This window comes from Planosporangium mesophilum (assembly GCF_016863255.1).
In the GTDB taxonomy this organism is placed as follows: Bacteria; Actinomycetota; Actinomycetes; order Mycobacteriales; family Micromonosporaceae; genus Planosporangium; species Planosporangium mesophilum.
The window spans coordinates 1-56,550 of sequence record NZ_BOON01000054.1; the positions used below are offsets into that span (position 1 = coordinate 1).

At 71.4% G+C, this 56,550-nt stretch carries 52 protein-coding genes (1 of these 52 only partly in view); 26 read left to right on the forward strand and 26 right to left on the reverse strand.

What is annotated here, in order from left to right; all coding sequences use genetic code 11:
- Positions 1-677 precede the first annotated feature (677 nt).
- Positions 678-2,102 carry a rifampin monooxygenase gene (gene rox, locus Pme01_RS25700; RefSeq protein WP_203935867.1) on the forward strand — a complete coding sequence of 475 codons (1,425 nt, stop codon included), beginning with the start codon at positions 678-680 and terminating at the stop codon, positions 2,100-2,102.
- 154 nt (positions 2,103-2,256) lie between these two features.
- Here rox and Pme01_RS25705 read toward each other — a convergent pair whose 3' ends face one another.
- The 5 genes from Pme01_RS25705 to Pme01_RS25725 all read right to left on the reverse strand — a co-directional run bounded on the left by Pme01_RS25705 (position 2,257) and on the right by Pme01_RS25725 (position 7,726).
- Positions 2,257-3,045, reverse strand: coding sequence for a hypothetical protein (locus tag Pme01_RS25705; protein WP_168115756.1), 789 nt, complete (start codon positions 3,043-3,045; stop codon positions 2,257-2,259).
- A gap of 67 nt (positions 3,046-3,112) precedes the next feature.
- Positions 3,113-3,892 (reverse strand): SRPBCC family protein, encoded by a 780-nt coding sequence (locus tag Pme01_RS25710; RefSeq protein ID WP_168115757.1) that lies wholly within the window; start codon positions 3,890-3,892, stop codon positions 3,113-3,115.
- Positions 3,882-4,745, reverse strand: coding sequence for an FAD binding domain-containing protein (locus Pme01_RS25715; RefSeq protein WP_168115758.1), 864 nt, complete (start codon positions 4,743-4,745; stop codon positions 3,882-3,884). The genes Pme01_RS25710 and Pme01_RS25715 overlap by 11 nt, the downstream gene beginning before the upstream one ends.
- Positions 4,742-7,111 (reverse strand): xanthine dehydrogenase family protein molybdopterin-binding subunit, encoded by a 2,370-nt coding sequence (locus Pme01_RS25720; protein ID WP_168115759.1) that lies wholly within the window; start codon positions 7,109-7,111, stop codon positions 4,742-4,744. Before Pme01_RS25720 ends, Pme01_RS25715 begins: the two co-directional genes overlap by 4 nt.
- A 12-nt stretch (positions 7,112-7,123) precedes the next feature.
- Complete coding sequence (locus Pme01_RS25725; protein WP_168115760.1) at positions 7,124-7,726, reverse strand: (2Fe-2S)-binding protein; 603 nt, start codon at positions 7,724-7,726, stop codon at positions 7,124-7,126.
- 394 nt (positions 7,727-8,120) lie between these two features.
- On the opposite strand from Pme01_RS25725, the gene Pme01_RS25730 reads away from it, so the two are divergent.
- Entirely contained in the window at positions 8,121-8,903 is a 783-nt protein-coding gene (locus Pme01_RS25730) for an SGNH/GDSL hydrolase family protein (RefSeq protein WP_239088468.1), read from the forward strand.
- 97 nt (positions 8,904-9,000) lie between these two features.
- Here the strand turns inward: Pme01_RS25730 and Pme01_RS25735 are convergent, their stop codons facing one another.
- The 4 genes from Pme01_RS25735 to Pme01_RS25750 form a co-directional block, all read right to left on the reverse strand.
- On the reverse strand, positions 9,001-10,140 hold the full coding sequence (locus Pme01_RS25735; RefSeq protein WP_168115762.1) for an XdhC family protein: 1,140 nt from the start codon (positions 10,138-10,140) through the stop codon (positions 9,001-9,003).
- Complete coding sequence (locus Pme01_RS25740; RefSeq protein WP_168115763.1) at positions 10,133-11,251, reverse strand: vWA domain-containing protein; 1,119 nt, start codon at positions 11,249-11,251, stop codon at positions 10,133-10,135. Before Pme01_RS25740 ends, Pme01_RS25735 begins: the two co-directional genes overlap by 8 nt.
- Entirely contained in the window at positions 11,248-12,174 is a 927-nt protein-coding gene (locus Pme01_RS25745; RefSeq protein WP_239088463.1) for an AAA family ATPase, read from the reverse strand. Before Pme01_RS25745 ends, Pme01_RS25740 begins: the two co-directional genes overlap by 4 nt.
- 68 nt (positions 12,175-12,242) lie before the next feature.
- Positions 12,243-12,803 (reverse strand): nucleotidyltransferase family protein, encoded by a 561-nt coding sequence (locus Pme01_RS25750; RefSeq protein ID WP_168115764.1) that lies wholly within the window; start codon positions 12,801-12,803, stop codon positions 12,243-12,245.
- 136 nt (positions 12,804-12,939) lie between these two features.
- Between Pme01_RS25750 and Pme01_RS25755 the strand changes: the two genes are divergently transcribed.
- Complete coding sequence (locus Pme01_RS25755) at positions 12,940-14,070, forward strand: LCP family protein (protein WP_168115765.1); 1,131 nt, start codon at positions 12,940-12,942, stop codon at positions 14,068-14,070.
- Here Pme01_RS25755 and Pme01_RS25760 read toward each other — a convergent pair whose 3' ends face one another.
- From Pme01_RS25760 to Pme01_RS25780, 5 genes are all read right to left on the reverse strand, one after another.
- Positions 14,071-15,261, reverse strand: coding sequence for an ROK family transcriptional regulator (locus Pme01_RS25760; protein WP_168115766.1), 1,191 nt, complete (start codon positions 15,259-15,261; stop codon positions 14,071-14,073).
- Positions 15,262-15,298: 37 nt separating this feature from the next.
- Entirely contained in the window at positions 15,299-16,564 is a 1,266-nt protein-coding gene (locus Pme01_RS25765; protein WP_168115767.1) for a sugar ABC transporter permease, read from the reverse strand.
- Positions 16,561-17,352, reverse strand: a complete 792-nt coding sequence (locus Pme01_RS25770) for an ATP-binding cassette domain-containing protein (protein ID WP_168115768.1) — start codon at positions 17,350-17,352, stop codon at positions 16,561-16,563. Before Pme01_RS25770 ends, Pme01_RS25765 begins: the two co-directional genes overlap by 4 nt.
- A gap of 93 nt (positions 17,353-17,445) precedes the next feature.
- The gene (locus Pme01_RS25775; RefSeq protein WP_168115769.1) at positions 17,446-18,537 is read right to left on the reverse strand and encodes a sugar ABC transporter substrate-binding protein; all 1,092 of its coding nucleotides are present in this window, start codon (positions 18,535-18,537) and stop codon (positions 17,446-17,448) included.
- A gap of 282 nt (positions 18,538-18,819) precedes the next feature.
- A complete protein-coding gene (locus Pme01_RS25780) occupies positions 18,820-20,001 on the reverse strand; it encodes an ROK family transcriptional regulator (protein WP_168115770.1) in 1,182 nt (393 codons plus the stop codon).
- 67 nt (positions 20,002-20,068) lie between these two features.
- Here Pme01_RS25780 and xylA point away from each other — a divergent pair, with 67 nt between their 5' ends.
- Complete coding sequence (gene xylA, locus Pme01_RS25785; protein ID WP_168115771.1) at positions 20,069-21,268, forward strand: xylose isomerase; 1,200 nt, start codon at positions 20,069-20,071, stop codon at positions 21,266-21,268.
- Between the two features lie 122 nt (positions 21,269-21,390).
- Positions 21,391-22,602 (forward strand): cytochrome P450, encoded by a 1,212-nt coding sequence (locus Pme01_RS25790; protein WP_168115772.1) that lies wholly within the window; start codon positions 21,391-21,393, stop codon positions 22,600-22,602.
- Positions 22,603-22,649: 47 nt separating this feature from the next.
- Here the strand turns inward: Pme01_RS25790 and Pme01_RS25795 are convergent, their stop codons facing one another.
- Positions 22,650-22,925, reverse strand: coding sequence for a hypothetical protein (locus tag Pme01_RS25795; protein WP_168115773.1), 276 nt, complete (start codon positions 22,923-22,925; stop codon positions 22,650-22,652).
- 538 nt (positions 22,926-23,463) lie between these two features.
- Between Pme01_RS25795 and Pme01_RS25800 the strand changes: the two genes are divergently transcribed.
- Positions 23,464-24,108, forward strand: a complete 645-nt coding sequence (locus tag Pme01_RS25800) for a DUF4304 domain-containing protein (RefSeq protein ID WP_168115774.1) — start codon at positions 23,464-23,466, stop codon at positions 24,106-24,108.
- 79 nt (positions 24,109-24,187) lie between these two features.
- Here Pme01_RS25800 and Pme01_RS25805 read toward each other — a convergent pair whose 3' ends face one another.
- From Pme01_RS25805 to Pme01_RS25815, 3 genes are read right to left on the reverse strand one after another with little or no spacing between them, the layout of a single operon-like run.
- On the reverse strand, positions 24,188-25,243 hold the full coding sequence (locus Pme01_RS25805; protein WP_203935863.1) for an ABC transporter substrate-binding protein: 1,056 nt from the start codon (positions 25,241-25,243) through the stop codon (positions 24,188-24,190).
- 22 nt (positions 25,244-25,265) lie between these two features.
- A complete protein-coding gene (locus tag Pme01_RS25810) occupies positions 25,266-26,177 on the reverse strand; it encodes an ABC transporter permease (protein WP_239088464.1) in 912 nt (303 codons plus the stop codon).
- Positions 26,167-26,988: an ABC transporter ATP-binding protein gene (locus Pme01_RS25815; protein WP_168115775.1), complete on the reverse strand. Its 822-nt coding sequence runs from the start codon at positions 26,986-26,988 to the stop codon at positions 26,167-26,169. The genes Pme01_RS25810 and Pme01_RS25815 overlap by 11 nt, the downstream gene beginning before the upstream one ends.
- A 181-nt stretch (positions 26,989-27,169) precedes the next feature.
- Between Pme01_RS25815 and Pme01_RS25820 the strand changes: the two genes are divergently transcribed.
- Both Pme01_RS25820 and Pme01_RS25825 read left to right on the forward strand, forming a co-directional pair.
- The gene (locus Pme01_RS25820) at positions 27,170-28,789 is read left to right on the forward strand and encodes a sensor histidine kinase (protein ID WP_203935864.1); all 1,620 of its coding nucleotides are present in this window, start codon (positions 27,170-27,172) and stop codon (positions 28,787-28,789) included.
- A complete protein-coding gene (locus Pme01_RS25825) occupies positions 28,786-29,442 on the forward strand; it encodes a response regulator (RefSeq protein ID WP_168115776.1) in 657 nt (218 codons plus the stop codon). The genes Pme01_RS25820 and Pme01_RS25825 overlap by 4 nt, the downstream gene beginning before the upstream one ends.
- 23 nt (positions 29,443-29,465) lie before the next feature.
- Here Pme01_RS25825 and Pme01_RS25830 read toward each other — a convergent pair whose 3' ends face one another.
- The 5 genes from Pme01_RS25830 to Pme01_RS25850 all read right to left on the reverse strand — a co-directional run bounded on the left by Pme01_RS25830 (position 29,466) and on the right by Pme01_RS25850 (position 32,573).
- Positions 29,466-29,747, reverse strand: coding sequence for a DUF6295 family protein (locus Pme01_RS25830; RefSeq protein WP_168115777.1), 282 nt, complete (start codon positions 29,745-29,747; stop codon positions 29,466-29,468).
- A gap of 15 nt (positions 29,748-29,762) precedes the next feature.
- Positions 29,763-30,542: a dienelactone hydrolase family protein gene (locus Pme01_RS25835; RefSeq protein ID WP_168115778.1), complete on the reverse strand. Its 780-nt coding sequence runs from the start codon at positions 30,540-30,542 to the stop codon at positions 29,763-29,765.
- A 43-nt stretch (positions 30,543-30,585) separates the two neighbouring features.
- Complete coding sequence (locus Pme01_RS25840) at positions 30,586-31,818, reverse strand: glycoside hydrolase family 5 protein (RefSeq protein ID WP_168115779.1); 1,233 nt, start codon at positions 31,816-31,818, stop codon at positions 30,586-30,588.
- A gap of 104 nt (positions 31,819-31,922) precedes the next feature.
- Positions 31,923-32,237: an MTH1187 family thiamine-binding protein gene (locus Pme01_RS25845; RefSeq protein ID WP_168115780.1), complete on the reverse strand. Its 315-nt coding sequence runs from the start codon at positions 32,235-32,237 to the stop codon at positions 31,923-31,925.
- 51 nt (positions 32,238-32,288) lie between these two features.
- A complete protein-coding gene (locus tag Pme01_RS25850; protein WP_239088465.1) occupies positions 32,289-32,573 on the reverse strand; it encodes a cupin domain-containing protein in 285 nt (94 codons plus the stop codon).
- 254 nt (positions 32,574-32,827) lie between these two features.
- Between Pme01_RS25850 and Pme01_RS25855 the strand changes: the two genes are divergently transcribed.
- The 15 genes from Pme01_RS25855 (at position 32,828) to Pme01_RS25925 (ending at position 49,174) form a co-directional block, all read left to right on the forward strand.
- A complete protein-coding gene (locus Pme01_RS25855) occupies positions 32,828-34,426 on the forward strand; it encodes a carboxylesterase/lipase family protein (protein WP_168115782.1) in 1,599 nt (532 codons plus the stop codon).
- Between the two features lie 85 nt (positions 34,427-34,511).
- Positions 34,512-35,696, forward strand: coding sequence for a M20 metallopeptidase family protein (locus tag Pme01_RS25860; RefSeq protein ID WP_168115783.1), 1,185 nt, complete (start codon positions 34,512-34,514; stop codon positions 35,694-35,696).
- 385 nt (positions 35,697-36,081) lie between these two features.
- Positions 36,082-36,708, forward strand: coding sequence for a GOLPH3/VPS74 family protein (locus Pme01_RS25865; protein ID WP_168115784.1), 627 nt, complete (start codon positions 36,082-36,084; stop codon positions 36,706-36,708).
- A gap of 113 nt (positions 36,709-36,821) precedes the next feature.
- A complete protein-coding gene (locus tag Pme01_RS25870) occupies positions 36,822-38,333 on the forward strand; it encodes an APC family permease (RefSeq protein ID WP_168115785.1) in 1,512 nt (503 codons plus the stop codon).
- Complete coding sequence (locus Pme01_RS25875; RefSeq protein WP_168115786.1) at positions 38,333-38,950, forward strand: GNAT family N-acetyltransferase; 618 nt, start codon at positions 38,333-38,335, stop codon at positions 38,948-38,950. The genes Pme01_RS25870 and Pme01_RS25875 overlap by 1 nt, the downstream gene beginning before the upstream one ends.
- A gap of 98 nt (positions 38,951-39,048) precedes the next feature.
- Complete coding sequence (locus tag Pme01_RS25880) at positions 39,049-39,807, forward strand: pentapeptide repeat-containing protein (protein ID WP_168115787.1); 759 nt, start codon at positions 39,049-39,051, stop codon at positions 39,805-39,807.
- A gap of 61 nt (positions 39,808-39,868) precedes the next feature.
- The gene (yaaA, locus tag Pme01_RS25885; protein ID WP_168115788.1) at positions 39,869-40,651 is read left to right on the forward strand and encodes a peroxide stress protein YaaA; all 783 of its coding nucleotides are present in this window, start codon (positions 39,869-39,871) and stop codon (positions 40,649-40,651) included.
- A gap of 159 nt (positions 40,652-40,810) precedes the next feature.
- On the forward strand, positions 40,811-40,984 hold the full coding sequence (locus Pme01_RS25890; RefSeq protein ID WP_168115789.1) for a Flp family type IVb pilin: 174 nt from the start codon (positions 40,811-40,813) through the stop codon (positions 40,982-40,984).
- Positions 40,981-41,463 carry a TadE/TadG family type IV pilus assembly protein gene (locus tag Pme01_RS25895; protein ID WP_203935865.1) on the forward strand — a complete coding sequence of 161 codons (483 nt, stop codon included), beginning with the start codon at positions 40,981-40,983 and terminating at the stop codon, positions 41,461-41,463. The genes Pme01_RS25890 and Pme01_RS25895 overlap by 4 nt, the downstream gene beginning before the upstream one ends.
- Complete coding sequence (locus tag Pme01_RS25900) at positions 41,451-42,593, forward strand: pilus assembly protein TadG-related protein (RefSeq protein ID WP_168115790.1); 1,143 nt, start codon at positions 41,451-41,453, stop codon at positions 42,591-42,593. Before Pme01_RS25895 ends, Pme01_RS25900 begins: the two co-directional genes overlap by 13 nt.
- A 183-nt stretch (positions 42,594-42,776) precedes the next feature.
- On the forward strand, positions 42,777-43,607 hold the full coding sequence (gene cpaB / locus Pme01_RS25905; RefSeq protein WP_168115791.1) for a Flp pilus assembly protein CpaB: 831 nt from the start codon (positions 42,777-42,779) through the stop codon (positions 43,605-43,607).
- Positions 43,608-43,621: 14 nt separating this feature from the next.
- Positions 43,622-44,806, forward strand: coding sequence for a CpaE/TadZ family protein (locus tag Pme01_RS25910; protein WP_168115792.1), 1,185 nt, complete (start codon positions 43,622-43,624; stop codon positions 44,804-44,806).
- A gap of 4 nt (positions 44,807-44,810) precedes the next feature.
- Entirely contained in the window at positions 44,811-46,346 is a 1,536-nt protein-coding gene (locus Pme01_RS25915; protein ID WP_168115793.1) for a TadA family conjugal transfer-associated ATPase, read from the forward strand.
- A complete protein-coding gene (locus Pme01_RS25920; RefSeq protein ID WP_168115794.1) occupies positions 46,343-48,253 on the forward strand; it encodes a VWA domain-containing protein in 1,911 nt (636 codons plus the stop codon). The genes Pme01_RS25915 and Pme01_RS25920 overlap by 4 nt, the downstream gene beginning before the upstream one ends.
- Before the next feature lie 3 nt (positions 48,254-48,256).
- Positions 48,257-49,174 (forward strand): type II secretion system F family protein, encoded by a 918-nt coding sequence (locus Pme01_RS25925; protein WP_168115795.1) that lies wholly within the window; start codon positions 48,257-48,259, stop codon positions 49,172-49,174.
- A gap of 20 nt (positions 49,175-49,194) precedes the next feature.
- Here the strand turns inward: Pme01_RS25925 and Pme01_RS25930 are convergent, their stop codons facing one another.
- Positions 49,195-49,908: a pentapeptide repeat-containing protein gene (locus Pme01_RS25930; protein ID WP_168115796.1), complete on the reverse strand. Its 714-nt coding sequence runs from the start codon at positions 49,906-49,908 to the stop codon at positions 49,195-49,197.
- A gap of 174 nt (positions 49,909-50,082) precedes the next feature.
- On the opposite strand from Pme01_RS25930, the gene Pme01_RS25935 reads away from it, so the two are divergent.
- Both Pme01_RS25935 and Pme01_RS25940 read left to right on the forward strand, forming a co-directional pair.
- Positions 50,083-52,227: a methyl-accepting chemotaxis protein gene (locus Pme01_RS25935; RefSeq protein ID WP_168115797.1), complete on the forward strand. Its 2,145-nt coding sequence runs from the start codon at positions 50,083-50,085 to the stop codon at positions 52,225-52,227.
- A 94-nt stretch (positions 52,228-52,321) separates the two neighbouring features.
- Positions 52,322-53,299 carry an aminoglycoside phosphotransferase family protein gene (locus Pme01_RS25940; RefSeq protein WP_168115798.1) on the forward strand — a complete coding sequence of 326 codons (978 nt, stop codon included), beginning with the start codon at positions 52,322-52,324 and terminating at the stop codon, positions 53,297-53,299.
- 73 nt (positions 53,300-53,372) lie between these two features.
- On the opposite strand, the gene Pme01_RS25945 is transcribed toward Pme01_RS25940, so the two are convergent.
- Both Pme01_RS25945 and Pme01_RS25950 read right to left on the reverse strand, forming a co-directional pair.
- Positions 53,373-53,999, reverse strand: coding sequence for a DUF3152 domain-containing protein (locus Pme01_RS25945; protein ID WP_308441113.1), 627 nt, complete (start codon positions 53,997-53,999; stop codon positions 53,373-53,375).
- A gap of 345 nt (positions 54,000-54,344) precedes the next feature.
- The gene (locus tag Pme01_RS25950; RefSeq protein WP_239088466.1) at positions 54,345-55,526 is read right to left on the reverse strand and encodes an ROK family transcriptional regulator; all 1,182 of its coding nucleotides are present in this window, start codon (positions 55,524-55,526) and stop codon (positions 54,345-54,347) included.
- Positions 55,527-55,923: 397 nt separating this feature from the next.
- Between Pme01_RS25950 and Pme01_RS25955 the strand changes: the two genes are divergently transcribed.
- Positions 55,924-56,550, forward strand: the 5' portion of a protein-coding gene (locus Pme01_RS25955) for a substrate-binding domain-containing protein (protein ID WP_168115800.1). 489 nt of this gene lie beyond the right edge of the window; only the first 627 of its 1,116 coding nucleotides appear in the window; the start codon lies at positions 55,924-55,926; its stop codon lies beyond the right edge, outside the window.

A 56,550-nucleotide genomic window follows, 5' to 3' on the forward strand; every position in this document is an offset into this window, starting at 1 on the left:
TGAACAGACGAACGGCACCGACCCCAGGTGCTCCCGAAGCACCCGACTCAGCCCGTCCAACCGCTCATCCACCCGTCCAAAGTAGAGACCGGGTACGACACTTTTCTCGAACGAATGTGCCAATTAGCGGGTTATGTGGGTGCCCGTGTGTTGGCTCCCAGCGGAGCTGATCTCTTCTCACTAGACTTGATCCATACCTGATCCGTCTCACTGGTGCTGATCCGCCCGGCCTGCGGGCTTGTCGAGGGCTGTCAGCCTGTGCCGGATCTTGGGGCCGGGGATGGCCTGTGGTGGTGACCACCTATGCCGCGCTCCGCGCCGGAGACGTCCCCGCCGCACGGGCCCGTTCGGGGGTCGTGATCACGTGGCTGGGAATGGACTGGACGGGATGATGCCCGGGCTTGTAGCTTGCAGTTGACCGTGACACCGCCCGAGGAGGTGAGACCCATGAACGCTATATCGATGTGGGTGCTCCCCCTTCCCGTCACGGTCGGGCGATTGACGTAGGTGTCGCCGGGAGCGCCTCGCCAACAAGGCACTCCCGAAAGGCAACACCTATGCACTCTCTGCAGTTCACCGCGGAGCCGTCGTCGAACGATACGGTCGAGCGCGACTCCACCGTGGGCGACGTCCCCGGACTCCCATCGCCGGCCTCCGGCGCCGACCGCGCGCCCCTCATGTTCGACGTGATCATTGCCGGGTGCGGGCCGACTGGTGCGATGCTGGCCGCCGAACTGCGGCTGCACGATGTGCGGGTACTCGTTCTGGAGAAGGAAACCGAGCCCGTGTCGTTCGTCCGCATAGTCGGTCTGCATATTCGCAGTATCGAGCTGATGGCAATGCGCGGGCTGCTGGAGCGCATTCTCCAGCACGGAAGACAGCGTCCGGCCGGCGGTTTCTTCGCCGCCATCCCCAAACCCGCGCCCGAGGGCCTGGATTCCGCGTACGCCTATCTGCTGGGCATCCCGCAGCCGGTCATCGTTCACCTGCTCGAACAACATGCGATCGACCTGGGTGCGCAGATCCGGCGGGGTTGCGCGGTGGCCGATTTCGAACAGGACGACGAGGGTGTGACCGTCGAGCTGGCCGACGGGGAACAGCTGCGTTCGCGTTATCTCGTCGGCTGTGACGGGGGGCGTAGTACGGTGCGCAAACTGCTCGGTGTCGGCTTTCCCGGCGAGCCCTCGCGGATCGAGACGCTGATGGGTGAGATGGAAGTGGGTGTGCCGCAGGAGGAGATCGCCGCCAAGGTGGCCGAAATCCGCGAGCCCCGTCATCCATTCTGGCTCCGGCCCGCAGGCGTTGGGGTCTATAGCGTCGTAGTCCCCGCCGCGGGAGTCAGCGACCGCGCGGAACCGCCCACCCTCGAGGATTTCAAACAACAGTTGCGCACCATCGCCGGAACCGATTTCGGCGTGCACTCCCCGCGCTGGTTGTCCCGTTTCGGGGATGCCACACGGCTGGCCGAACGTTATCGGGTCGGGCGGGTGCTGCTGGCCGGCGACGCGGCACACATCCATCCACCCACCGGCGGACAGGGTCTCAACCTGGGTGTTCAGGACGCATTCAACCTCGGCTGGAAACTGGCCGCACAGATCCGCGGCTGGGCGCCGGAAACACTGCTGGACACCTACCAGGCCGAACGTCATCCGGTAGCCGAGGACGTGCTGGACAACACCCGCGCCCAGATGGAACTGCTGTCCACCGAAGCGGGCCCGCGGGCCGTGCGCAGGCTGCTCACCGAACTGATGGACTTCGACGAGGTGAACCGCTATCTGATCGAGAAGATCACGGCGATCGGCATCCGCTACGACTTCGGCGACGGCCCCGACCTGCTCGGCCGCCGCCTGCGCGACATCGACGTGAAACAGGGCCACCTCTACGGTCTGCTGCACCGCGGCCGCGGCCTGCTGCTGGACCGCACCGAACGCCTGACCGTCGGCGGCTGGTCGGACCGGGTCGATTACCTCGGGGATCCCACTGCGGTACTGGATGCTCCGTGCGTCCTGCTACGCCCCGACGGCCACGTCGCCTGGATCGGCGACGACCAGCAGGACCTGGACGACCACCTCTCCCGCTGGTTCGGCAAGCCCGCCAACTGATTTCGCCTGAGAAACCGAGAATGAATGCGAACACGCCTGTCTCGGGTCGGGACCATGAGAGGGGCTAGTTCGTGTGGTCATCGCGGCCGCCGCTGCCTCACGATCGTCCCGTCGAAGTGGCGGTGGATGACCACGGCGAGGAGTTGGAGTGTGCTCAGTCGGTAGCTTTGAGATCGTCAGCTTTGAGATCGTCGCGGGTGTGGTTCACCTGCCTGGTCAGCGCCGTGACCCGGGCCGCCGATTCGTGCCACGGCGTACCGACCTCGTGCAGGGTCAGTACCACGAGGATCCGGCGGTCGTCGGCGCCGACCGTACCGCTGGTGTGCATCGCGGGCCGGGTGAGGTCGAGGCCGTCGGCGGACGGACCGCCTGCGGAGCCGGCCGTCGATACCGAGGACGGGAAGCGGGACCAACCCTGCTTGACGGCCCACGGCCGGTCGACCGCGCTGGGGATGCCGAACCACTGGTCGTGCCCGTCGGCGGCGCACCGCGTCGACCGGCGCAGGTCGTTCATGACGACGTCTCGGATCCACGGGTCGGCGCTGTCCAGGACGTACCGGTAGACCTTGACCATGTCGGCGGCGGTGACCGCGGTGTAGCCCCACCAGCCCGGGTACTCGGCGGGTGGCGGCGCACTCTCCGTCAGGCGCAGCTTGGTGATCATTCGCTTGGCGATCTCCGGCCCGCCGTAGCTGTCCCAGAACCAGTCGGCCGCGTCGTCGTCGCTCGCCCGCAGCATCGATTCGAGCAGAGCGCGTTCCGGCGCCGGCAGGTGCTGCCCGTCTGCCTCCAGCCGGTCCAGGGCGATCAGGATCTTCACCAGCGACGCGGCGCGGAAGCGCCGGTGCGAATCGTGGTGAACCGTCTCCGCGCCGAGCGTGCGGTCGAAGACGGCGAAGCTGGCCGTCACGCCGTCGGGTACGGTCGGCGAACTGTTTCCCATGCGACGTTCCTTCCCCCGTAGAACACAGGAGGGCGCCCCCGGGGGCGCCCTCCTGGACCATGAACGGTCAGTGGCGTAGCCAACGGACGACCAGCCAGGCCAGCGTCGCCAGTGCTACCACCCCCACGGCATAGAGTCCCAGCCGGCGAGCCGTCGCGGTGCTCCCGGTGAGCTTGAGCAGATCGATCGGCTCGGCCTCGGCGGAGGCCGGTACCGATGCCGCAGCCGGTGCCACAGCCTGTGGCGGTGTCGCAGCCTGTGTCGCAGCCGGTGGCGCGGTCGGTGGCGCGGTCGGGGACGAGGCCGGGGACGAGGCCGGTCCGGTAGTGGGGGCCGGCGGCGACGGCCCAGCCCCGCCCGCAGGCGACTCCGACGACGCTGCAGGAGCAGCAGCAACCGGGGCCGACTCCGTCAGCTTGCCGGCGACGCAGTCGGCGAACTGTCCGATCAGCTTCGCCCCGACATCAGCGATCATCCCCCTGCCGAACTGCGCCGGTCGCCCCGTCACCGAAAGGTCGGTACCGACGTCGACGCGGGTGGAGTCGCCCTCGCTCGACAGCGTCGCGGTCACCGTCGCAGCCGCGGTACCGGCCGACCGGGTGTCCTTGCCGCTGGCGGAGATGACCACCCGGCGGGCCGCCTCGTCGCGCTCGACGAAGCGGCCCTTGCCCTGGTACGTGAGCGAGATCGGCCCCAGCTTGACCTTGACCGTACCGGTGAACGCGTCACCGTCGACCCCGGTCAGCGTCGCCCCCGGCATACAGGGCGCGATCCGGGGCAGGTCGAGCAGGACCTCCCAGGCCTGCTCGACCGGCACCGGAACCGTGAAGCTGTGGTCAAGCCGCATGGGCCTGCCCCAGCGCCGCCAGGATCGCGCGTTCGGTGAGCACCCTGGCCAGGTGGCTGCGGTACTCCGCCGAGGCGGACAGGTCACCGGTCGGTTCGGCGCCCTCGGCGGCGTGCCCGGCTGCCGCCCGTACCGTTTCCGCGTCGGCCGAAGCGCCGGTGAGGGCCGACTCGACGGCGGCGGCCCGGACCGGTCTCGTACCCATGTTGGTCAGCGCCACCCGGGCCTCGGCGATGCCGCCGTTCTCGCGGCGTACCGCGGCGGCGACGCCGACGATGGCCCAGCCCTGCGCCGTCCGGTTGAACTTCTCGTAGCGCGTCGACCAGCCCTCGCCCCGCTTCGGTAGCCGGATCGAGGTCAGCACCTCACCGGGCTCCAGCGCCGTGGTGAGGTAGTCGACGAAGAAGTCCGCCGCCGGGACGCCGCGCCGCCCGCCCGCACCGGCGATCTCCAGCGTCGCGTCCAGCGCGACCGCCACCGCGGGCAGGTCACCGGCCGGGTCGGCGTGGGCGAGCGAGCCGCCCAGGGTGCCCCGGTGGCGTACCTGCCGGTCCGCGACGGTGCCGGTCGCCTGCGCCAGCAGTGGCGCGTACCGGTTGACCAGCGGGTCGGCCAGGACCGACGCGTGCGTGGTCATCGCACCGATCACCAGGTCGTCGCCGTCGGAGTGGACGCCGCGCAGGGCGTCGAGGCCGGCGAGGTCGACCAGTACGGTGGGCGCGGCCAGTCGCAACCGCAGCAGCGGGATCAGGCTCTGGCCGCCGGCCAGCACCTTGGCGTCCTCGTCGGCGAGGGCCGCCACTGCTTCCTCTACTGTGGATGGACGAGCATAGTCGAACGGCGCCGGGATCATGCTCCACCTCCTTGGGCCGCCCGCCATACCCGCTCCGGCGTGCACGGCATCTGGATGTCGTTGACGCCGTACGGGCGCAGCGCGTCGACGATCGCGTTGACCACGGCCGGCGTGGAGGCGATGGTGCCCGCCTCGCCGACGCCCTTGGTGCCCAGCGGGTGGTCGGGCGCCGGGCTCTCGGTACGGTCGGTGACGATGTCGACCAGGTCGGCCGGGCTGGGCAGGGTGTAGTCGACGAACGTGCCCGACAGCAGGTTGCCGTCGGCGTCGTAGACCGCGTCCTCGAACAGCGCCTGGGCGACGCCCTGCGCCACACCGCCGTGTACCTGGCCCTCGACGATCAGCGGGTTGATCACCCGGCCGATGTCGTCGACCGCCACGTACTTGCGGATCGCCACCCGCCCGGTCTGGGTGTCCACCTCGGCCGCGCACAGGTGGGTGCCGTGCGGGAACGAGAAGTTGACCGGGTCGTAGACGGCGTCGGCGTCCAGCGTCGGCTCGACCCCGTCCGGCAGATCGTGCGCGGCGAAGACCGCCAGCGCGCAGTCGGCGAGGCTCTTGCCGTTGTCGGGGTTGCCGCGTACCCGGAACTGGCCGCCGGTGAACTCCAGGTCGGCCGGGTCGCACTCGAGCATGTGCGCGGCGATCGGCTTGGCCTTGTCGACGACCTTCTGGCAGGCGTTGTACAGCGCGATGCCGCCCACCGCCAGGGACCGGGACCCGTACGTGTCCAGACCCTTGTACGAGGTACGCGTGTCGCCGTGCAGCACCTCGACGTCGTCGAACGCCACCCCCAGCTGGTCGGCCACGATCTGGCTCCACGCCGTCTCGTGGCCCTGTCCGTGCGGCGACGTACCGGTGACGACCTCGACCTTGCCGGTGGGCAGCATCCGGATGCTCGCCGTCTCCCAGCCACCGGCGCCGTAGCGCAGGCTGCCCAGCACCCGCGACGGGGCCAGGCCGCACATCTCGGTGTAGGTGGACACCCCGATGCCCAACTGCACCGTGTCCCCGGAGTCGCGCCGCTGCGCCTGTTCGCGCCGGAGTTCGTCGTACCCGAGGAGCTCCAGCGCCCGGGTGGTCGCCGCCTCGTAGTCGCCGGAGTCGTAGGTCAGCCCGGCGACCGTGGTGTACGGGAACTCGTCGGCGTTGATCCAGTTGCGCCGGCGTACCTCGACCGGGTCGAGCCCGACCTCGACGGCGAGCTCGTCCATGATCCGCTCGATCGCGTACGTGGCCTCGGGCCGGCCGGCGCCCCGGTACGCGTCGGTGAACGTGGTGTTGGTGAAGACGCCGGTGCACTCGAAGCGGTACGCCGGGATCTTGTAGATGGCGTTGTACATGAAGGCGCCGAGGATCGGCACGCCGGGTGTGACCAGCCCGAGGTAGGCACCCATGTTGGCCAGCAGCTTCACCCGCAGGCCGGTGATCGTGCCGTCACGGCGGGCCGCCAGCTCGATGTCCTGGATCATGTCGCGGCCGTGGTGGGCCGAGACCAGGCTGTCGGAGCGGGACTCGGTGTACTTCACCGGCTTGCCCAGCCGCTTCGCCGCCACGAAGGCGATCAGCTCCTCCGGTGTGACCTGCAGCTTCCCGCCGAACCCGCCGCCCACATCGGGGGCGACGACGCGCACCTTGTGCTCCGGCGTCCCGGTGATCGCGGAGACGAGGAAGCGCAGGATGTGCGGGATCTGGGTGGCCGACCAGATCGTGTACTGGTCGCCGGTCGGGTCGACGACCACGCTGCGCGGCTCCATGAACGCCGGGATCAGGCGCTGCTGCCGGTACCGTCGCTTGATGACGACCTCGGCGCCGTCGAGGGCGGCGTCGACCGCCTCGCCGGTGCCGGCCTCGCCGGAGTCGAAGACCCAGGTGTACGAGCGGTTCGTGCCCTTGTCGGCGTGGACCAGGTCGGCACCGTCGGCCAGGGCGGCCTCCAGGTCCAGCACGACCGGCAGCGCCTCGTAGTCGACCTCGACGGCGGCGAGGGCGTCCAGTGCCGCGGCCCGGGACCGGGCGACGACCACCGCGACCGGCTCGCCGACGTGGCGTACCTCGTCCACGGCGAGCGGCGGATGGTCCGGATGCACCATGTCCTCGGTCACCGGCCAGGCGCAGGGCAGGCCGCCCTGGATGTCGGCCACGTCGCGGCCGCTGAACGCGTCCACCACGCCGGACAGTTCGCGTGCGGCGCTGGTATCCACGTGGGTGATCCTGGCGTGGGCCACGGGGGAGCGCAGGATCGCCAGGTGCAGCATGCCCGGCAGCACCACGTTCTCGGTCCACATGGTACGACCGGTGATCAGCCGGGCGTCCTCCTTGCGGCGCCGGGGCGAGCCGACCTCACGCTCTTCGGTAACGGTCATCGTTTCACCACCTCACGGCACCGGCTGGGGGACGGCCTCGTCGGGCGTACCCTCGGACGGCAGGCCGCCGTCCGGAGTGGCCGCGTCGACGGCTTCGACAGTGGGGGGCTCGGGCTCGGCGGACGTACCCGCCTCCCGGGCGGCGGCGGCCGCGTCGCGTACCGCGCGCACGATGTTCTGGTATCCCGTGCAGCGGCACAGGTTGCCCTCGAGCCCCTCACGGATCTCGTCGTCGGTGGGGTCGGGGTTCTCGCTGAGCAGGTCGACGGCGGCCATGATCATGCCGGGCGTGCAGAACCCGCACTGCAGGGCGTGGCGTTCGTGGAAGGCCCGCTGCACCGGGTGCAGCGTGTTGCCGGGGCCGGCCAGCCCCTCGATGGTGGTGATCTCGCGGCCGTCGGCCTGGACGGCCAGGACCGAACAGCTCTTCACACCGACGAGGCGGCCGTCCGGGTCTGACATGAGGACGGTGCAGGCGCCGCAGTTGCTGGTGTCGCAACCGACCACCGTGCCGACCTTGCCGAGCTGTTCACGCAGGTGATGGACGAGAAGGGTACGTGGTTCGACGTCGTCGTCGTAACGAACGCCATCGACCGTGACGCTGATCCGGGTCATCAGGCCTCCCCACTTTCGGGGTTCGGTGCCCGCCGGACCGAGCCGGGATCGGCCGAGTTCGATATCGCTGATTGCGGCGTTCCGAACTCCGTGATCAAGGCGTAGGCCGTACGGGCGGAAGGGGCGCGTCCACCCCCGGCGCCATCGCCACGTGCGCGCCCCTCCTCTCGCTGCCGGCTCAGACGTCGAAGGTCATCTTTGCGCGCTGCCCAATAGACAATCTCGTCGCGCGGCTCGCCGCAAGACCTTGGACGAAACCTCGTGGAAATCAACCCGTAGCGGGTGCGCAGCGAGTCGGCGACTCGGGCCGTCCACCGTGGCATGAGTTGCTCCTCGCCGGGTACGCACGCGCAGCCTGCCCGTCACCCCAGCGAGGAGAAGTTCCCCGGTGTCGATGCGAAACCCCGTGCCGCGGCGCGCACTCCTGGCCAGTGCGGTGTTGACGGCGATGATCGCGACCGGCGCGGCGATCGCGTCGACCGGCGGCGCGCCCGACCAGCCCGATCCGGCCCCCCGGTTCGACCCGGGCCACCCGACCGACCTCGCGGCCCCGGACCACCGGGCGGCGCCGGATCACAGGGCGGAGCCGGCCAGCCGGATCCTCGTGATCGGCGACAGCATCATGGCACTCCAGGGCCGGATGCCGAGGCTGCGCGAACTGCTCGACGCGGCCGGCGTGGGCTACGAACTGCGCAACGCCGGTACCGGCGGCATCGGTACCGGCGACGTCATTGCGGCGGTGCCGCAGCTCGTGAACGCCTTCCTGCCGGACCTCATCGTGCACGCGATCGGGACCAACGACGAGATCAACGGGTTCGAGGAGCGCTACCGCCGGTGCCTCGACACCATCTTCAAGTGGAAGCCGGACGTCGTGGTCGTTCCCGCGTTCCTGCAGTACGCGGTGAGCCCGCCGGCCCCGCCGTGGCTGTCCGTACGGGAGAAGAACGACGCCATCTACCGCCAGACGTTCCCCGACGGCGCGTTCCGGCCGGGGGTCGTGGGGTTCGCGAGGTTCGACCAGATCCCGCAGCGCTACCTCGACCCGAGCGGCTTCCACCCCTCACCGGCGGGCTGCGTCAAGTACCAGGAGCAGATCTACCGGGGGCTGGAGGAGTCGGGCAAGCTCAAGCTGCCCCCGCTGCCCGCCGACGCGGCGCTCGGCGTCAGCCGACCCTGACTGACGCGATCGTGGACACGTGGCGGGGGTTGTGGCACCGCCACGTGCCCGAGATCGCGGGAGCGGGACGGTGCGGTGCGGGCAGGGCAGGGGCGGCTCAGCCGTGGTGGATGCGGCCGTCCAGTTCGGTCAGCCGCTCGCCGCTGCCGCCCCAGCGGGCCGCGATGATCTCCGCGGCGACGCTCACCGCGGTCTCCTCGGGGGTACGCGCGCCCAGGTCCAGGCCGACCGGCGAGGACAGCTTCGCCAGTTCGGCCTCGGTGAGCCCGGCCTCGCGCAACCGGGCCATCCGGTCGTCGTGGGTACGCCGCGAGCCCATCGCGCCGACGTAGGCCAGGGGCAGCCGCAGCGCCACCTCCAGCACCGGCCCGTCGAACTTCGGGTCGTGGGTGAGGACGCAGACGACCGTACGCTCGTCGATGCGACCCCCGTCGACCTCCGCCCGCAGGTACCGGTGCGGCCAGTCGACCACCACCTCGTCGGCTTCGGGGAAGCGGCGGCTGGTGGCGAAGACCGGCCGGGCGTCGCAGACGGTGACGTGGTAGCCGAGGAACCCGCCGATCCGGGCCACCGCGGCGGCGAAGTCGATGGCTCCGAAGACGATCATGCGTGGCTTCGGGGCGTAGCTCGCGACGAAGACGGTCAGCTCGTCGCCGCGGCGCTGCCCGTCGTACCCGTAGTGCAGCGTCCCGCTGCGCCCGGCGGCGAGCATGCCCCGCGCGTCGTCGGTCGCGGCGTCGTCGAGTCGCGCCGTGCCGAGCGTGCCCTCGGTCCGGTCGGTCCAGACCACCAGCCGCCCGCCCAGCCGCTTCTCCGGATCCGCGCCGGCCGAGTCGGCCGAGCCGGCGGCCACACACGTCACCACCGCGACCGGGACGCCGGCGCGGATCGCCTCGGCCACCGCGCCCAGTTGCGGGAAGCTCTCCCGGTCGACGCGCTCGACGAAGATGTCGATGATGCCGCCGCAGGTCAACCCGACCGCGAACGCGTCGTCGTCGGACACCCCGTAGCGCTGCAGCACCGGGGCGCCGGTCGCGGTCACGTCGCTGGCCAGGTCGTACACGGCGCCCTCGACGCAGCCGCCGGAGACGCTGCCCACCGCGGAACCGTCCGGGCCGACCAGCATCACCGCGCCGGCGGGCCGGGGAGACGAGCGCCAGGTGGCGACGACGGTACCCATTCCCACCGGTTCGCCGGCGTCCCACCAGCGCGCCAGGTCGTCCAATACGTCACGCACGTGAGATCACCACAACCAACTCCTCAAGGGCGCCGATACTGTGCCCGGCCACGAAATCGTCAAGGTACGGCAGCGCGGCCGCCATGCCGCCGGCGAGTGGCGCGTAGCCGGGCTTGCCGCGGTGCGGGTTGACCCAGACCAGCCGGTACGCCAGGCGCGACAGCCGTTGCAGTTGGGCGGCGAGCGCCGCCGGGTCACCGCGTTCCCACCCGTCGCTGCACACCACCACGACCGCACCGCGCGCGGTACCGCGCTGCCCCCACCGGGTGAGGAAGGCGGCCAGCGAGTCCGCGAGACGGGTACCCCCGTGCCAGTCAGGGATGGCGGAACCGGCGGCGCGCAGCGCGGCGTCCGGATCGCGGTGGCGCAGTGCCCGGGTCACCCGGGTCAGCCGGGTACCGATGGTGAACACCTCGCAGACCGCCGGCCGCCGGCGTACCGCGGCGTGCCCGAACCGCAGCAGGGCGTCGGCGTACGGAGTCATCGAGCCGGACACGTCGAGCAGGATGACCAGCCTGCGGGGCTTGGTACGGCGCCGGCGTCGCCGCAGCCGGGCCGGCTCGCCGGCCTGGGTCAGGGTGTGGCGTACGGTCCGGCGCGGATCCACCTCGCCGCGCCGCGCCGGCCGGTGCCGCCGGCTGCGCCGGGGCGCGGTGGCCGGTGCGAGCAGGCCGATCAGCCGTCGTACCTCGTCCCGCTCCCCGCTCGACAGCGCCGCCACGTCGCGGTGCCGCAGTACCTCGGTGGTACTGGCCGACAGCGCCACCACCTGCTCGGGCTCCTCCTGCTCCACGGCGTCGGCGGGGGGACCGGACGTGAACGGCGCGAAGACCCGGGGGAGCCGCGGCCGCGCCGGCAACCACGCGTCCCGGGCCGGCTTCCCACCCCCGAAGTAGGCCGCGAAGGCCGCGTCGTAGATCGGCAGGTCGTCGGGCTGGCCGCAGAGGGTGAGGCGGCCGGCCCAGTACACGGCCTCGGGTCCGAGCGCCTCGACGGCGGTGACCATCGCCTGTACCCGGTCCGGGGTGGCGGCCACCCCGGCGTGCCGCAGCGTGCGGGCAAAACCGACCAGCGCTCCGGTCACCTCGGTGCTCACGGCTCCGCTGTTCATGGCCGAGGGTCCAGAAGCGGCGCGTCCAGCAGGGCGGCGAGCCCGGTCGCGCGTACCCGGTCGACGTCCTCGCGGTACTTCAACACCGCCCCGAGCGTCGCGGCCGCGGCCTCCGGGTCGAGCGAGCGGGCGCCCAGCGCCGACAGCGCCGCGGCCCAGTCGATCGACTCCGCGACCCCCGGCGGCTTGATGAGGTCCAGGCCGCGCATCCTTCCGGTGGCGGTGGCGACCTGCGTGGCGAGCCGGTCGGTGACGTCGGGCAGCCGGGCACGCAGGATCGTCACCTCCCGCTCGAAGTCGGGGTGCTCGACCCAGTGGTACAGGCAGCGCCGCTTCAGCGCGTCGTGCACCTCGCGGGTGCGGTTGCTGGTGAGTACCGCGAGTGGCGGCGTCGGCGCGGCGATGCGCCCGAGTTCGGGGATGGTGATGGCGGCGTCGGCCAGCACTTCCAGCAGGAACGCCTCGAACTCGTCGTCGGCCCGGTCGACCTCGTCGACGAGCAGGACGCACGGGGTGTGTTCGAGGGCCTGCAGCAGGGGCCGGGCGATGAGGAAACGCCGGTCGTACAGGCTGGCTTCGAGGGTTTCCTGGTCGAGGCGTTTGCCGGTCGCCTGCCCGGCGGCTTCGGCCGCCCGAAGGTGCAGGATCTGGCGGGGGAAGTCCCAGTCGTACAGGGCCTGGGCCACGTCCAGACCCTCGTAGCACTGTAACCGGACGAAGTGGGCGCCAGTCACCTCGGCGAGCGCCTGCGCGAACGCGGTCTTGCCGACGCCGGCCTCGCCCTCCAGGAACAGCGGCCGGCCCAGCCGCATCGCAAGGTATCCGGCGGTGGCGAGCCCCTCGTCGGCCAGGTAACCGGTGGCGGCGAGATCGCGGGCCAGCTCCACCGGGGAGGCGGGCTGTCGTCCGGTGATCGTGGTCACCTCGCAACTATGCGCTTCTTTGCATGCGCATGGCTAGGTCCTCCACCGGTCGCCGGACTGTGGCCGAGTCAGCTGGCGGGGCGGTCGAGGTCGGTACCGTCGGCGACGTCCTCGCACGCCACGGTCACCACCCGGTGACGGTGAGCCCGCAGGTACGGCCGGGCCCCGACGTCACCCACGGCGAGCTCCGTCACGCCGGCCCAGTGGTCACGGCCCAGCAGTACGGGGTGGCCGCGTTCGCCGTGGTAGGTGGCGACCACCAGTGCGCCCGCCGAGGCGTGGTTCGACACCCGCCGTACCGCCTCCGCCGTGACTCCCGGCGTGTCGACCAGCAGCACGATCGCGGCCGTCGCGCCGGTACCGGAGAGGGCGTCGAGCCCGGCCCGCAGCGAGGTACCCATGCCGTCGGCCCAGTCGGGGTTGGTCACCACGAGCGCGCCGGCCAGGTCGGCCCGTTCCCGTACCGTCTCGGCGGCGGCGCCGAGCACCACCGTGATCGGCCCGCACCCGGCCGCCCGCAGGGTCGCCAGACCGTGCTCGACCAGCAGCCGACCGTCCCGCTCGACGAGCGCCTTGGGCATGCCGTACCGCCGCCCACCACCCGCCGCGAGCAGCAGGCCGGCAGTCATCGCGGGTCTCCTCGGCGGTGAACGGGTTTGGTCGGACGCCCTGAGGTTAGTCCTGAGACCGGCCGGTGCGGTGTCCTCCAGCCGGACGCGCCTCACGTCACGGACCCAGTGTCACGATCCCACCACTGGAGCGCGTATGCCCACGGTTCGGTCCGTCGCGCGGCACCGGACCCGGGCTCCACTGTGGGCGCGACTGATGGTGATCCTCGGCGTGGTACTCATGGCGTTCAGCGCGGCGACCCTCCTGAGCGGCCGGTACCTGCTGATCCGGTACGCGAAGAGCCTGCACCTGGAGAACCTGCTGGGTGACGCCCGCGCCCGCGGGTCGTCCATCGACGGACCGGTCAACGTGCTGCTGGTGGGCCTGGACGAACGGCCCGGCGAGAACGCCGACGGGGTCCGCGCGGACTCGGTCGTCATCGTGCACCTGCCCGCCGGCCACCAGCAGGCCTACCTCGTGCCGGTGCCGCGCGACACGCTGGCGACCATCCCGGCGTTCCCGAAGAGCGGCTACCCGGGTGGCCGCGACAAGGTGAACGCCGCCTTCGAGTACGGCTCCCAGGGCGGGGGTGGACGCGCCGGCGGCTTCGCGCTACTGGCGATGACGGTCCGGCAGCTGACCGGGGTCTCCTTCAACGGTGCAGCGATCGTCAACTTCGGCGGGTTCCAGTCGCTCGTCACCGCGCTGGGCGGGGTGGACCTGTGTGTCGACGAGACGGTCGTCTCGATCCACGTCGGTACCGACGCGAGCGGGCGGTTCCATCCGCCGTACCAGATGACCGACGACGGGCCGGTGCCGATCCCCGGTACGACACCTCAGGTCTACCGGCCGGGCTGTCAGCACATGAGGGCGTGGCAGGCGCTGGACTACGTCCGCCAGCGCGAACTGCTCCCGGACGGCGACTACGGCCGGCAGCGCCACCAGCTCCAGTTCCTGCGGGCGGTGTTGACGCAGGCCAGCCGGTCGCGGGTACTGTCCGATCCGGTCAGGCTCGACGCGGTGCTGCGAGCGGCGGGTCCGGCGCTGACCTTCGACGGCGGCGGGGCTCCGATCGGCAGCTGGCTGTTCACGTTCCGCAACATCCGGGCGGACCGGAGCGTCCTACTCAAGACCAATGGCGGCGCGTTCAACACCGCCGAGCTCGACGGGCAGCAGGTGGAGCTCCTGACCGACCTGAGCCTGACCCTGTTCCAGCAGTTGCGCCGGGACGCGCTCGACGAGTTCGTCGCGGCCCACCGCGACTGGGTCGTCAGCCCCTTCTCATGATCATGAAAAGTGGGGCGCGGCGTCCAGCGGGTCGTCCAGCAGCGGCTCGAACGCGACCTCGGCGGCGCCGAGCAGCGCGGCGTCGTCACCCAGGACGGGGGTACGCAGCCGCACGTGCTCCCGGCACGCGTGCAGCCCGTTGCGGTTGAGCCGGCTACGCACCTGGGCCGCGGCGGCCAGGTACACCTCGCGCAGCCCGCCGCCGAAAATGACCATCTCCGGGTTGAAGATGTTGACCAGGTTGGCGACGCCGAACCCGAGCCAGTCGCCGACCTCGCGGATCGCGTTCTGCGCCACGGCGTCCCCCCGGGCGGCCGCGTCGACGACGGCGCTCACCACGTCGCGGCCGTACCCGTCGCGCCCGGCCGCCCGCAGCAGGGCGACCTCGCCCACCTCGGTCTCCCAGCAGCCGCGCGCACCGCAGCCGCACAGCTTGCCGCCCGGGTTGACGACCATGTGGCCGACCTCGCCGCCGTACCCGCCGTGCCCGGTCACCGGCCGGCCCCCGGCGATGATGCCGCCGCCGATACCGGCGTCGCCGTGCAGGTACACCACGTTGTCGCAGCCCACCGCGGCGCCCCTGCTGTGCTCTGCGAGGGCCCGCAGGTCGGCCCCGTTGCGGATGGTCACCGGGCGCTCCGGCCCCAGTACCTTGGCCAGGGCCTCGCCCAGCGGCTCGTCCACCCATCCGACGTGCGGGGCGAGGCGCACCAGCCCGTCCTCGCGGCGCACCATCGCCGAGACGGCCGCGCCGCTGCCTACGTAACGGGCGCCGGGCGGGACCGACGTCTGCATGGTGCGGACGGCGTCCGCCAGCGGCGCCACGACCTCGGCCGGGGGAACTTCGCCACGCGGGCGGAGTGCCTCGCGGCGGTCGAGCACGACCCCGCCCAGCCCGACCCGGGCCGCGGTGACCCGGTCGGCCTCGATCGAGAACGCGAACACGTACGCGTGCGGCTCGGGCCGGACGACCAGCGACGGTCGTCCGGCCCGCCCGTGGCCGCGGGGCAGGTCCTCGCGCACCAGGCCGGTGGCCACCAGGTCCGCGGTGAGCGCGCCGATGGTGCTGCGGTTGAGGCCGAGGTTAGCGGTGAGCTCGGCCCGCGAGGTCGGCCCCCGCAGGTGGACGTAGCGCAGGAGCGCGCCGAGGTTGAGCCGGCGGATCTCGTCCTGGCTCGGTCCGGCGCGCATCCTCAGCTCTCAGTGTCCACAGTAGTCTGACGACGGCTCACCGTAGTCCGGTGGCGGCGGCCCGTCGGCGTGAGAGGGCGTCGACACCGGCGGCGATCAGGAGCACCCCGCCCGTGAAGAGGTACTTGATGCCGGAGCTGACCCCCATCAAGCCCATGCCGTTCTCGATGACGGCCATCAGCGCACCGCCGAGAACGGCGTCGAGGACCCGGCCCTTGCCGCCGAAGAGGCTGGTACCGCCGATGACCGCCGCGCCCACCGCGTACAGCAGGACCGTGCTGCCGCCCGTGTTCGGGTCGACCGAGTTGGCCCGTGACGCGGCGATGACGCCGCCGATCGCCGCCATCGTGGAGCCGATCACGAACACCGAGATGCGGATCCGGTCGACGTTGATGCCCGCGCGGCGGGCCGCTTCCCGGTTTCCACCGACGGCGTAGATGTGCCGCCCGTACGCGGTGCGGCTCAGCACGAACGTCAGCGCCACCGCGATGACGCCGAGGATGAGCACGACGAGCGGTACCCCCCGGACCGAGTTCACGATGGCGTTACGGCTGCGCTCGAGGTTGAGCACGTAGACGGCGGCACCGGCGATGACCGCGAGCGCGCCGACCCGCAGTGCGATCACCGACAGCGGCTCGGCGGCGAGCCCTCGCGCGGCCCGTTTCCGCCGGCGCATCAGCTGTACCCCGGCGAAGCCGACGACCGCGACGACCAGGAGCACCCAGCCGACGACCGGCGGGACCAAACCGTCGAAGTCGATGGCCTTGATGACCGGGTCGGTGACCGCGATGTTGGTGCCGTTCTTGACGAGTACCAGGAGGAGACCCTGGAAGGCGAGGAACCCGGCGAGGGTGACGACGAACGACGGGATGCCGACCTTGGCGACCAGGAGCCCGATGAGGGTACCGATCACCGCGCCGGTGACCAGGGCGGCCAGGACCGCGACGTACCACGGCTGGTGCTGATTGGTGACCAGCACCGCGAGGACCGCGGCGCACACGCCGCTGGCGAACCCGGCGGACAGGTCGATCTCGCCCAGCAGCAGGACGAAGATCAGGCCCATCGCGATCGCGGTGACCTGCGCGCCCTGGGTGAACAGGTTGGCGAAGTTGATCGCGCTGAAGAAGACCGGCTTCGCGATGCCGAACCCGACGCAGAGCACGATCAGCCCGAGCACGGCCGGCAGCGCGCCGATGTCGCCCCCGCGTACCCGAGCGACGTAGTTGCGCGCGTACGCCGGGAGGCTCGCCCGCTCCTCGCCGGCTTCCACCGGTGGCTGGGCGGCGGACGTGACGACGGTCATGACTGCGCTCCGTTCGTGATGTCGGCGACGGCCGGCGTCAGCCCCAGATCTCCGCTGCGGCCCGCGGTGATCAGCTCCACGATCTGGGCGTAGGTGACGTCGCTCGCCTTCACCTGGGCGGCCATCCGGCCGAGGTAGAGCGCGGCGATGCGGTCGGAGACCGCGAAGACGTCGTTCATGTTGTGCGAGATCAGGACGACCGCGTGACCGGTATCGGCCAGGCGGCGGACCAGTTCGAGTACCTGGGCCGTCTGCGCGACGCCGAGCGCGGCGGTGGGCTCGTCGAGGATGACGACCTTGCTGTTCCAGAGCACGGCCTTGGCGATCGCCACAGTCTGGCGCTGCCCACCGGAGAGGCTGGCCACCAGTTGGCGTACCGACTTGACGGTGCGCACGGACAGGCCGGCGAGGGTCTCGGTCGCCAGTTGCTCCATGGTGACCTCGTCGAGGACGAGACCGTTGCGGCGCTCCCGGCCGAGGAACATGTTCTGGACGATGTCGAGGTTGTCGCACAGGGCGAGGTCCTGGTACACGATCTCGACGCCGAGGCCCGAGGCATCCCGCGGGCTGTGCACCGAGACCGGCGTGCCCTCGAAGTGGTACTCGCCCGAGTCGATCGGGTGGATCCCGCCGATGCACTTGACCAATGTGGACTTACCGGCGCCGTTGTCGCCGACGAGCGCGGTTACCTCGCCGGGGTAGATGGCGAAGTCGACGTCGCGCAGGACCTGTACGGGACCGAAACTCTTGTTGATCCCGCGCACTTCCAGCAGGGGGGTGGCGGTCACGGCGTTCCCTTCCGTGATTCGGCGCAGTGGCGGCGCCCGGTGCGGCGCCGCCACTGCGGTCTGCGTGCTGACCTGACTAGAGCCGGAGTCCGGCTACTTGATGCCTGCCTCGGCGCACTTGGCGGCGAACTCACCCGTGCACAGGTCGGCCGCGGTCACGTAGCCGTCGGTGACGACGTCCTTGACGTTGTCCTTGGTGATGGCGACCGGGTCCAGCAGCACGGACGGAACGTCCTTCTTGGTGGTGGGGTCGGTTACCTTGCCCGGCACGCTCTTCTTGGTGCCCTTGGCCAGTGAGATGGCCAGGTCGGCCGCCGCGTCGGCCTCCTTCTTGACGGCCTTGTAGACGGTCATGCACTGGTCGCCGGCGAGGATGTTCTGCAGACCCTGGACGGTGGCGTCCTGGCCGGTGACCGGTACCTTGCCGTTGAGCTTCTGCTTCTTGAGCACCGTGATCGCCGCGTTGCCGAGGCCGTCGTTGGCGGCGAGCACGCCCGCGATGTCGGGCTTCTGGGTCAGCATCTGCTCGAAGATCGTGCCGGCCTGGGTGTTGTCCCACTCGGGCACGTCGCGGTCCGGGCCCTTGACGTACTCGTTGGCGTCGTACTTGGGCTTGAGCACCGAGTCGTAGCCGCTCTTGAACAGCGTGGCGTTGTTGTCGGTCGGCGAGCCGTTGAGCTCGGCGACGACCGGCTTCTGCGCGCCCTTGTCGGTCAGGCACTTCACCAGGCCCTGGCCCTGGAGCTGGCCGACCTTGGTGTTGTCGAAGCTGACGTAGTAGTCGGCGCCGCCGCCGAGGGTCAGCCGGTCGTAGTCGACCGTGGCCACGCCCTGCGACCGGGCCTTGTCGATGACGGCCTTGCCGGTGCCGCTGTCCAGGTTGACGATCATCAGCACGGTCGCGCCGTTGGTGATCATCTGGTCGGCGATCGTCTGGAAGGCGTTCTTGTCGTTCTGCGCGTTCTGGATGTCGGAGTCCACGCCGGCGGCGTCGAACGCGGCCTTCAGGTACTTGCGGTCCGCGGTCTCCCACCGGGCCGACGACTTGCTGTCCGGCAGGATCACGCCGATCTTCGGCTTCTTCGCCGAGGTGCCCGAGTTGTTGGATGACGAGTTGTTGCCACAGGCGGCCACCCCGCCGGCCGCGGCGACCGCGACGGCGAGGACAAGAATCCCTCTGCGCATGGGCACAGGTCCTTTCGAGCGGACTGCCGCGGGAAGCGGCGCTGGGGGGGTGCGGGTACGGGGAATCCGACCGGCCATGGCCGGCGAAACCGCCCGCTGATGGTTTGTTGTGCCCGGCAACGTATTTCCATACGGCACTGCCGCGCAATGGTCCGAGGGGCGCGAGTTTGTTGCCGGCGATAACAATTCGGAAACCTTACTGACGCCGGCGGGTCATCCGCGGTCATGAAAACGCCACGACCCCGGCATACGTGGCTCAACGGGCGGCGCCGGGCTGCGGGTTCAGTGGACGGCGCCCGCCCAGGCGGCCGGCGCGGTCCGGATGTCGCGTACCACCGCACCCGCCGCCCCGATGACCGTCGCGGCCGGGCCCAGGGCGCAGGCGCGTACCTCGACCGGTGACCAGCGCGCGGTGAGCACCCGGCTGCGCAGCTCACGCTCCACATCCGAGTGCAGCCACCCGGCGAGGGCGGCGAAGGTGCCGCCCAGGACGACGGCGTCGACGTCGAGCAGGTTGACCACGCCGGCGGCGGCGATGCCCAGCGCCGTGCCCGCTGCGCGCAGAGCGTCGCGTACGGTCGGGTCGCCGGCCTCGGCCAGGTCGACCAGTCGCCCCAGCGCCACGGGCTCCCGGCCACCGTCCAGGCCCGCGGCCCGCATGATCGCCTCCTGTCCGGCGTACCGCTCCAGGCAGCCGCGCGCACCGCACCGGCACACCGGGCCGTCCGGTGTGACCGTGACGTGGCCGATCTCGCCGCTCCAGCCGTGGGCGCCGCGGAACAGGGTGCCGTCGAGCACCAGGCCGGCGCCGACCCCGACCTCGCCGGAGATGTACAGGAAGCTGGCCGACGGCGCTGCGGCCAGTTCGCCGAGCGCGCCCAGGTTGGCCTCGTTGTCGACGCTGACCGGCAGGCCCGGCCAGTGCTCGGCCGCCGCCAGCGGGCCCGCCACGTCGACGTCGCGCCAGCCGAGGTTCGGCGCCACCCGTACCAGGCCGTCGCCGTCCACCAGGCCGGGTACGGCGAGCCGGGCGGCCGCCACGGTGAGGTCGACGCCGCCGACGGTCTCGGCGGCCAGTCGGGCCACGTCGGCCAGTACGGCGGAGGGCTGCCGGTCACGCTGGTCGACCCGGTGCACGACGTGGTGGCGGACCGCGCCGGTCAGGTCGACGACGGCCGCGGCCAGGTAGTCCACATTGATCTCCAGCCCCAGCCCGGCCGGCCCGCCGGCTGACAGGACCAGACCGGTGGCCGGGCGACCGGCTCCGGCGCGTGGTGCGGGCTCGACCTCGGCGACCAGGTCGGCGCGCAGCAGGTCCTCGACGAGGCTGGACACCGTGGCGCGGGTCAGGCCGGTCGCGGCCGCGACCTCGGCGCGCGAGACGGGCGCCGAGGTGGCCACGTGCCGCAGCACCAGGGCGAGGTTGTGCTGCCAGAGGCTGCGCTGGCGTACCGGTCCGTCCACGGGCCTTGACGGTAGTGCCGCGCATCAATAAGTTCAATGGATAAACAAAAGATCACAGGGAGACGCCATGACCGCGAGCCCCAGCAGTGCCCGTCCAAGCAAGGAAGACAAGTTCTCGTTCGGCCTGTGGACCGTCGGTTGGCAGGCGCGGGACCCGTTCGGCGACGCGACCCGGCCGGCGCTGGACCCGGTCGAGTCGGTGCACCGGCTCGCCGAGCTCGGCGCGTACGGGCTCACCTTCCACGACGACGACCTGATCCCGTTCGGGAGCGACGACGCGGCGCGGGACAAGCAGATCGCCCGCTTCTCCGAGGCCCTCGCGGAGACCGGCCTGGTCGTCCCCATGGTCACCACCAACCTGTTCACCCACCCGGTCTTCAAGGACGGCGCGTTCACCAGCAACGACCGCGACATCCGCCGGTACGCGCTGCGCAAGGTCATGCGCAACCTCGACCTGGCCGCCCAGCTCGGCGCGGAGACGTACGTGTTCTGGGGCGGCCGGGAGGGCGCCGAGTCCGACGCCGCCAAGGACATCCGCGCCGCGCTCGACCGGTACCGCGAGGGGATCGACCTGCTCGCGCAGTACGTCGTCGACCGCGGGTACGGCATCCGGTTCGCGATCGAGCCCAAGCCCAACGAGCCGCGCGGCGACATCCTGCTGCCCACGGTCGGCCACGCGCTCGCCTTCATCTCGGAGCTGGAACACTCCGAGATGGTGGGCGTGAACCCGGAGGTCGGCCACGAGCAGATGGCCGGGCTGAACTTCGCCGCCGGCATCGCCCAGGCGCTGTGGCAGGGCAAGCTGTTCCACATCGACCTCAACGGGCAGCGCGGCATCAAGTTCGACCAGGACCTCGTCTTCGGCCACGGCGACCTGCTCAACGCGTTCTTCCTGGTCGACCTGCTGGAGAACGGCCCCGACGGCGGCCCGGCGTACACCGGCCCCCGGCACTTCGACTACAAGCCCGCCCGTACCGAGGACATCACCGGCGTGTGGGCCTCGGCGGCCGCCAACATGCGCACGTACCTGCTGCTCAAGGAGCGCGCGGCGGCGTTCCGGGCCGATCCCGACGTGCAGGCCGCGCTGACCGCGAGCCGGGTGGGTGAGCTGTCGAAGCCCACCCTGGCAGAGGGGGAGTCCTACGCCGACCTGCTGGCCGACCGCAGCGCGTACGAGGAGTTCGACGCCGACGCCGCCGGGGCCCGCGGGCTCGGGGCGGTACACCTGACCCAACTCGCGGTGGAGCACCTACTAGGCGCCCGTTGAGTGAGCGCCCGCTGAGGCTGCGGTACCGGGCGACCGGTGGCGGTGTCGGGCGATGCCCGACACCGCCCTCCTTCGCGGGTAGCGTGGAAGGATCCGCACTGTCGTCACCAGGGGGCGTCGACATGGCAGGGACCGTCACCGACTTTCCGCTGTTCCCGTTCAGCGACTCCGACCGCGCTGCCTTCGACCCGCCGGACTACCACGGGCGGACGGAAGCGCCGGTCAGCCGGGTGGTGCTGCCCACCGGCGGCTGGGCCTGGCTGGTCACCCGCCTGGCAGACGTACGCGAGGTGCTGCGGCATCCGGGGTTCAGCGCGGACATCTCCCGGCCCGGCTTCCCGCTGCTGCGGCCGCTGCCGCCGGCGCGCGACCGGGACCGGGCCGGTTTCTTCATCCGGATGGACGAGCCCGAGCACGGACGGTACCGCCGGATGCTCACGCCCGAGTTCATGCTCAAGAGCGTCCGGCGGCTGGAGCCGCTGATCGGGCGGACCGTCGACGGGTTCCTGGACGACATGATCGGGTACGGGCCACCGGCCGACCTGGTCGCGCGTTTCGCCCTGCCGGTCCCTTCGATGGTGATCTGCCACCTGCTCGGCGTGCCGTACGACGACCACGCCTTCTTCCAGAGCCGGACCCGGGTGCTGCTCAGCAGCGGCAGCACGGTGGAGCAGGCCCAGGCGGCCGCCGACGACCTGCGCGACTACCTGAGCCGGCTGGTGGCGGCCAAGCGCCGCGACGGCGGTGACGATGTGCTCGGGCGGCTGGCCGCCGGGCGGACGCGCGGCGGCCCGCTCGACCACGACGAGATCGTCGGCATGGCGCTGCTGCTGCTCGTCGCGGGCCACGAGACCACCGCGAACATGATCGGTCTCAGTACCCTCGTGCTGCTGCACCACCCCGGGCAGTTCGCCGCCCTCGCCGACGACCCCGACCGGGCCCCGGCGCTGGTGGAAGAGCTGCTGCGGTACCTGACGATCGTACGCACCGGGCTGCCCCGGCTGGCCGTCGCCGACATCGAGATCGGCGGCCAGCACATCCGGGCCGGGGAGGGCGTGATCGCGCTGCTGTCGGCGGCCAACCGCGACGAGGAGGCCTTCACCGAGCCCGACCGGTTCGACGCCGACCGCGACGCCCAGCAGCACATCGCGTTCGGGTACGGGGCGCACCAGTGCATCGGCCAGCCGCTGGCCCGTACCGAACTGCGCATCGCGCTGGTCGCGCTGGCGCAGCGGCTGCCCACCCTGCGGCTGGCGGTACCGGAGGAGGAGGTCGCCGTGCGGCGCGACTCGTTCATCCACGGTCTGCAACGGTTGCCGGTGACCTGGAACTGATCCGAGCGCCGGCCCGGCCGTGCCGACCGGTGAGCAGTACCCGGCCGTTATGAAGCAGCCCCCAACTCCCTGAACACGTACTCGGTCCCCGCCGGAATCCAGATGAGCGCTCGCGCGAACATGAGCGCTGCCTCCACCTCGGCCTCGCTGAAGCCGTTGAGTAGCGCGCACTGGTCGTTCACGTCGTCGTCGACAATCCAGGTGGTGTCGTCCACCCGCCACACCACAATGGGCGGATCGTCGGGCGCGCGCGTAATGGTCCACTGCCAGACCTTGCCGCTCGGATTGCGGCCGTAGGTGAACCATCCGTAATTCCCGCTCATACTGCTGCTCCTTACCGACAGCCACCCACCGAGCGCGGCGAGACGGTGGCACCCGGATATGCGTCGGACCCGGCGACCACGCCAAGACCCGAGCCACGGCAGCCTGCACATCCGCGCTCCGGTGCGCGACGGGAACCGCCACGGCATCCACCCGGCAGGCTTCCATACCGGACGCCCACAAAACCGTACCGACCCGTCACGAAAAGGAGCAGGGGCGCGACGCATGTCTTGCATGACCTGTGCCTTGCCGGTGCTGACGAGCTGCGCGGCGGTCGGGTCGGTCGGGCATCGGATCTTGGTCGATCGGTTCGACGTATCGGCAGCCTGCCGTGATCGAGGTGCCGCGCGAGGTGGTCACGCGGCCCGAGATGCGGCGGGCGCTGAGGTCCGGAGACTGGTCGACCGCCCTCCAGGTGGTCGCCCGGGAGACCGCGTACCGGGATTGAACCCGGGCATACGAGAACCTCCTGATCGTGGAAACCTCGTGCAGCCAGAACGACGCGGACTTTCCGCGATTACGGAAGGGGGCGGGATCGGCATGGGAGCACGAAACGCCTTCCACGCCATGCTCGACAAGCGGATCGATCCGGTACTGCGCAGCGCCGGGTTCAGAAGGTCCTCCGGTACCTGGCGCCTGACGGCCGCCCACGGCGACATCGCGGTGGTCAACGTCCAGAAGTCGCAGTGGACCTCCACCGATGAGGTGCCCTTCTTCGTCAACCTGGCGGTCCTGCCGGCGGCCTGGTGGGAGTACTGTTCCCAGATCTTCCTGCAAGGCTGCCGCGTGGCCCCGTTGGAGAGTGACGGGCTGCTACGCCGCCGGCTCGACCCGCCCGAGGATCGTCCCACGCCGGTACGGGGCGGCTGGCAGGTCCACGACGCCACCTCTGCCGGTGCCTGCGGCCTCGTGCTGAGCGAGCAGCTCGACCGGGTGGCCATCCCCGAACTGAGGGCGATGTTGGACCGTGACCACCTGTTCGAGTTCATCCGCTCCGGCGCCGAGGGCTGGTGGGTGACCGGGAAGCCACAGCTCGCGATGGCCTATGTCATCGTCGACCGGGGCCTGCGCGCTCAGCTGGGGGAGATTCTCGACGCGTTCGACAGCGCGCCGAACAGCTCGTACGACGTAGCGCAGTCGGCGTGGCTGCGCCGTCGGGCGTCCCTATTGTCCAGAAACGGCTGAGACCACGAACGGCTGATCGAGCGCGATCTTGGACAGTTGTGCCACCCATAGGTCGCACAACTGTCCAAGATCGAGGAGATCAGGCGGCCGGCGCCTTGCTCACGAACTGCGTCGTGTACGTCTTCGACAGGTCGATCGTGTCCTTCTTGCCCTGCACGTTCGGCGAGAACTGGCTGAGCACCTCGAGGACGTTCTTCGCGCCTTCGGGCTTCATCACGCCGTCGCCGTTGAACATGCCAATCGTGTCGTGGACCGCCTTGACGTACAGGTCCTTGCCGCCGGCGGCGTAGTCGGCCGGCATCTTCGCGGCGATCTCCTCGGCGCTGTGTCCCTTGATCCAGCGCAGCGTCTTGACGAACGCGTTCGCCAGCTTCTGGACCACCTGCGGATGAGCCTTCACCCAGGCGCAGTCCATGTACAGCGAGCTGGCCGGGTACAGGCCGCCGAGCGCCGCCTTCGTGCCCTCCTCGGTACGCATGTCGAGCATGACCTGCGCCTTGCCGGTGCTGACGAGCTGCGCGGCGGTCGGGTCGGTCGTCATGCCGGCGTCGATGCCGCCGTTGGTGATCGCGGCGATGAACGTCTGTCCGGCACCGGCCTTGACGGTGGTGTAGTCGGACTTGCCCAGGCCGCCCTTGGTCGCCAGGTACTGGGTGAGGAAGTCGGTCGACGAGCCGGGGCTGGTGACGCCCAGCTTGCGGCCCTTGAAGTCGGCCGGGCTCTTGATCTCCTGCGCCTTGTCGGTGGCGACCATCTCGACCTCGCCGGGCACGTCGGCGAACTGGACGACGCTCTCGATGCACTTGCCCTTGGTCTGCAGGTCGATGGTGTGGTCGTAGAACCCGACGACGCCCTGGACGTCGCCGGAGATGAGGACGTTCTCGGCGATCGCGCCGGCCGGCTCGGTCAGCAGTTGGACGTCGAGGCCCTCGGCCTTGAAGTAGCCGAGCTGCTCGGTGAGCTTGGCCGGCAGGTAGATGACCTTGTCGATACCGCCGACCATGATTTTGGCCTGGGTCGTGGTGTCGGCGGCGCCGCTCCTGTCGGCGCTGGGGGCCGTGCCGCGACACGCGGTGAGACCGACGGCGGTGGTCAGGGCGAGGGCGGCGGCCAGTGCGGTACGCGTTCTTCTCATGGGGGTGTCCTTTCGTGACGGTTCAGATCTGCGCTTCGGCGCCGGCCACCGGCGGCCGCCAGCGCAGGAGCCGGTTCTCCAGGCCGCCGAGCAGCCACTCGGCCAGCAGCGCGATGACGGTGGTGATGATCATTCCGGCGTAGATGCCGGCGGCGTCGAAAGAGCCTTGTGCGGTGGCGATGAGCAGGCCCAGGCCCCTGTCGGCGCCGGTGTACTCGCCGACGACCGCGCCGATGAGCGCGAAGCCGAACGCCGCGTGCAGCGACGCGAGGATCCACGAGGTCGCGCTGGGTACGACGATCGAGGTGAGCACCTGGGTGCGGCTCGCGCCGAGGATCCGGGCGTTGTTGATCAGGTTGCGGTCGACCTCGCGGGCGCCCTGGAAGGCGTTGAAGAAGACCGCGAAGAACACCAGGACCAGCGCCGTGGCGATCTTCGATGACATGCCCAGCCCGAACCAGATCACGAACAGCGACGCGAGCACGATGCGCGGTACCGCGTTGGCGGCCTTGATGAACGGCGCGCACACGTCCGACAGGAACCGGCTGCGGCCGAGCAGGATGCCCAGCACGACGCCGAGGATCGCACCCAGGACGAAGCCGATCACCGCCTCTTCGAGGGTGGCCGCGATCTGCGTCCAGATCGAGCCCTGGGCGGTCCCCTTGGTGAACCAGTCGACCAGCCGGTGCCAGATCGCCGACGGCTTGGAGTAGTAGAACGGGTCGATCCAGTACGTGGCCGACACTTCCCAGCTGACCAGCCAGGCGACGATCGCGGCCACCCGTACCGTCCAGACCACGGCGCGCCGGCGCCGGCTGGCGGTGCCGGCCGCGGCGATCGCGGCGGCGTTGTCGAGATCGGACGGGGTACGCAGCGCGGTCATCTGAGCGGCCGCCGCCATCGCGGCGCCCGCGTCGGGAGCGTCATGCGACACGACGGCCTCCCTCCGCCTTGACCGCCTGCTCGCGGGAGCGGGCGACCTCTTCGCGCAGCGAGTCCCACACCTCGCGGTAGATGTCGAGGAACTCGGCCGTCAGCCTGACCTCCTCGACGTCGCGGGGCCGGGCCAGCGGTACGTCGAAGGAGGCCTTGACGGTGGCCGGGGCGGCGGTCATCACGACGACCCGGTCGGCGAGCGCGATCGCCTCTTCCAGGTCGTGGGTGACGAAGATGACCGCGGCGCCGCTACCGGCCCACAGCCGCAGCAGCTCGTCCTGCATCAGACCGCGGGTCTGCACGTCGAGCGCGCTGAACGGCTCGTCCATCAGCAGGATCTCCGGCTCGTTGACCAGCGTCTGGGCCAGCGCGACGCGCTTGCGCATGCCGCCGGAGAGCTGGTGCGGGTAGTACCCCTCGAACCCGCCGAGGCCGACCCGCTCGACCCAGCCGCGGGCCAGCTCCCGGGCCTGCGCCTTGGGCGTACCCCGCCAGCGGGGGCCGGCGGCGACGTTGTCGAGTACCGAGCGCCAGGGCTGGATCGCGTCCTGCTGGAACATGTACCCGACGCCGGCGGGGATGCCGCGCACCGGCTCGCCGCGGACCAGGACCTCACCGGCGGAGGCCGGTTCCAGTCCCGACACCAGCGACAGCGTGGTCGACTTGCCGCAGCCGGTCGGCCCGACTACCGCGACGAACTCGCCGGGTCTCACGTCCATCGTCAGGTCGTGCACGGCGGTGTGCACGCCGCTGGCGCCCCGGAAGCGCTTCGTCGCTCCCCGTAGGCGGATCACGGGGTCGTCGGTCATCGCCCGTTTCCTCCGTCCAATGTGTCCAATTCATTACCGTCTGGTTAAGGCGATGACCGTAGGCTGCGGATCGACGCTGGTGAACCCTTGTGGAGCTTGCTCACCCAACTCGCGTTAACGCCGTTTTGCTCGTTTTGCTCGCGGCGCTGGGCCCCGCAGGGTGGGGCAGTATCGTCCGGACATGGCAGCGCCCCGGATCCCCTTCGCCCGCCAGGTCCTGCTGCTGCAGATCGGCGTGGTCGCGCTGGTCGTCGGGGTGGGGTTCGCGCTGGTCGGCTGGCTGCTCGACGACGAACTGGTCAAGCAGTACCAGCAGCGCGCCCTGGTGGTGGCCCGCAGCGTCGCCGCCGACCCCGGCATCGGCGACGAGGCGGCCCGCGACGACCCGAACGGCGTCGTGGCCGCCCGGGCCGACGCCGTCCACAACGAGACCCACGCGCTGTACGTCGTCGTCACCAACCGCGACGGAATCCGGCTGTCCCATCCGAACGCGGAGCTCATCGGTCAGCGGGTGAGTACCGACGCGTCCGAAGCGTTGGCCGGTCACGACGTCCTCACCGTCCAGCAGGGCACCCTCGGCTGGTCCAGCCGGGCCAAGGTGCCGTTGCGCAACAGCGCCGGCGCGATCGTCGGCGAGGTCAGCGTCGGCTTCAGGATCGAGGACATCCGGGCGCACCTGTGGTACCTGCTCGGCCTGGCGGCCCCGTACGCGGTGGGCGCCCTGCTGCTCGGCGCCGCCGGGTCGGCCCTGCTCACCCGCCGCCTCAAACGCCAGACCCTCGGGCTCGAACCGCACGAACTCGCCGAACTGGTCCAGGAGCGGGAGGCCGTCCTGCACGGGATCGGCGAGGGCGTCCTCGCCGTCGACAGCGCCGGCCGGGTCTCGGTCTGCAACGACGAGGCGCGGCGGCTGCTGGGGATCGAGGTGGTGCCCGGCACGCCGGTGGCAGACCTGGAGCTGCCGTCCCGGGTACGGGCGGCGTTCGACGGCGCCGGGCCGGCCGACAACCTCATCACCGTCGCCGGCGACCGGGTACTGGTCGTGGGCCGCCGCCCGGTCGACCGCGACGGCCGCAGCCTCGGGCTCGTCCTGACCCTGCGCGACCGCACCGACCTGGAGACCCTCACCCGCGAGCTGGACTCGGTCCGTAACCTCACCGACGCGCTGCGCGCCCAGCGTCACGAGTTCGCCAACCGGCTGCACACCATCGCCGGCCTGTTGCAGACCAACCATCACGCCGAGGCGGTGGAGTACCTGCACGCGCTGTCCGGTCCGGGCATCGCGGTCGGGCCCGGTGCCGAGTCGCTCACCGACCCGTACCTCCAGGCCTTCCTCGCGGCCAAGACCACCGAGGCGCGCGAGAAGGACGTGACGCTGCGGCTGGGCCACGACACCTGGGTACAGGGCCGCGTGGTCAAGCCGGTCGAGGTCACGACCGTGCTGGGCAACCTGGTCGACAACGCTCTCGAAGCCGCCCGGCTCGGCGCGCGCCGCCCCGCCTGGGTGGAGGTCGACCTGCTCGCCGACGGCGACACCCTGCACGTCTCGGTCGCCGACTCCGGCGACGGGGTACCCGAACGGCTGCGGAACACCATTTTCACCGAGGGGGTGAGCAGCCGGGACGGCGCCGGTCGCGGATTGGGGCTGGCCCTGGCCCGCAGCGCCGCCCGCGGCGGCGGGGGAGACGTGCGGCTGGCCGACCCCGGCGGTACCGATCCCGGGGCCACGGATCCTGCCGACACCGCGGACGGCGCCGTCTTCACCGCTCAGATGCCCGGCGTGCTGGAGGTACGTCCATGATTCAGGTACTGATCGTCGAGGACGACTTCCGGGTGGCGCAGATCCACCGGGCGTTCACCGAGCGGGTCTCCGGCTTCCGGGTGGTCGGCACGGCGCGTACCGGTCAGGAGGCGCGCGACCTGGTCGGGGCCGAGCGCCCCGACCTGCTGCTGCTCGACACGTACCTGCCCGACGAGTCCGGGCTCGACCTGCTGCGCGACCTCGACACTGACGCGATCATGCTGACCGCCGCGTCCGACGCGGTGTCGGTGCGCACCGCGTTCACCCGGGGTGCGCTCAACTACCTGGTCAAGCCGTTCACCGCCGAGCAGCTGACCGACCGGCTCACCGCATACCGGCATTACCGCTCGCAGCTGGCGCGCGACCGTGGCCTGGCGCAGGACGACATCGACCGGGCCCTGCGCGTGCTGCACGACGGCGACCACCCGGTCGCTCGGAAGGGCCAGTCGGCGGTGACGTTCCGGCTGGTGGCGGACGCACTGCGGGAAGCGGGCGAACCACGGTCGGCCGCCGACATCGCCGCCCGGCTCGGCATCGCCCGTGCCACCGCCCAGCGGTACCTCGCCGCACTGGCGCAGGCCGGCTCGGCCCGGATGAACCTGCGGTACGGGATGAGCGGCCGGCCGGAGCACCTGTACACGTGGTCCGATTAGGACCCTCCGGCCGGCCCGGTCCGTTACCGGTGCTGGCCGGCGCTGGCCAGGCCGGGAGGCGCGCTGGCGAGCGCCGCCCGGATCGCGTCGATCAACGCCAGCGCCGACTCCTCGGTCAGCTCGACCGCCACCCGCGCCGCCGGGCCGGCAGCCGGATTGATGAAGTCGATGTTGAGGGTGTGCTCCTGCGGAGCGTGTACCGGGTGGTCGACGTACACGGTGGCGTGGCTGAGCGGGAACCAACCCTGCGGTCCCTTGCCGCTGCTGCCGTCGACCTCGATCTTCTCGGTGACGTAGGTGCACATGGTCGCTCGCTCCCCTCAGGCGCTCAGGTTGCGGCCGAAGAAGTCGAAGACCCGGTTCCAGCCGTCGACGGCGGCCTGCGGCCGGTAGCTCGGCCGGTCGACGGCGAAGAACGCGTGCCCGGCGTCGTCGTACGTGTGGAACTCGTGCTCCTTGCCGAGCCTGGTGAGGATCTCATCGAGCTCGGCGACCTGCTCCGGCGACGGGTACCTGTCCTCGGCCCCGAACAGGCCCAGCAGCGGGCAGGACAGCCGGTCGGCGATGTCGACCAGCGGCGTGACCGCGAGCGGGAAGCCCTCGGGCGGGTCGCCGACCACGAACGCGCCGTAGCAGTCCACAGCGGCGTCGAGCTGCAGGTTGCACGCGGCCAGGAAGGCGTGGCGGCCACCGGAGCAGTACCCGATCACGCCGACCTTGCCGTTGGAAGCAGCCGAGCCGTCGGACGAGGTCAGCGAGCGCAGGTACGCGGCCGCTCCGGCCACGTCGCCGACCAGGCGCTCGTCGGGTACGCCGCCGGCGGCCCGGGCTGCCGCGGCCGCGTCGTCGGGGCTGGCGCCCGGCGCCTCGCGGGTGTACAGGTTCGGGCAGATCGCCAGGTATCCATGGGCGGCGAACTTGCGGGTGATCTCCTTTGTCGCCTCGTCGTAGCCGGGCATATGGTGGATCACCACCACGCCGCCGCGCGGCTCGGAGTCGAGCGGCCGGGCGAGGTAGGCCTCCAGTTCGTCCCCGCCGTGGCCGGTGAAGGCGACGGTCTCGGCCAGCATCGCGTCGTACGGTCCGGTGCGTGTATCCATGAGGTGAGATCCTACTTAGCCCGCGTCAACGAATCGGCGCGCACTAGCGGGGCCCGAACACCCAGACGCCGTCCGGGGTCGTCCGCTGGAGGGCGGCGGCGCGGTGGGTGCCGTCCCGGGACAGCAGGGCCGCGGCCAGCGGCGGGGTGGTCGGGCTGACGCCGACAGCGCCGGGGGAGGTCGGCCAGGCCGGGAAGGCGCGGGCCGCGGTCGCCTGCGACATCGACCACGGCCACAGGTCCGACCACCTCCACCGCTTCCTGGACGTACCGTCGTCCGTACCGCCGTCCGTGCCGCCGAAGATCGTCGCCTCCCGCGCGTTCGCCCGCAGCCCGTTGACGCCGGTCAGGAACCTGACCCCCCAGGGGGTACGGCGGGTGGGGTTGAAGTTGCGCACCATGTCGAGGTAGGCCGCCTCGGTGTTGCCGCTCCACGACCAGCCCAGAAACCCGAGCCGGTACTGCTGGGCGTACGCCATGACGGCGTCGTCGGCGGGTTTGCCGTACGGGTGGTTGTCCGAGAACTCGCCGACCACGAGCGGCAGCCGCCGGTCGACGAACGAGCGCATGTACGCGCGTACCCTCGCGGCGGTGTTGAACACCCCGTACATGTGTACGTCGAAGACGAGGTTGCCGGTCGGGTCCGCGGCCAGCACCTTCGCCGCGTTGTCCCGCATGGTGAAGGACTGGTCCTGACCCCAGTCCGGCGCGTCGACCATGAGCGTGTGCTGGAAGCCGGCGGCGCGCAGCCGCCGGACCGCCTTGATCGTGTCCTCGGTCCAGGTCCTGTAGTGGTTGTAGCCGAACGGCTCGTCGGCGATGTTGAGGATGACGTAGTTCTCCTGCCCGACGAGCGCGTCGCGGACGCTGATCCAGTACTCGACGGCCTGGTCCATCGTGGCGGCCCCCGTCTGCTGGCCGGACCCCATCGTGTCGTGCGCGTCGACGACGCAGATGAGCCGGTTCTGTTTGCACAGCGCGATGACGCCGACGATGTCGGCGGCGGTGTTGGCCGGTTTCCAGCGTTGCCCGATGGCCAGCGACAGCCGTACCGTGTTCGCTCCGGCCGCCTTGATGGCCGCGAACGAGCCGTTCTGGTGCGAGTACCAGGTGTACGCGTGGTTGATGCCGCGCAGGACCAGCTCGCGACCGTTGGCCTCGACGAGCCGGCCGTTCTTGACCCGCATTCCGGCCGCTGCGTGCGCGGGCGGCGCGACGACGAGACTGGCGATGAGCGCGAGGAGGAGGGCGCCCACCGCCGGCAATCCTCTTCTCATGATCACCTCGGGCTGGAGTGTCACGGGGCGAACCTGCCCCGGCAGCTACCCGGAGGCGGAAACGTTACCCGCGTACGGCTTTCGCCGCCCCACGGCCCGGCGTGCTATTCGACGTCCGGGGCGCCGAGGTAGCGCTCCACGGACTCCACCTTGCCGGTCATCGCGTCGGTCACAGCCGGCCGCCAGTCCACCTTCACCACCGTGCTCACCCGCGGCGCATGGCGGGCGACCGCCTCCACCGCGCGCTTCACCACGTCCATCACCTCGTCCCAGCTGTCGCCCTCGACCAGGGTGAACATCGCGTCGGTGCGGTTGGCCAGGCCGGATTCCCGGACAACCCGTACCGCCTCGGCCACGATCTCGCCGACGTTCTCCCCGACGCCCAGCGGGGTGACGGAGAACGCGACCAGAACCGACATGAGCCTTCCCTTCTCACCCGAGGACGCCGGGCGGGACTCGGTGAGCCATGACTAGACGTGACGACGCTCGGCCGTCAGCTCACTCGGGGTGTCACCAGTGTTCACGGTCTCGCTCGGTTCGATCAGAAGGACCTCGGCTCCGTCGGCGGACACGGGCTGGTGGGGCACACCGCGAGGTACCACATACAGCTGTCCGGGACCCAGCATGACATCGCCGGCCTCCATCCGGATGGTCAACGATCCGCGCAGGACGAGGAAGAACTCGTCGGTCTCCGGGTGGCTGTGCCGGGTGAACTCCCCCGTGGTCTTGACCACCCGGACGTCGTAGTCGTTCAACACGGCAATCGTACGAGGCGCCCATGGCTCGTCGAAGCTCGAGAGGGCATCGGCGAGGTCGACTGCATCGTTCATACCCTGATCATGCTGAGGCGATCCCACCCACGCAACGGCCGACTGATACACCGGTATTTCAGCCCCCGCCTCGACGCATCGACAACTATGATGCGGTGAGGCGGGGGCCGGGTCGCGGTTGTATCGGCCCCGGCGCACACCGGCACAGCTCCGCACCGCACGCAGCCTTGGAGAAACCGATGCCGCGACCGCGACTGGCCCTGATCGGCGCCCTGCTGGGTGCCCTGGTCACCCCGCTCAGCCTGAGCACGCCGGCGATCGCCGCCGCCGACCGGTCGGTGGTGGTCACCGACAAGGGCGCGGTACGGGGCAGCGTCACCGACGCTGGCCGCGCGTTCCACCGCATCCCGTTCGCCGCGCCCCCGGTCGGGGAGCTGCGCTGGCGGGCGCCCCGGCCGGCCGCGCCGTGGACGGGGGCGCGCGACGCGACCGTACCCGGTCCGGAGTGCGCCCAGGCCGGGTCCCCGGAGCTGCACCAGCCTCGGGTGACCAACGAGGACTGCCTGTACCTCAACGTGTACACCCCTGCCAGCAGGCTCCCGGACCGCCCGGTGATGGTCTGGTTCCACGGCGGCGGCTTCACGGCCGGCTCGGCGAACCCGTACGACGGGTCGGCCCTGGCCAGCCGAGGCGTCGTGGTGGTGACCGTCAACTACCGGCTCGGCGCGTTCGGCTTCCTCGCCCACCCGGCGCTGTCCGGAGAGGACCGGCGGCTGGGCTCGGGCAACTACGGCACGCTCGACCAGCAGGCCGCGCTGCGCTGGGTACGGGCGAACGCGGCGGCCTTCGGCGGTGACCCGCGCCGGGTCACGATCTTCGGCGAGTCCGCCGGCGGGGTCAGCGTCTGCGCGCACCTCGCCTCGCCGCTGACCGGCGGGCTGTTCTCCCGCGCGATCGTGCAGAGCGGACCCTGCAACCTGCTGCCCCGTACGCTGCCCGACGCCGAGGCGGCCGGTGAGCGGTTCGCCACGGCGACCGGTTGCCAGGGCCGGCCGGACGTACCGGCCTGCCTACGCACCCGCCCGGCGGGCGCCGTCCTCGACGCGACGGGCGACTCCGAGACCTGGGCGCCCACCACCGGGACCCCGGTACTGCCGGTCGATCCCGCAAGCGCGATCGCGTCCGGGGCGTACCACCGGGTGCCCACCATGGCCGGTTCCAACCTGGACGAGGGCACCATCTTCGCCGCGCTCACGGAGGCCGGGGGAGTCCCGCTCAACGCCGCGACCTACCCGGCCGTCCTGACGGGGCTGTACGGCGCCGACGCGCCGCGGGTCCAGGCCCGGTACCCGGGCTCGGCGTACGGTGAGGACTACCGGCTGGCGCTGGGCGCCGTCCTCACCGACTCCCTGTTCGCCTGCCCGACGTGGGATCTCAACCGGTCCCTGGCGCGGTCCACGCGCACGTACGGCTACGAGTTCGCCGACCGCACCGCGCCCAACCTGTACGGCGTCACGCCCGGCTTCCCGCTCGGGGCCTACCACGCCGCCGAGCTTCCGTACCTGTTCCGGTTCCAGGGGCTGCCGCTCGACCCGGCCCAGCTGCGCCTGTCCGACCAGATGCTGTCGTACTGGACCCGCTTCGCCGCGGGTGGTGACCCCAACGGCGGGCCCGCGCCGCGCTGGCAGCCGTTCCGCCCCGCCCATCCGACCGTGCTGACCTTGGATCTCGGGCGGCGCGTGAACGGGTACGACTTCGACGCCCGCCACCAGTGCGCCTTCTGGGCCACCGTGTCCTCGGGCACCATGGGCGCCGCGAACATCCGATCGCTGGCCTGAGCGGTCGCCAGGCGATAACGCTCCCGGCCGCTGGTGCCCGGGGCGTAGTCTGGCGGGCCGGTGACCAGTTTCGGTGAGGAGATCCATGGGCCTGCGAGAGGACGCGAAGGAGCTTCAGGACGAGCTCGCGGTACTGCGGCGTGAGCTGCACCAGATTCCGGAGATCGGCCTGGACCTGCCGCGTACCCAGGAAATGGTCCTCGCGGCCCTGGAGCCCCTGCCGCTGGAGGTGAGCACCGGCGCCAGCCTGTCCTCGGTCACCGCCGTGCTGCGCGGTGCCCGGCCGGGGCCGGTGGTGCTGCTGCGCGGTGACATGGACGCGCTGCCGGTCACCGAACGTACAGGCGTGCCGTTCACCTCGCGCCACGAGGGCGTCATGCACGCCTGCGGTCACGACCTGCACACGGCCGGACTGGTCGGCGCGGCCCGGCTGCTGGCGGGCCGCCGTGACGAGTTGGCCGGCGACGTGGTCTTCATGTTCCAACCCGGCGAGGAGGGCATGGACGGTGCCGGCCACATGATCGCCGAGGGCGTGCTCTCGGCCGCCGGTCGCCCGGTCGACGCGGCGTACGGGCTGCACGTACTCTCCTCGCAGTTCGCCCGGGGCGTGTTCGCGTCCCGTCCCGGCCCGCTGATGGCCGCCTCCGCCGGGCTGTTCGTCCGGGTGGTCGGCGCCGGCGGGCACGGTTCGAAGCCGCAGTCCACGCTCGACCCGATCCCGGTGGCGTGCGAGATGGTCAGCGCCCTGCAGACGATGGTGACCCGGCGGTTCGACGTGTTCGACCCCGTCGTGCTCACCGTCGGCCAGTTCCACGCCGGTACCAAACGCAACATCATCCCCGACGACGCGACGTTCGAGGCGACCGTCCGGACGTTCACGCCGTCCACCAGCGAGCAGGTACGCGAGCACGCCATCCAGCTCTGCCAGAGCATCGCGGCCGCCCACGGCCTGCAGGTCGAGGTGCGGTACGAGACCGAGTACCCGGCGACGGTCAACCACGCGGCCGAGCACGAATTCGTCGCCGACACCGTGCGGGAGGTGTTCGGGGAGGAGCGGTTCGAGGAGATGGCCTTCCCGATGACCGGCTCGGAGGACTTCTCCCGGGTGCTGGACCGGGTTCCCGGGGCGTACCTGTTCCTCGGCGCCTGCGTCACCGACGACCCGGACGCCGCGCCGTCGAACCACTCGCCGCTCGCGGCCTTCGACGACAGCGTGCTCTCCGACGGCTCCGCCCTGCTCGCCGAGCTGGCGCTGCGCCGGCTCCGGTAGGTGCTCAGGGCTCCGGTACGCCGCGGTCGGGAGAGTGCCGGCCGCGGCGTCGCCGTACCCATCCATAGTGGAGCAGTTTCCGTCCGGCAGAAGGTTTACCAAGGACGGCGTCCGAGGGCGACAATGCCATTCTTCGCGAGCTACCTGGACGGGGTTGCGTCGAGGTAATAGCCCCGTGCATGATCTCCGCTCGGAGCGTCGAGATTATTCACGCCCAACCGACTGCGTCACGAACCCCGGGCCACGGATGGGATGGGAAAGTGCGTCAGACGCATGCGCAATTGAGATCTATTGATCACGATTCGCCTTTCCGTCTTCCGGACGGTGCGACGGCGTGGCGGCAACGGTAGTCAGCGGCATCAACCTGAAGTAGGAGAGCTTCCGGATGCTGCTCGCTGACGACTTCTTCCTACTCGCCCACGACGAACGCGACGCGAGGCCGCGGCTGTCACCCAGAGCCGTCGAGTTGGGCCTCGCCGGCGCGATGCTCGGTGAGTTGGTGCTCGAGCGGCGCGTGACGGTCGAGGGGGCGCTGCTGTCGGTGGTCCGGTGGGACCCGCCGGCGGATGCCCTCGCGCACACCACCCTCGCCACGGTGACCTCCGAGCCGGAGCACCGTGAGGTACGCACCTGGCTCAGCTATCTGGGGCGGACCGCGGTCGAGTCGGTCGGACAGCGACTGGTCCGCGCCGGCGTGATGCGGCAGACCCAGAGCAGGCGGTTGCTGAAGACGGTGAACCGGTACCTGGTGAACGATCTGAACCTGCCGGCGGCGCGGGTCCTGCGGCTGCGGCGGGTGCTCACGGGTGCGGAACCGATGTACGTCGCCGACGCCACGGTCATCGGGCTGGCCGCGGCGACCGGACTGACCAGGCACGTGCTGTGGGACGGCGCCCCGGCGAGCGTCAAGCAGGTGCACGCCGCGGTCAGGTCGCTGCCGCCGCCGTTCCGGGACCTCGTGGCAACCGTGGAGGAGGCCGTCGGCGATGCCGTACTGGCGCAGCGCCTCTAGAACAGCACCGCCTCTGGAACAGCACCGCCTCTGGAACAGCACCGCCTCTGGAACAGCACCGCCTCTGGAACAGCGAGAACCGAGCGTCGGACCCCCGTACCCCTGGAGGAACCATGTCCGCGACATCATCCGTGCGACCGAGCGCGGTGTCCCAGGCACTAGCCCGTGACAGGCTGGGCGTGCTGTCCGTCATCATGTTCGCCTTGACCGCAGCCGCGCCGCTCATGGTGGTCGGCGCGCTGGTCACCACGGCGTGGGGCGCCATCGGCGTCACGGGCTTCCCCCTCGGCTTCGTGCTGATGGCGGCCGTCCTGGCCCTGTTCAGCTTCGGCTACGTCGCGATGTCGCGGCAGTTGACCAACGCCGGCGCCTTCTACAGCTACATCGCGCAGGGGCTGGGCAAGCCGTTCGGCGTCGCCGGGTCGTTCGTCGCGCTGCTGGCGTACAACATGATGCAGGTCGGCCTGTACGGCGTCTTCGGTGCGGCGCTGTCGGACCTGCTGAAGGCGAAGTTCGACCTGGGCGTCGAGTGGTGGGTCCTCGCGCTGGCGCTGTGGCTGTTCGTGGCGATCATGGGACTGCTGCGCGTCGAGGTCAACAGCCGCGTCCTCGCGGTCCTGCTCGCCGCCGAGATCGTCGTCGTGGTCGTCTTCGACGTCGTGTTCCTGGCGAACCCGAACGGCGGGTCGATCACTGTGGACACCTTCACGCCGAGCAGTCTGAGCGGGCCGGCGGTCGGCGCGGTCCTGGTCACCTGCATCACCGCCTTCGTCGGTTTCGAGGCGGCGCCGGTCTTCTCCGAGGAGGCCAAGCGCGCGGGGACAACGGTGGCCGCGGCCACCTTCCTGGGCCTGGCTGTCATGACCGTGCTCTACGCCCTCACCTCCTGGGCGGCGTCGGTGACGATCGGGCCGGCCAACCTGGTGGACGCCGCGAAGCAGCAGGGCCCAGACCTGATCTTCAACACCGCCGCGGGGCACCTCAACAGTGCCTGGATCGTCGACGTCGCCCACGCCCTGCTGCTGACCAGCATCGCGGCCGGCGCGCTGAGCTACCACAACACCGTGACGCGCTACACCTTCGCGCTCGGCCGGGAACGGGTACTGCCGGCGGTCTTCGGCCGTACCCGGGCGCGCTCCGGGGCGCCGCAGGCCGCCTCGCTGGCCCAGAGCGTCGTCGGCCTGGTCGTCATCGTGGCCTACGCGGTCGCCGGCTGGGATCCGCTGGTGCGGCTGTTCTTCTGGATGGGTACCACGGGCGGCCTGGGCATCCTGTTCCTGATCACGGCCACCTCGCTCGCGGTGGTCTGCTACTTCGGCCGCGACCGCCGCGGTGAGAACCCGTGGACCTGGCTGCTCTCACCGGTCCTCGCGCTGCTGGGCCTCGGTTACGTGATCTACCAGGCGCTGGCCAACTACGCCAACCTGCTCGGTGTCGAGCCGACGTCCGGGCTGCGCTGGCAACTGCCGCTGGCGTACGGCGTCGTCGCGGTCGCGGGTCTGCTCTGGGCGCTCGCCATGAGGGCGTCCAGGCCGCATGCGTACCGGGTGGTCGGCCTGGGCGCCAAGGCCGCCGGGGTGCTGGCCGGGACCGACCACGGTTCTCGTGAGGCGGTGAGCCGCTGATGGCCGTGACGACGATCCGCCGCGCCCGCCCGGGCGAGGCGAAGGCGCTCGCACAGGTGATCGCCGACGCCTTCCACGACCTCGCGGTCTGCCGCTGGATGGTGCCCGATCCGGCCGAGCGCAGGCGGGTGCTGCCACCGGACTTCCAGATCTTCGTCGAGCACGGCATCGAGCACGGCACGGTGCACACCACCGACCGGCTGGACGCGGTGGCGGTGTGGTTCTCCGACGCCCCGGAGGGCGTGCCGGACATCCCCGACTACGACGCCCGGGTCGCTGCGGCCTGCGACCCGTACACCGAGCGGTTCCGGCTCCTCGACGAGGCGATGCACCGGGCCCACCCGACCGGCCGGTCGCACGAGCATCTCGCGCTGCTCGCGGTCGCCCCCGCCGGTCAGGGCGCCGGACTCGGCACCGCGCTGCTCGACGCGCGCCACGCCTACCTGGACCGGGAGGGGATCCCGGCCTACCTGGAGGCGAGCAGCCTGCGCAGCCGCGACCTGTACCTGAGAAACGGGTACGTCGACCTGGGCGAACCGTTCGCGGTACCGGGCGGCCCGGACCCGGCCATGTGGCCGCTGTGGCGCGACCCGGCCCAGCCCGCTAAGCGGGCTTAGCGGACTGGGCCGGCCCAGCCGGCCTGACCCGTCGGGAGAAGGGGCACCCTCCGGGATGAAGGTGCCCCGAACCGGCCGGGGCGCGCCACAATCGTCTTGTGCCCTCGGTACGCGCGGGATCCGTGTCCGCCTCGGTGCGCGCGAGGCTCGGGCCCGTCTCGGCCCGCGCGAGGAAGGCGTCGTGGTCCGTCCAGCGCGTGCCGGTGCGCTGGCGGGTGGCGTACTTCGTCGGGGTCGCGATCCTGCTGGTCTTTCTCGCCAGCCGCAGCCTCACCAGCGGTAGCCCTTCCGACCACGGCCGCAGCTGCCCGCACGCCACGGACCTGTCGGGGCGGGCGGTGGCCGGGGTCGACCTGAGCCAGCAGCAGTTGCCGTGCCTCAATCTCGAGCGCTCGACGCTGAGCGGTTCCATCCAGGAATCCGACCTGAGCCGGGCGAACCTCCACCGTGCCCAGCTACAGACGCTCTGGCTCAACCACGTCAACCTGTCGGGCTCCGACCTGACCGACGCGGTCGGCGAGTCGGCCAACCTGACCGGGGTCAAGCTGGAGGGTGCCGACCTGCGCCGGGCGAACCTGAGGGGCGCTCGCCTGGAGGACGTGGGCCTGCAACGGTCCAAGCTGGGAGCGGCGAACCTGCGCGCGGCGGGCTTCACCCGGTCCGACCTGGGCGGCGCCGACGTCCGCGGCGCCGAACTGGCCGGCGCGTCGTTCTACGACTCCAACCTGCGCGGGGCCAGGCTGGACAGGGCGAAGCTCAAGAGCGTCGTGTGGAGCAACGTCGTCTGCCCGGACGGCACCAAGTCGACCGCGGACGAGCAGGGGACCTGCGACCGGCACCTCACCCCGGCGCGCTGAGCGCCGTCCTCGACTCGGGCGTCCGTACCCTGAGCGGACGCTGGAGAGAGGGGTCGTACCGGTGCTCATCCTGTTGCCGCCGTCGGAGGGCAAAGCCACGCCCGGGTCGGGGAGCCCGCTGGACCCGGGTGCGCTGTCCCTGCCCGACCTGACGCCCGTGCGCGAACGCGTGCTGGAGTCGCTGGTGGCGCTGTGCGCCGGGGGTGACGACGAGCACGCCCGCCAGGTCCTCGGGCTGAGCGTCGGCCAGGCCGGCGAGGTCGGGCGCAACGCCCGGCTGCGCGAGGCCGCCGCGGCGCCGGCCGGGGAGATCTACACCGGCGTCCTGTACGACGCGCTGGACCTGGCCGCGCTGAGCCCGAGCGGGTACGACCTGCTGGAGCGCTCGGTCCTGGTCTTCTCCGGGCTTTGGGGCGCGGTGCGGCTCAGCGACCGGATCCCGCCGTACCGGTGCTCCATCGGGGTGAAGCTGCCGGAGGTGGGCCCGCTGGGCACGTACTGGCGGCGCGCCATGGCGGCGGAGCTTACGGCGGCCGCCGGTGACCGGCTCGTGCTCGACCTGCGCTCGGGCGCGTACGCCGCGATGTGGACGCCGCGGGGTGGCACGGCCGAGCGGGCCGTCACGGTCCGGGTCATCCACGAGCGGGTGGTGGACGGGGTCGCCAAGCGTTCCGTGGTGAGCCACTTCAACAAGGCCACCAAGGGTCGGCTGGTGCGGGACCTCGCCGTGGCCGGCGCCGAGCCGGCAAGCCCGGCCGAGTTGCTGACGGCGCTGCGCGACCTCAAGTACACCGTGGAGGAGCGCGGGCCCGGACAGCTGGACGTGGTCGTCGCCGAGCTGTGACCCACGCACGGTGCGCCTCGGGTGTCGGTCGGTCGGGGGACGTGTCAGCCGGCTGGCGGAGCGAAACGCACCCTACCTGCCTACGGCGTGACCCCTACCACTAACGCATTGTGGTTACAGGGCCACCGAGCGTGGCGAACCGATGACCCGGAGGTCTTGATGAACAAGCTTATGACCAAGGCGCTGGCGGTACGGGCCACCCGCGACGAGGGTGCGACGGCCGTCGAGTACGGCCTGATGGTCGCCCTGATCGCGGTCGCCATCATCACCATGGTGGCCCTCGTCGGCACGAACCTGTCCGGCCTGTTCGAGAAGATCGCCGGCAAGCTGTGACGCGTACGGGCGGGCCGGTCGTCGCGCGCCGCGCGGTGGCCGGCCCTGCCCGTACCCACCAGACGGAGCACGACCGGGCAGGCCGGCACCCTGCCCACCGCGACCGGGGTGCCGCGGCCGTGGAGATGGCGCTGGTCCTACCCCTGCTGCTGTTCGTCGTGTTCGGCGTCATCGACTTCGGTCGGATGCTCAACACGCAGATCACTCTCACCGAGGCCGCCCGGGAGGGTGCCCGCGCCGTCGCGCTCCATCAGAGCGCCGACGCCCGGGTACAGGCCGCCACGACGAACCTCCGCGGGGTCACCCACACCGACGTCGCCTGCCCGGCGACCGGTTCGGCCTCGGCCGACGCGGTCGTGACCACCAGGGTTCAGTTCACCTTCGCCACGCCGCTCGCCGCCCTCGCCCCGATGTTCGGCGGCGCCGTCGGCAGCTCCGTGACGCTCACCGGGAAGGGGATCATGCCGTGCGTCGGCTGAGCGCCGCCTTCCGGTCCCACGTCTCCCGGCTGTGCGGGGCCGGACTCCGCGATCCCCGCTCCCGCGACCGGGGGAACGTGGCCGTCCTGGTCGCCGTCGTCCTGAGCGGCGGCGTGCTGCTGGGTGCGGGCGCGATCGCGATCGACGTCGGCCAGTTCTACGCCGAGCGCGAGCAGTTGCAGAGCGGGGCCGACGCGGCGGCGATGGCGGTCGCGCAGAACTGTGTGCGCAACCCGTCAGCCTGCGGCGACCAGGCCGTCGCCGCGTCGGCGTACGCCAACGGCAACGCCAAGGACGGCGTCAGTGCGGTGACCGCCGTTTGTGGGCGGGCCAACGGGCTGCCCGTCTGCCCGCCACCGGTGGGCACCCGGGCCGACTGCATGGGCGGCCCGCCGACCGCGGGCAACTACGCCGAGGTGCGGACCGCGACCCAGCAGGCCGACGGGTCGACCCTGCTGCCGCCCACGTTCGCCCGGGCGCTGCCGGGCCACGAGGGGTACCAGGGCAAGCGCCTCGCCGCGTGTGCCCGGGTCGCGTGGGGGCCGCCGCTCAACGCGACCGGCCTCGCCGTCACGGTCTCGACCTGCGAGTGGAACGAGATGACCGGTGGCGCGCCGACCTACTGGCGCCCCGGTACGGTGCCGCCGACCAGCGCCGAGGGGGTCATCTACCTGCACGACCCGAAGGACGGCAGCACCTGTCCGGCCGGGCCGTCCGGCTGGGACGCTCCCGGCGGCTTCGGCTGGCTCGACGAAACCGGCGGCGACTGCGCCGCCACGGTCTCGGCGTCGGGCAGCTACGGCGGAAACACCGGCGTCTCCGCCTCGAAGACGTGCAAGGTGGTGCTCCAGGATCTTCACACCACGCACCGCCCGGTGCTCATCCCCATCTACGACGGGATCAAGGGCAACGGTTCGAATACGACCTACCACCTGTCGGGGTTCTCGTCGTTCGTGCTGACCGGTTACGCCCTGCCCGGCACGTCCGAGCCCTCCTGGTTGACCGGCCGCACCCTGTGCAGCGGCTCGGAGAAGTGCCTGTACGGCTACTTCACCACGGCCATCCTGCCGGACGTCGGCAGCTTCGGAACGGTCAACTACGGCACCAACATCCTCAAGCTCGTGGGCTGAGCAACCCGCTGGAGGGCCGACCCGCTATCCGGACAATCTTGACGTTTGCATACAGCCGACCCGTTGCCCGCCGATGAGGTAACCGTGGACCGCGCTCAGCCGGCCACCCACGACATGACCACGAAGGGAGGGAGCGGCGATCGCGCCCACGGCCTGTGCCGGGGGTCCGATGTCGCGAATCCGATGAAACGCAGCATCCTCGCCGCCTCCGTCGCGCTCGTTCTGGCCGCGGTCGGCTGCGTCGCGGTCCTGGTGTACGTGGGCGCCGCCGACGAGCGGGCGCTGTCCGGTCAAAAGGCGGTGCGGGTACTGGTCGCGCGCAAGCAGATCCCGGCCGGTACGACCGGCCAGGCGATCAAGTCGGGCGGGTACACCGAGGTGGTCACCGTGCCGGCGGCCACCGTGCCGGCCGACGCGCTCGGCGACATCGACGCGTCGCTCGCCGCGCTCGCCGTCACCGCCGACCTGCAGCCCCGCCAACTGTTGCTCCGTGGCGCCTTCGACGTACCGTCCGTCCACAACGGAGGGTTACCGATCCCGGACGGGATGCTGGCGGTGAGCGTGTCCGTGCGGACGCCGGCTCAGGTCGCCGGCTACGTGCGGCCCGGCTCGACGGTGGCCGTGTTCGACACGTACGCCGTGGCCGAGGGCAAGGGCAGCGGCGGCCCGGTGCCGTCCGGCGACGGGCTGGCCACCGCGCACGACTACAACCAGGCGACCCGCCTGCTGCTGCCCAAGGTGCAGATCCTCGCGATCGGCGGCCGGGGTACGCCCGGCGCCCAGGTCGGGCCGCAGCCGGCCCCGAGCGCCAGCGCGACCAGCGGTAGCGGTGCGACCAGCGGCGGCCAGTCCGGCGACACCACCACGGTGCTGGTCACCGTCGCGGTCACGCAGGACCAGGCGCAGCGCCTGGTGCACGTCGCCCAGACCGGCGCGCTGTACATGGCGTTGCTGGGCAACGGCACCGAGGCGAAGCCGGGGCCGGGCGTCGACAACTACTCGCTCTTCCAGTGACGGGGGGACGTGCCATGGTGCTGTACTACGAGCCGCAGGCGGAGCGGGCCCGCCTCCTCGACGCACTCCTCGGCGAGCAGGCGCACGCCGCACAGGATCTCGCGGAGCTGGCCGGGCTGGTAACCGCCGACCCGGACACGCTGCTGGTGGTTCTCGGCGCCGGCGTCGGCCTGGCGGACGCGGTGGCGTTCGCCGCCCAGCACCGGCTGACCCGGCCGTCACTCGGCGTGGTCCTGCTACGTGAACACGTCGACGTCGCCGTCCTCGCCGAGGCGATCCGGTCCGGTATCCGCGAGGTGATCACCGCTTCGGACGCCGACGGCATCCAGGCCGCCTGCAGCCGCTCGCTGGAGGTGTCCCGCCAGCTTGCCGTCGGCGGTACACCGACGACCGCGCCGTCGGCCAGGGAGGGGCGCGTCGTCACCGTCTTCGCGGGCAAGGGCGGCTGCGGCAAGAGTACGGTCGCCACCAACCTGGCGGTTGCCCTCGCCGACGGCGGCGCCTCCCGCGTCTGCCTGGTCGACCTCGACCTGACCTTCGGCGACGTCGCGATCATGTTGCAGCTCGTACCGAAGCGCAGCCTCGCCGACGCCGTGCCGATGGCCGGGCGGTTGGACGACACCGCGGTCCGCTCGCTGGTCACCCCGTACGCCCCCGGCCTGGACACGCTGCTGGCCCCGCCCGGGCCGGCCGAGGGCGAGCGGGTGGGCCGGGAACTGGTCAGCGAGATCCTCAAGATCGTCAAGCGGATGTACGACTACGTCGTGGTCGACACCCCGCCGTTCTTCTCCGACCAGGTACTGGCCGCACTCGACCTGTCGCAGTGGTACATCCTGCTGGCCACTCCGGACATCCCGTCGCTGAAGAATCTCCGGCTCACCCTGGACATGTTCGACCTGCTGGAGTACCCGGAGAGCCAGCGCATCATCGTGCTCAACCGCTCCGACTCGCAGGTCGGGCTGACCCAGGCCGACATCGACCGGGTGGTACGGGCGCCGATCGCCGGGCGGGTGCCGTCCACCCGGGACGTGCCGGTCTCCATCAACCGGGGTGTACCGCTGATGGTGGACAGCCCGAACAACCCGGTCAGCCGCTACATCCGCGAGGTTCGCACCCGGATCGTCGGCGCGGCCGGGGGGACCGGGGACGCGCCCGTGACCCACCGGCGCCGGCCGTTCTCCCTGCGCCGGGGGCGGTGACGGGATGGGGCTGTACGACCGGATCGAGGAGCGCCGGGCGGCGGCTGGAGCCGCGGCCTCATCGCCCGGGCTTCAGCCCGTGGCGATCCGGCCGGCGACACCGGCGCCGGACGGGACACCCGTCACCGCGACCGGATACGCCGGGGGCTCCGGCGGCGGGTCTGTCGTCGAGGCGGGCTCGCCGGCCGGGGAGCGCCCGCCCGGCTCGCCGGCCGGCGAGCGCGCGGCAGGGGAGCGGCAACGGCCCACGCCGCCCCAGGTGGACCCGGTCGTCGCGGTACGCCGGCGGATCCAGCAGGCCCTCGTCGAGACGCTCGGCCCGCAGCTCTCCGACGAGATCACGGGCGAGGACGACCTGGCCGTACGGGTCCGGGAGACCATCACGACCCTGCTGGCCCGCGAGGAGACGCCGCTCGCCGGCGCGGACCGGATGCGGATCACCCAGGAGGTCACCGACGAGATCCTCGGCCACGGGCCGATCGAGCCGCTGCTGCGCGACCCGAGCGTCAGCGAGATCATGGTCAACGGCCCGCACCGCATCTTCGTCGAGCGATCAGGCCGGCTCAGTCAGGTGGAGGCGGAGTTCGCCGACGAGTCACACCTGCGCCGGGTCATCGACCGCATCGTCTCGCGGATCGGCCGGCGGGTGGACGAGGCGAGCCCCATGGTCGACGCCCGACTGCCCGACGGCAGCCGGGTCAACGCGGTGGTACCCCCGATCGCGCTGGACGGCTCCACCCTGACGATCCGCAAGTTCTCCACCGACCCGCTGACCGTCGCCGACCTGATCAGCTTCGGCACGTTCACCCCGCCGGTGGCGCAACTGCTGTCGGCCTGCGTACGGGGGCGTCTGGACATCGTGGTCAGTGGCGGTACCGGCTCGGGCAAGACGACGACGCTCAACGTGCTCTCCGGCTTCATCCCGCCCGACGAGCGCGTCGTCACCGTCGAGGACGCCGCCGAGCTGCAACTGCACCAGGCGCACGTGGTACGCCTCGAATCCCGACCGGCCAATGTGGAGGGACGTGGCGAGGTGAACATCCGCGACCTGGTCCGCAACGCGCTGCGGATGCGCCCGGACCGCATCGTCGTCGGTGAGGTCCGCGACGGCGCCGCGCTGGACATGCTCCAGGCGATGAACACCGGCCACGACGGCTCGCTGACCACCGTGCACGCCAACACGCCGCGTGACAGCGTGGCCCGGCTGGAGACGATGGTGATGATGGCCGGCATGGACCTGCCGATCCGCGCGATCCGCGAGCAGATCGCGTCCGCCGTGGACCTCATCGTGCAGGTCGCCCGGCTCAAGGACGGTTCCCGGCGGGTCACGCACGTCACCGAGGTGGTCGGCATGGAGGGCGACGTGGTCACCCTCCAGGATCTTTTCGTGTACGACCACCGCGCCGGCCGGGACGAGCAGGGCAGGCAGTGCGGTGCCCTGGTACCGACCGGGCTGCGCCCGCGGTTCCTGGAGGAGCTGGCCGCCCACGGCGTCACGCTGCCGATGGAGTTCTTCGCCACGACGGGTGCCCCGCGATGACCCGATGGCCCCGCTGGCTCGTCGCCGGTCTGCTGGTCGGCGCCGGTCTCCTGGGCGCCGCACCCGCAGCCGCCGAGCCGGACAGCCCGCTGGCCGTCTCCGACGTACGCACGAGCGACGGCGAGCTGTCGTTCACCCTGACCGCGCACGGGTTGCCGCCCGGCGCCGAGCTGGATGGCAGCGGCCTCACCGTCGACCTGGACGGCACGCCGGTACGCGCGACGGTGGTACCGGCACCGGAGCCGAGCCCGACCGCCGCGCCGGAGCGCACCGTGGTCCTCGTCCTCGACACCAGCGGGTCGATGGAGGGGGCCAGGCTGACCGCGGCCAAGGCGGCCGCCGGCGGCTACGCCGACGCGCTCCCCGCCGACGTGCGGCTCGGCCTGGTGTCCGTGTCGGACCGGCCGGCCACCGTCCTGGAGCCGAGCGCCGACCGGACGGCCTTCCGCGCCGCCGTCGCCGGGCTGAAGGCCCGCGGCGGCACCGCCCTCTACGACGGCGTCCGCCAGGCCGCCGGCCTGCTGACCGGCGGGGGACAGCGGCGGATCGTGGTGCTCTCCGACGGCGTAGACACCAACTCGACCGCCCCACCCGCGGCCGTCGGTGCGCAACTCGCCGGAGCCGGGATCACCCTCGACGGCATCGCGTACGGGCCGGACGCGTCCAGCCCGGCGATGACCGCCCTCGCCACCGGTACCGGCGGGCGGATGGTCACGGCCGGGGACGCCGCGTCGCTACGGACGGCCTTCGCCGGGATCGCAGCCGCCCTCCGGCCCCCGGTGGCCGCCGTGACCGTCACCGTGCCGGGTCGGCTGGCCGGTGCCGACGCGACCCTGCACGTCGCGCTGACCGCGGGCGGCACCACCCTGACCTCGGCCGCCACGTCGGTGAGCCTGCCGGCCGGCCCCGGCCCGGTCGCCGTCTCCGTCCCGCGCTCACCCCGCTGGCCGCTGTACCTGGGCCTGGCCGCCACCGTGGTGGCCGTGCCGCTGGCCGCGTTCGCCGGGATGTACCTGCTCGTGCGGCGGTCGACGGTGCGCACCCGCCTTCGCCAGCTGGACAGCTTCGGCTCGGCCGCCGGGCCGGCGCTGCGGGCGCGGGAGGAGAGTTCGGTGCTGCGGGCGGCGCTGTCGGCCTCCGAGTACGCCATCACCCGACGCGGCCTGGGCGGACGGATCCAGGCCGACCTCGACCGGGCCGGCATCAACCTGCGCCCGGCCGAGTGGATGCTGGCCCGGGCCGGTGGCGCGGCGCTGTCCGGGGTGCTGTTCGCGGTCCTGCTGCCGTGGCTGCTCGGCCTGCTGCTGGGCGCCGCGGTCGGTTGGCTCGGCACCGGCCTGTACCGCCGGCTGCGCGCGGCCCGGAGGGCCCGCCGGTTCAACGACGAACTGCCCGACGCGCTCCAGTTGGTGGTCAGCGCGCTGCGCTCGGGCTTCTCCTTCCCGCAGGCGATCGCCGCGCTGGTGGCCGAGGGGGACGAGGCGGTGTCCGGCGAGTTCGGCCGGGCCCTGGCCGAGACCCGGCTCGGCGGCGAACTGGAGGAGGCGCTGCTGCGCGTCGCCGAGCGCAACAGCAGCGATGACCTGGCGTGGCTGGTCATGGCGATCCGGGTGCAGCGCGAGGTCGGCGGCGGCCTGTCGGAGGTACTGGAGACGGCGGTGGAGACCATGCGCGAGCGCGGGCGGCTGCGCCGGCACGTCCGGGCGCTGTCGGCCGAGGGGCGCCTGTCGGCGTGGGTACTGGTCGCCATGCCGGTCGTGCTCGCCGCGTTCATGTTCGCCACCCGCCGCGAGTACCTGCGGCCGCTGTACACCACGCCGCTGGGGCTGATGATGCTGGTCGGATCCGTCCTGATGATGGGGTTCGGCACGTTCTGGATGACCCGGGTCATCAAGGTGGAGGTGTGACGGATGCGGTGGCAGACCTCCCTCGTCGTCGCGCTGGTCGCGGTCGGGCTCGTACCGGTGTTCGGCATCCTCGCGCTGCTGCTGCGCGACCCGGACCGGGCGAACGTCGTCCGCACCCTGGCCACGATCGGCCGCGGCTACGTCGACCCCAACCGGCGGCCGTCCTTCGGTGAGCGGGTGGGCCGGCCGCTGGCCGGACGGCTCGGCCGGCTCGGCCGGGCACTGACCGTCGGCGACGCGGTCGCCCGGCTGCAGCGCCTGCTCGACCGGGCCGGCAACCCGCCGGCCTGGCCGGTGGAGCGGGTCATCGCGGCCAAGGGGATCGGCCTGATCCTCGGCCTGGCCGGCGGTGTGCTGTTCGGCCTGGTGCTGGGCGGCGCCGCCACGGTCCTGCTGTGCACGGTCGGCGGCGCGGCGTTCGGGTTCTTCGCACCCGACCTGGCCATTTACAACACCGGCGTCAAGCGGCAGGAGGAGCTACGCCGGTCGCTGCCCGATGTGCTCGACACCCTGACCATCTGCGTGGAGGCCGGGCAGGGTTTCGACGCCGCGCTGGCCCAGGTGGCGCGCAACGGCAAGGGGCCGATGGCCGGCGAGGCGGCGCGGGTGCTCCAGGAGATGCGCATCGGCAAGTCGCGCGTGGAGGCGCTGCGGTCCATGGCCGCCCGTACCACCGTGACGGAGCTGCGCGGCTTCGCCTCGGCTGTGGTCAACGCCAGCACCCTCGGCGTACCGGTGGCTCAGGTGCTGCGCGAGCAGTCCCGCGAGATGCGGACCCGGCGGCGTCAGCGGGCCGAGGAACTCGCTCAGAAGGTACCGATCAAGATCTTGTTCCCGACGTTGTTCTGCCTGTTCCCGGCGTTGTTCGTGGTGATCCTCGGCCCCGGCGTCATCAACATCATCCACAGCTTCTCGAACTGACGGCTCTGCGAACCGACGCCCTACTCCTCGATGCGGATGCCGAGCGCGGAGGCCAGCTCGTACGACAGCGCGATCAGGTCGTGGCCGCTGAGCACGGCACCGTCCCAACTGGTCAGCCCGCCGATGCCGGCCAGCACGCAGCCGGCGAACCGGGTACCGGCCATCTTCGCGTGCGAGAACTGCGCTCCGGTGAGGTCGCAGTTGACGAACCGCGCACCGGTGAGGTCGGAGTGGGAGAAGTCGGCGCGGGTCAGGTTGCAGTTGGTGAAGGCCGCCGCGCTGAAGCCGGTGTACCGCCAGTTGGACAGGTCGAGCCGGCACTCGTCGAAGGTGACGTCCCGGACCCGGCCGTCGGCCCAGGTGAAGCCCGTCATCCGGGAGGTCGCCAGCCGTACCCGGGTCAGCGACGACCCGGTGGCACGCAGGTTGGCCAGGTTGGCCCGCTCGAACACGCAGTCGGTGACCCTCGACCGGTCGAGGGTCACCGTGGACAGGTCCGTACCGCCGAACCGGCACTGCTCCACCTCGACCGACTCCACCTCGACCGACTCCACCTCGACCGACCATGCCGCGCCGGCGGACAGGTCGAGGTCGGAGTAGTCGAGCCGGCGGTAGCTTCCCTCGCTGACGAACAGGTGGTCGGGCAGTCGCGCGGTGTCCAGCACGGACGGCTGCCTCGGCTGCGCCGGTACCGTTTTCCCGGCCCCGCCGCGTCCCCGTCGGTGATCCACCACCGGCCCACTGTAGGGCCACCTCCGCCCGGACCGCCTGCGACACCAGCGCGCCTGCGCGCCGGTGTGGCGAGCGTCGCGGACCTTAACCCACGCCACACCGGCCGGGCGGCGATCACTACCGTCCGGCACCCGAAGCACACCCATTCCGCTCCGCTGGGACCTCAACCTGATCCCATGACCCGAGCCGACGGCAACCGATTCGTACCCCAGATGCGGCACAAGCTGTTGGCCTTCGGCCTCGGCGGCGTGGTGCTGACAGCGACCGCGCTGGTCGCCGTCGGCGCCTGGCAGAGCGACCGGTTCGCCTCGCGTACCGCGGACGGGATCGCCCAGCTCCACCACGCCGACCTGCAGCACGTCACGGAGGGCATGAGCCGGCTCGTCACCGCGATCGGCGGCGACGTCCAGGCGGCGGTCGACCAGAACATGACGGTGGCCAACAGCGAGCTGGCCCAGGTCGGTGGCCTCCAGCTCGCGTCGACGCCGGTGACGTGGAACGCCGTCAACCAGGTCACCCAGCAGACGCAGCAGATCAGCCTGCCCCGCGCCACCGTCGGCGGCCGGTGGCTGGGCCAGAACCGCGACCAGAACGTGCCCACCCCGGTGGTCGACGACATCCGCGCCATGGTGGGGGCCACTGTCACGGTCTTCCAGCGCATGAACGACGCCGGCGATCTGCTCCGGGTGGCCACGAACGTGCCGACCAAGTCCGGCGAGCGCGCCATCGGCACGTACATCCCGGTCGTCGGCGCGGACGGCAAGCCCAACGCGGTCGCCTCCGCCATCCGCGACGGCAAGTCCTACCGCGGCGTCGCCATCGTGGTCGACACGCCGTACATCGCCGCCTACGACCCGATCCGGGACGCGTCCGGCCGTGTGATCGGCGCACTGTACGTCGGCGTACCGCAGGCCAAGGCGATCAAGCAGTTCACCGACGCGCTCGCCACCACCACGGTCGGCACGAACGGGTGGGTGACCGTGTACAGCACGGCGGCCGCCGACCGCGGTCGCGTGGTCGGCAGCAGCGTCAAGGATCTGGCTGGCCGTAACGAGATGCAGGCCGCGGACGGGCAGGGCCGCAAGTACGTCGAGGAGATCCTCGGCCGGGCCGTCAAGCTCGACGCCGGAAAGAGCTGGAGTACCACCTACAAGATGGCCGGCGCCGGCGGGGGCGGCGTCGCCGACACCACGGTGAACGTCTCGTACTTCGCGCCGTACGGCTGGGCGATCGCCGTCGGCGGGTACGGCCCGGACTCGGCGGCGGCCATCAACGCCGTCAACAGTGGCCGGCGCACCATGCTGGTGAGCTTCCTGGTGGTCGCCGCGGTCGTGTTGCTCGTCGGCCTGCTGGCGGCGGTCGCCTGGGCACGCAGCATCGGCGGCCGGCTGGGACGGTTGACCGACGCGCTCACCCGCGTGGCCGACCGCGACCTCACGGTCACGGTCGCGGACTCCGGCGGCGATGAGATCGGACAGATGGGTCGGGCGTTGAACACGGCCGTCGGCGAGCTGCGGGGCCTGCTGGGCGACATCACCGACGCCTCGCACCAGGTCGTCAGCGCTGCCGGTCAGGTGTCGACGGTCGGCGGCCAGCTCGCGGACACGGCGTCCACCGCGTCCCGCGAGGTCGACGCGGCGTCGACGGTGGTGGACGAGGTGGTCCGCCACGTCGGTACCGTCGCGGCGGGCGCCGAGGAGATGGGCGCCTCCATCAAGGAGATCTCCAGCAACGCCCACGAGGCGGCCCGGGTGGCCGGCAACAGCGTGACGCTGGCCTCGCGGGCCAGCGAGGTGATCGGCAAGCTGAGCGACTCGACCGCGGGAATCGCCGACATGGCGCGCGTGATCCACAGCATCGCCGAGCAGACCAACCTGCTCGCCCTCAACGCGACGATCGAGGCGGCCCGTGCGGGCGAGGCCGGCAAGGGCTTCGCGGTCGTGGCCAGCGAGGTCAAGGACCTGTCCCAGGAGACCGCGCGGGCCACGAACGACGTCTCCAGCCGGGTCGCCGCGATCCAACACGACACCACCGGAGCCATTGAGGCGATCAACGCGATCACGGCGGCGATCGGACGGGTGAACGACTTCCAGGCGGCCATCGCCACCGCGGTCGAGGAGCAGACCGCGACGGCGGGGGAGATGGCCCGCAACGTCGGCGAGGCGGCCGACGGCGGCGGCAAGATCGCGCGCCGCGTCGCCGCGGTGAGCGAGGCGGTCGACAGTACCGGTGAGGTCGTACGGGTGTCCCAGGTCGCCGCGGCGGACCTGACCGCGACCGCCGAGCGCATGACCGGGCTGGTGGGCCGGTTCCGGCTGTAATCCGTCGCGTTAATCCGTCGCGTTCGCGTGCCCCTGCCACGCCCGGGGCGTCGACGCGCTGCGGTCCGGGCGGGTCGGTGTCACCATGGCCGGCATGACGAGTGCGACGGGTACCCGCATCGGCTGGGCCGACCTGCCGTGCCAGGTCCGCGCCGGTGTCGAGGCGATCGTCGGGGACACGGTGGTGAGAGCCGTTTCCCAGCCCGGGGGCTTCTCCCCGGGTACCGCCGACCGGATCCGGACGGCCGCCGGTCGGCGGGCGTTCGTCAAGGCGGTCAGTCCGACGCAGAATGAGGTCAGCACCGACCTGCACCGGCGGGAGGCGCATGTGACCGCGGCACTGCCGGAGTACGCGCCGACGCCCCGCCTGCTGGGCTGCTACGACGACGGCTACTGGGTGGCGCTGGTCCTGCAGGACGTCGAGGGGCGGCACCCCCGTACCCCGTGGCGACCCGACGAGCTGGAGGCCGTCCTCACCACGCTGGGCGACCTGGCGGTGACGCTGACCCCTTCCCCGCTACCGGGTGTCCCGTCGGCAGTCGACCACCTGTCCGGGAACTTCGCGGGCTGGCGGCGCGTCGCGGCCGACCCCCCGCCCGACCTCGACCCGTGGACGAGCGCGCACCTGCCGGTACTGTGCGCGTTGGCTGATCAGGCGACCGCGTCGCTCGCCGGCGACACGCTGGTACACAACGACATCCGCGCCGACAACCTGCTGCTCCGGCCGGACGGGGCCGCGGTCGTGGTCGACTGGCCGTGGGCGTGCGTCGGGCCGGCATGGCTGGACACCCTCCTGCTCATGGTCAACGTCCGGCTCTTCGGCGGTCACGACACCGACGCCCTCCTCACCGATACCCTTGTCTCCAGGCGCGCGGCGATGACCGAGCTGAAGCCGGACGACCTCACCGCCGTACTCGCGGGGCTCGCCGGGTTCTTCCTCGACTGCGCCCGGCAGCCACCGCCGCCCGGCATCCCGACCCTTCGAGCGTTCCAACGGGCGCAGGCCGACGCCGTACTGCCCTGGGTGCGCGACCGCCTCACCACCCCTGGTTCGCGGCGGGCCCGCGCCTGACGGGTTGATAGTGACGGGCGCCGGTGCCGAGCGTGCCGGGGTGGTGATCTCATGGGCGGTTGCGGCGCCGACGTCAGCGCTCGACGGGGAGCGGGTCGTGGTACGACCCGGACGGTCCCGCGTACTGCGTACCGTCGGGGTACGGCCAGGCGTTGGGCGCGCAGCCGTGCAGGCCGAGGGTCTGCTGCTGCATGACGGGTGCTGGTTTCCCGGGTCCCGGGCACAGTTGGTGCCCGTGGCCGAGGCGGTGCCCGACCTCGTGGTTGACCATGTACTGCCGGTATGCGTCCAGCGGTGCGCCGTAGCCGGGCACGCCCGTCGCCCATCGGGCCACATTGAGCACCACGGCGTTGCCGCGTCGGCATGAGGTGTACCGGTCCGGCCCGTCCTGGCACAGCAGGTCGCGGGTGGCGGGGGTGGCGAGGTGGACGGTGAAGTCGGCGGGACCGCCCGCGCCCACCCGCTGGAGCCGCCATCCGCCGCCGGCGGTCCAGCTGCGCGGGTCGGCCAACGCCGTGACGACCTCGCCGGCGAACGCGTTCGGGTCAACGTCGATGTCACGCTCGACCACCACCCGGAACCGCAACAGGCGCCCGCTGCGCCCGAGTACGGGGCTGTCGCCTGAGGCGGTGATCCACTGTCGTGAGCCGGCCTGGGGATAGCTGATCCGGGTGGAGGCCAGGTGTCTCGCCTGCGTCACGCCTGAGTCGGTGACCGGTGCCGGCGAGGTGCTCGGCGTAGCTGACCCGCCGGGGGCGCCGACCGCCGACGCGTTCCCGGGGTGTGGGCCGCAGCCGGCCAGGGAGCCCGCCAGTACCAGCGCCAGAGGTACGGTCGACCAACTCCGATGCCGGTATCGCTGCGTGATCCGTGGCATACCGTCTCCTCGGCCTCGCCGTCGTGCGTCCGGGGTGGAGCGTTCCGTCGGACCGCCCGGGTGATGCGGTCCTGTCTGCTCTTTTCGGCTGGAACGTCACTTTCACAAGGCGTCGTCGGGTGTCTTGGATCACACAACACGTCTCGGCTCGGGCCGCAGACTCTGACGTCAGTGGTCGGCGTGCGGTGCGAAGCCGGCCAGTGCCTCGCGGTGCGGTACGTGGGCCAGGTGAAGCTCGTCCAGGCCCAGCCTGCGGTACGTCGTGTGCAGGGCCGCCACCACCGCGCCGAACGCTCCGGCCAGGTCGCCCAGTTCGGTGCTCTGCACCGTGGCGGTGGTCGGCACGATCTCGCGCAGCCGCTGATTGATTCGTTCGAGGCCGGGTTCGAGCCCGCGCGAGATCCCGCCGCCGAGGATGATCACGTCTGGCTCGTAGGCGACCACGGCGGCCGTGAGGATGATCAGCAGGGCCTGTTCGATCTGCTGCTTCACCGGTGCGAGGCGGGGATCGGACGAGTGGAACACGTCGGCCGGGTTGTCGAACGGCAGTCGCAGCTCACGGGCGCGCGCGAGGATGCCGGGGCCACTGACGAGCTGTTCCAGGGAGGTACCCAGCGGCCCGGCGGGCAGGTGGCCGAACTCTCCCACCAGACCGGTACGGCCGTGGAAGAGTCGCCGGTCGAGCGCGACGCCGGCGCCGAGGCCGGCCCCGACGGTGAACATGACCGCGGTCTGCGCGTCGCGCGCCGCGCCGAATCGCAGCTCGCCGAGCAGGGCGTAGTTGGAGTCGTTGTCGATGTCGACGCCCATCCCGAGCCGCCGCTCCACCATCCGCAGGAAGTCCGCCTGCTCGACCTGGCGCAGGTTCGGTGCGTTGGACACGGAGCGGTCGTCCTGCCCGACCGCACCGGGTAGCCCGACCGCCACCGCGTCGAGGAGCGGCCGCTGGTCGCCGACGGTGTCGAGGATGAGGTCGGCCAGCCACCGGCCGAGCTCCTCGGCGTCGCATCCGGTCGGCGTCGGTACCGTCGTGGTCATCAACGGCTTGGCGGCGAGGTCGGCCACGACGATCCGGACGTTGGAGCCGCCGAGGTCGACTCCACACACGACGGTACGTTCGGTCTCGATCGTGACCGGGGTGGCGCGCCGGCCCCGGCCGGACCCGGGTGCTCCGTTGGTCTCGCTGAGCAGCCCTTCCGCGAGCAACTGCTCGACGATGCGCGAAACCGTGGCGGGGGACAGGCCGGTCTCCCGGCCGAGGACGGTACGGGTGGCCGAGCCCTGGGCCAGTACGTGGGCCAGCACGGCAGACCGGTTGGCACGGCGGGGCACCTCAGTACGGCGGGGCACCTCAGCACCGCGGGGTACCTCGGCGTCCACGTAACCCACCCCTCCCCAATTTCTTTCGGCTCGAAAATGCTAGGGGAGTGGTTTGGTGGGGTCAATGGGTAGAAGTATCGATGTTATGCCCCCTAATGCCTGATTTGTAGTAAATACCAACTCTGGTAGGGCCGCGTTTTCCCGCCGTGGCGCCTCTTGACGAGGGCAGATGCGAAGCTAATACTTTCGGCCTGAGCGAAATTGGGAAACCGGTTCCGAGCTCGAGCCGCGGCCGGCGGGTGCGTCCCGCCCGCGTTCGCAGACGGGGTCGGGCGTCGGCACCCGCCTCATCGGGGTCGGTCCGCCGCGCGCGGTACGGCCGGCCACACCGAATTTCATGTGACACATGGTTCGAGAGGGAACTGGTATGAACTTCAGGCCTAGACGGGCAGCCGCTTTAGGTGCCCTGTGCGCGCTGGCGTTGCTCGTCAGCGCTTGCGGCGGGAACAGCGACAAGGGTGGGGGCGCTCCGAGCGCCAACCGCACCCAGCCGAGCCTCACGTTCGCGGGCCCCAACGGGGAGAGCCCGACGGCGGCCGACCAGCTGAACCTGACGCCCGAGGAGATCGGCAAGATCAAGGCCGGCACGTACACGGCCGCCTTCGTCTGGCACGAGGACTCGGCGCTGGTGAAGGCCGTCGAGGCGGGCGCGCGCAAGCAGTTCGAGAAGCTCGGCATCAAGGTCCTGGCGACCACGAGCGCCGACTTCGACGCCGCCAAGCAGGCGAACAACGTGCAGACCGTCCTGGCGCAGAACCCCAGCGTCATCGTCACGATCGCGGTCGACCCCACCTCCGCCGCCGCCGCGTTCAAGCCGGCCGTGGACAAGGGCACCAAGCTCGTCGTCATGACGACCCCGCCGAAGGGCTACAAGGCCGGGCAGCAGATCGTCGGCATCGTCACCATGGACCTGACCGCCATGGGCAAGCTGAACGCCGAGATGCTGGGCAAGGCGATGGGCGGCAAGGGCAAGGTCGGCTACCTGTACCACGAC

Coding starts and splice junctions, on each gene's coding strand:
- Pme01_RS25830 (WP_168115777.1), bottom strand. CDS start 29,747: ATGTGCACCTACGTCACCGAGAAGATCGAGGTCGACGGCAGCAGCGGC.
- Pme01_RS25835 (WP_168115778.1), bottom strand. CDS start 30,542: ATGGATACACGCACCGGACCGTACGACGCGATGCTGGCCGAGACCGTC.
- Pme01_RS25940 (WP_168115798.1), top strand. CDS start 52,322: ATGACGAGTGCGACGGGTACCCGCATCGGCTGGGCCGACCTGCCGTGC.
- Pme01_RS25925 (WP_168115795.1), top strand. CDS start 48,257: ATGCGGTGGCAGACCTCCCTCGTCGTCGCGCTGGTCGCGGTCGGGCTC.
- Pme01_RS25775 (WP_168115769.1), bottom strand. CDS start 18,537: ATGCGCAGAGGGATTCTTGTCCTCGCCGTCGCGGTCGCCGCGGCCGGC.
- Pme01_RS25710 (WP_168115757.1), bottom strand. CDS start 3,892: ATGCGGCTTGACCACAGCTTCACGGTTCCGGTGCCGGTCGAGCAGGCC.
- Pme01_RS25730 (WP_239088468.1), top strand. CDS start 8,121: ATGCGAAACCCCGTGCCGCGGCGCGCACTCCTGGCCAGTGCGGTGTTG.
- Pme01_RS25845 (WP_168115780.1), bottom strand. CDS start 32,237: ATGTCGGTTCTGGTCGCGTTCTCCGTCACCCCGCTGGGCGTCGGGGAG.
- Pme01_RS25805 (WP_203935863.1), bottom strand. CDS start 25,243: ATGAGAAGAACGCGTACCGCACTGGCCGCCGCCCTCGCCCTGACCACC.
- Pme01_RS25820 (WP_203935864.1), top strand. CDS start 27,170: ATGGCAGCGCCCCGGATCCCCTTCGCCCGCCAGGTCCTGCTGCTGCAG.
- Pme01_RS25755 (WP_168115765.1), top strand. CDS start 12,940: ATGCCCACGGTTCGGTCCGTCGCGCGGCACCGGACCCGGGCTCCACTG.
- Pme01_RS25860 (WP_168115783.1), top strand. CDS start 34,512: ATGGGCCTGCGAGAGGACGCGAAGGAGCTTCAGGACGAGCTCGCGGTA.
- Pme01_RS25870 (WP_168115785.1), top strand. CDS start 36,822: ATGTCCGCGACATCATCCGTGCGACCGAGCGCGGTGTCCCAGGCACTA.
- Pme01_RS25720 (WP_168115759.1), bottom strand. CDS start 7,111: ATGACCGTTACCGAAGAGCGTGAGGTCGGCTCGCCCCGGCGCCGCAAG.
- Pme01_RS25705 (WP_168115756.1), bottom strand. CDS start 3,045: ATGGGAAACAGTTCGCCGACCGTACCCGACGGCGTGACGGCCAGCTTC.
- Pme01_RS25725 (WP_168115760.1), bottom strand. CDS start 7,726: ATGACCCGGATCAGCGTCACGGTCGATGGCGTTCGTTACGACGACGAC.
- Pme01_RS25790 (WP_168115772.1), top strand. CDS start 21,391: ATGGCAGGGACCGTCACCGACTTTCCGCTGTTCCCGTTCAGCGACTCC.
- Pme01_RS25920 (WP_168115794.1), top strand. CDS start 46,343: ATGACCCGATGGCCCCGCTGGCTCGTCGCCGGTCTGCTGGTCGGCGCC.
- Pme01_RS25815 (WP_168115775.1), bottom strand. CDS start 26,988: ATGACCGACGACCCCGTGATCCGCCTACGGGGAGCGACGAAGCGCTTC.
- cpaB (WP_168115791.1), top strand. CDS start 42,777: ATGAAACGCAGCATCCTCGCCGCCTCCGTCGCGCTCGTTCTGGCCGCG.
- Pme01_RS25915 (WP_168115793.1), top strand. CDS start 44,811: ATGGGGCTGTACGACCGGATCGAGGAGCGCCGGGCGGCGGCTGGAGCC.
- Pme01_RS25765 (WP_168115767.1), bottom strand. CDS start 16,564: ATGACCGTCGTCACGTCCGCCGCCCAGCCACCGGTGGAAGCCGGCGAG.
- Pme01_RS25855 (WP_168115782.1), top strand. CDS start 32,828: ATGCCGCGACCGCGACTGGCCCTGATCGGCGCCCTGCTGGGTGCCCTG.
- rox (WP_203935867.1), top strand. CDS start 678: ATGTTCGACGTGATCATTGCCGGGTGCGGGCCGACTGGTGCGATGCTG.
- Pme01_RS25935 (WP_168115797.1), top strand. CDS start 50,083: ATGACCCGAGCCGACGGCAACCGATTCGTACCCCAGATGCGGCACAAG.
- Pme01_RS25825 (WP_168115776.1), top strand. CDS start 28,786: ATGATTCAGGTACTGATCGTCGAGGACGACTTCCGGGTGGCGCAGATC.
- Pme01_RS25890 (WP_168115789.1), top strand. CDS start 40,811: ATGAACAAGCTTATGACCAAGGCGCTGGCGGTACGGGCCACCCGCGAC.
- Pme01_RS25740 (WP_168115763.1), bottom strand. CDS start 11,251: ATGAACAGCGGAGCCGTGAGCACCGAGGTGACCGGAGCGCTGGTCGGT.
- Pme01_RS25875 (WP_168115786.1), top strand. CDS start 38,333: ATGGCCGTGACGACGATCCGCCGCGCCCGCCCGGGCGAGGCGAAGGCG.
- Pme01_RS25760 (WP_168115766.1), bottom strand. CDS start 15,261: ATGCGCGCCGGACCGAGCCAGGACGAGATCCGCCGGCTCAACCTCGGC.
- Pme01_RS25910 (WP_168115792.1), top strand. CDS start 43,622: ATGGTGCTGTACTACGAGCCGCAGGCGGAGCGGGCCCGCCTCCTCGAC.
- Pme01_RS25715 (WP_168115758.1), bottom strand. CDS start 4,745: ATGATCCCGGCGCCGTTCGACTATGCTCGTCCATCCACAGTAGAGGAA.
- Pme01_RS25750 (WP_168115764.1), bottom strand. CDS start 12,803: ATGACTGCCGGCCTGCTGCTCGCGGCGGGTGGTGGGCGGCGGTACGGC.
- xylA (WP_168115771.1), top strand. CDS start 20,069: ATGACCGCGAGCCCCAGCAGTGCCCGTCCAAGCAAGGAAGACAAGTTC.
- Pme01_RS25865 (WP_168115784.1), top strand. CDS start 36,082: ATGCTGCTCGCTGACGACTTCTTCCTACTCGCCCACGACGAACGCGAC.
- Pme01_RS25795 (WP_168115773.1), bottom strand. CDS start 22,925: ATGAGCGGGAATTACGGATGGTTCACCTACGGCCGCAATCCGAGCGGC.
- Pme01_RS25840 (WP_168115779.1), bottom strand. CDS start 31,818: ATGAGAAGAGGATTGCCGGCGGTGGGCGCCCTCCTCCTCGCGCTCATC.
- Pme01_RS25800 (WP_168115774.1), top strand. CDS start 23,464: ATGGGAGCACGAAACGCCTTCCACGCCATGCTCGACAAGCGGATCGAT.